47 protein-coding genes (2 of these 47 cut by a window edge) are annotated in these 57,671 nt (G+C 63.7%); 7 read left to right on the forward strand and 40 right to left on the reverse strand.

Going from position 1 to position 57,671, the window contains the following annotated elements; translation table 11 throughout:
* The 6 genes from HNP98_RS08550 to queA form a co-directional block, all read right to left on the reverse strand.
* On the reverse strand, window positions 1-2,046 hold the 5' portion of the coding sequence (locus HNP98_RS08550) for a hypothetical protein (protein WP_173809640.1). Its footprint begins 1,626 nt before the window's first position; only the first 2,046 of its 3,672 coding nucleotides appear in the window; its start codon is at window positions 2,044-2,046; its stop codon lies beyond the left edge, outside the window.
* Between the two features lie 170 nt (window positions 2,047-2,216).
* Window positions 2,217-2,837 carry a DUF4142 domain-containing protein gene (locus HNP98_RS08555; protein ID WP_173809641.1) on the reverse strand — a complete coding sequence of 207 codons (621 nt, stop codon included), beginning with the start codon at window positions 2,835-2,837 and terminating at the stop codon, window positions 2,217-2,219.
* A 107-nt stretch (window positions 2,838-2,944) separates the two neighbouring features.
* Window positions 2,945-3,544 (reverse strand): DUF4142 domain-containing protein, encoded by a 600-nt coding sequence (locus tag HNP98_RS08560; protein ID WP_173809642.1) that lies wholly within the window; start codon window positions 3,542-3,544, stop codon window positions 2,945-2,947.
* 81 nt (window positions 3,545-3,625) lie between these two features.
* Window positions 3,626-4,426, reverse strand: coding sequence for an enoyl-CoA hydratase-related protein (locus tag HNP98_RS08565; RefSeq protein WP_173809643.1), 801 nt, complete (start codon window positions 4,424-4,426; stop codon window positions 3,626-3,628).
* A 78-nt stretch (window positions 4,427-4,504) separates the two neighbouring features.
* On the reverse strand, window positions 4,505-5,218 hold the full coding sequence (locus HNP98_RS08570; RefSeq protein WP_246275044.1) for a 2-C-methyl-D-erythritol 4-phosphate cytidylyltransferase: 714 nt from the start codon (window positions 5,216-5,218) through the stop codon (window positions 4,505-4,507).
* 133 nt (window positions 5,219-5,351) lie between these two features.
* On the reverse strand, window positions 5,352-6,401 hold the full coding sequence (queA, locus tag HNP98_RS08575; RefSeq protein ID WP_173809644.1) for a tRNA preQ1(34) S-adenosylmethionine ribosyltransferase-isomerase QueA: 1,050 nt from the start codon (window positions 6,399-6,401) through the stop codon (window positions 5,352-5,354).
* Between the two features lie 168 nt (window positions 6,402-6,569).
* Here queA and HNP98_RS08580 point away from each other — a divergent pair, with 168 nt between their 5' ends.
* The 3 genes from HNP98_RS08580 to HNP98_RS08590 all read left to right on the forward strand — a co-directional run bounded on the left by HNP98_RS08580 (window position 6,570) and on the right by HNP98_RS08590 (window position 9,233).
* Complete coding sequence (locus HNP98_RS08580) at window positions 6,570-7,829, forward strand: ABC transporter permease (protein ID WP_173809645.1); 1,260 nt, start codon at window positions 6,570-6,572, stop codon at window positions 7,827-7,829.
* A 177-nt stretch (window positions 7,830-8,006) separates the two neighbouring features.
* Window positions 8,007-8,486 (forward strand): D-glycero-beta-D-manno-heptose 1-phosphate adenylyltransferase, encoded by a 480-nt coding sequence (gene rfaE2 / locus HNP98_RS08585; RefSeq protein WP_173809646.1) that lies wholly within the window; start codon window positions 8,007-8,009, stop codon window positions 8,484-8,486.
* 78 nt (window positions 8,487-8,564) lie between these two features.
* Window positions 8,565-9,233: a zinc metallopeptidase gene (locus HNP98_RS08590; protein ID WP_173809647.1), complete on the forward strand. Its 669-nt coding sequence runs from the start codon at window positions 8,565-8,567 to the stop codon at window positions 9,231-9,233.
* Window positions 9,234-9,563: 330 nt separating this feature from the next.
* Here the strand turns inward: HNP98_RS08590 and recJ are convergent, their stop codons facing one another.
* From recJ to pdhA, 13 genes are all read right to left on the reverse strand, one after another.
* Entirely contained in the window at window positions 9,564-11,303 is a 1,740-nt protein-coding gene (gene recJ, locus HNP98_RS08595; RefSeq protein WP_173809648.1) for a single-stranded-DNA-specific exonuclease RecJ, read from the reverse strand.
* A gap of 281 nt (window positions 11,304-11,584) precedes the next feature.
* Window positions 11,585-13,411: a tetratricopeptide repeat protein gene (locus HNP98_RS08600; protein WP_173809649.1), complete on the reverse strand. Its 1,827-nt coding sequence runs from the start codon at window positions 13,409-13,411 to the stop codon at window positions 11,585-11,587.
* 66 nt (window positions 13,412-13,477) lie between these two features.
* Window positions 13,478-13,750: a hypothetical protein gene (locus HNP98_RS08605; RefSeq protein WP_173809650.1), complete on the reverse strand. Its 273-nt coding sequence runs from the start codon at window positions 13,748-13,750 to the stop codon at window positions 13,478-13,480.
* 113 nt (window positions 13,751-13,863) lie between these two features.
* Window positions 13,864-15,990, reverse strand: coding sequence for a peptidylprolyl isomerase (locus HNP98_RS08610; protein ID WP_173809651.1), 2,127 nt, complete (start codon window positions 15,988-15,990; stop codon window positions 13,864-13,866).
* Between the two features lie 86 nt (window positions 15,991-16,076).
* On the reverse strand, window positions 16,077-16,364 hold the full coding sequence (locus HNP98_RS08615; RefSeq protein WP_173809652.1) for a hypothetical protein: 288 nt from the start codon (window positions 16,362-16,364) through the stop codon (window positions 16,077-16,079).
* A gap of 25 nt (window positions 16,365-16,389) precedes the next feature.
* The gene (gene lptC, locus HNP98_RS08620; protein WP_173809653.1) at window positions 16,390-16,926 is read right to left on the reverse strand and encodes an LPS export ABC transporter periplasmic protein LptC; all 537 of its coding nucleotides are present in this window, start codon (window positions 16,924-16,926) and stop codon (window positions 16,390-16,392) included.
* A gap of 47 nt (window positions 16,927-16,973) precedes the next feature.
* Complete coding sequence (locus tag HNP98_RS08625) at window positions 16,974-18,296, reverse strand: hypothetical protein (protein ID WP_173809654.1); 1,323 nt, start codon at window positions 18,294-18,296, stop codon at window positions 16,974-16,976.
* On the reverse strand, window positions 18,277-19,023 hold the full coding sequence (locus HNP98_RS08630) for a type III pantothenate kinase (protein ID WP_173809655.1): 747 nt from the start codon (window positions 19,021-19,023) through the stop codon (window positions 18,277-18,279). Before HNP98_RS08630 ends, HNP98_RS08625 begins: the two co-directional genes overlap by 20 nt.
* 81 nt (window positions 19,024-19,104) lie before the next feature.
* Window positions 19,105-21,108 carry a pseudouridine synthase gene (locus HNP98_RS08635; RefSeq protein ID WP_173809656.1) on the reverse strand — a complete coding sequence of 668 codons (2,004 nt, stop codon included), beginning with the start codon at window positions 21,106-21,108 and terminating at the stop codon, window positions 19,105-19,107.
* Between the two features lie 173 nt (window positions 21,109-21,281).
* Complete coding sequence (locus HNP98_RS08640) at window positions 21,282-21,665, reverse strand: TraR/DksA family transcriptional regulator (protein ID WP_173809657.1); 384 nt, start codon at window positions 21,663-21,665, stop codon at window positions 21,282-21,284.
* Window positions 21,666-21,843: 178 nt separating this feature from the next.
* Complete coding sequence (gene ribH, locus HNP98_RS08645) at window positions 21,844-22,320, reverse strand: 6,7-dimethyl-8-ribityllumazine synthase (protein WP_173809658.1); 477 nt, start codon at window positions 22,318-22,320, stop codon at window positions 21,844-21,846.
* 197 nt (window positions 22,321-22,517) lie between these two features.
* Complete coding sequence (locus tag HNP98_RS08650) at window positions 22,518-23,285, reverse strand: tetratricopeptide repeat protein (protein WP_173809659.1); 768 nt, start codon at window positions 23,283-23,285, stop codon at window positions 22,518-22,520.
* Between the two features lie 55 nt (window positions 23,286-23,340).
* Complete coding sequence (gene pdhA, locus HNP98_RS08655) at window positions 23,341-24,396, reverse strand: pyruvate dehydrogenase (acetyl-transferring) E1 component subunit alpha (RefSeq protein WP_173809705.1); 1,056 nt, start codon at window positions 24,394-24,396, stop codon at window positions 23,341-23,343.
* Between the two features lie 179 nt (window positions 24,397-24,575).
* Between pdhA and recF the strand changes: the two genes are divergently transcribed.
* Both recF and HNP98_RS08665 read left to right on the forward strand, forming a co-directional pair.
* Window positions 24,576-25,709: a DNA replication/repair protein RecF gene (recF, locus tag HNP98_RS08660; protein ID WP_173809660.1), complete on the forward strand. Its 1,134-nt coding sequence runs from the start codon at window positions 24,576-24,578 to the stop codon at window positions 25,707-25,709.
* 89 nt (window positions 25,710-25,798) lie between these two features.
* On the forward strand, window positions 25,799-26,152 hold the full coding sequence (locus HNP98_RS08665; protein ID WP_246275045.1) for a DUF721 domain-containing protein: 354 nt from the start codon (window positions 25,799-25,801) through the stop codon (window positions 26,150-26,152).
* Window positions 26,153-26,212: 60 nt separating this feature from the next.
* Here the strand turns inward: HNP98_RS08665 and HNP98_RS08670 are convergent, their stop codons facing one another.
* Together HNP98_RS08670 and HNP98_RS08675 are read right to left on the reverse strand one after the other, a co-directional pair.
* Window positions 26,213-26,656, reverse strand: a complete 444-nt coding sequence (locus HNP98_RS08670; RefSeq protein ID WP_173809661.1) for a transcriptional regulator — start codon at window positions 26,654-26,656, stop codon at window positions 26,213-26,215.
* Between the two features lie 134 nt (window positions 26,657-26,790).
* A complete protein-coding gene (locus HNP98_RS08675) occupies window positions 26,791-27,669 on the reverse strand; it encodes a glycerophosphodiester phosphodiesterase family protein (RefSeq protein ID WP_317171072.1) in 879 nt (292 codons plus the stop codon).
* A gap of 118 nt (window positions 27,670-27,787) precedes the next feature.
* Here HNP98_RS08675 and HNP98_RS08680 point away from each other — a divergent pair, with 118 nt between their 5' ends.
* Window positions 27,788-28,399 carry a hypothetical protein gene (locus tag HNP98_RS08680; protein ID WP_173809662.1) on the forward strand — a complete coding sequence of 204 codons (612 nt, stop codon included), beginning with the start codon at window positions 27,788-27,790 and terminating at the stop codon, window positions 28,397-28,399.
* Window positions 28,400-28,502: 103 nt separating this feature from the next.
* Here HNP98_RS08680 and HNP98_RS08685 read toward each other — a convergent pair whose 3' ends face one another.
* The 10 genes from HNP98_RS08685 to HNP98_RS08730 form a co-directional block, all read right to left on the reverse strand.
* Window positions 28,503-28,775: a PLD nuclease N-terminal domain-containing protein gene (locus HNP98_RS08685; RefSeq protein ID WP_173809663.1), complete on the reverse strand. Its 273-nt coding sequence runs from the start codon at window positions 28,773-28,775 to the stop codon at window positions 28,503-28,505.
* A 93-nt stretch (window positions 28,776-28,868) separates the two neighbouring features.
* On the reverse strand, window positions 28,869-29,516 hold the full coding sequence (locus HNP98_RS08690) for a rhomboid family intramembrane serine protease (protein WP_317171073.1): 648 nt from the start codon (window positions 29,514-29,516) through the stop codon (window positions 28,869-28,871).
* A gap of 6 nt (window positions 29,517-29,522) precedes the next feature.
* On the reverse strand, window positions 29,523-30,485 hold the full coding sequence (locus tag HNP98_RS08695; RefSeq protein ID WP_173809664.1) for a polyprenyl synthetase family protein: 963 nt from the start codon (window positions 30,483-30,485) through the stop codon (window positions 29,523-29,525).
* Between the two features lie 119 nt (window positions 30,486-30,604).
* Window positions 30,605-33,082, reverse strand: coding sequence for a ribonuclease R (gene rnr, locus HNP98_RS08700; protein ID WP_173809665.1), 2,478 nt, complete (start codon window positions 33,080-33,082; stop codon window positions 30,605-30,607).
* 322 nt (window positions 33,083-33,404) lie between these two features.
* Complete coding sequence (locus HNP98_RS08705; RefSeq protein WP_173809709.1) at window positions 33,405-35,369, reverse strand: ABC transporter ATP-binding protein; 1,965 nt, start codon at window positions 35,367-35,369, stop codon at window positions 33,405-33,407.
* Window positions 35,370-35,467: 98 nt separating this feature from the next.
* Window positions 35,468-36,124 (reverse strand): lipoprotein signal peptidase, encoded by a 657-nt coding sequence (locus HNP98_RS08710; protein WP_173809666.1) that lies wholly within the window; start codon window positions 36,122-36,124, stop codon window positions 35,468-35,470.
* 167 nt (window positions 36,125-36,291) lie between these two features.
* A complete protein-coding gene (gene ileS / locus HNP98_RS08715) occupies window positions 36,292-39,741 on the reverse strand; it encodes an isoleucine--tRNA ligase (protein WP_173809667.1) in 3,450 nt (1,149 codons plus the stop codon).
* Window positions 39,742-39,922: 181 nt separating this feature from the next.
* Window positions 39,923-42,355: an efflux RND transporter permease subunit gene (locus HNP98_RS08720; protein ID WP_173809668.1), complete on the reverse strand. Its 2,433-nt coding sequence runs from the start codon at window positions 42,353-42,355 to the stop codon at window positions 39,923-39,925.
* Between the two features lie 118 nt (window positions 42,356-42,473).
* Entirely contained in the window at window positions 42,474-43,070 is a 597-nt protein-coding gene (locus tag HNP98_RS08725; protein WP_173809669.1) for a transposase, read from the reverse strand.
* 82 nt (window positions 43,071-43,152) lie between these two features.
* Window positions 43,153-44,664 (reverse strand): glycine--tRNA ligase, encoded by a 1,512-nt coding sequence (locus tag HNP98_RS08730; RefSeq protein WP_173809670.1) that lies wholly within the window; start codon window positions 44,662-44,664, stop codon window positions 43,153-43,155.
* Window positions 44,665-44,893: 229 nt separating this feature from the next.
* Here HNP98_RS08730 and HNP98_RS08735 point away from each other — a divergent pair, with 229 nt between their 5' ends.
* Window positions 44,894-46,297: an inorganic phosphate transporter gene (locus HNP98_RS08735; RefSeq protein ID WP_173809671.1), complete on the forward strand. Its 1,404-nt coding sequence runs from the start codon at window positions 44,894-44,896 to the stop codon at window positions 46,295-46,297.
* Between the two features lie 139 nt (window positions 46,298-46,436).
* Here the strand turns inward: HNP98_RS08735 and HNP98_RS08740 are convergent, their stop codons facing one another.
* From HNP98_RS08740 to HNP98_RS08780, 9 genes are all read right to left on the reverse strand, one after another.
* Complete coding sequence (locus tag HNP98_RS08740; RefSeq protein ID WP_173809672.1) at window positions 46,437-46,922, reverse strand: hypothetical protein; 486 nt, start codon at window positions 46,920-46,922, stop codon at window positions 46,437-46,439.
* A 72-nt stretch (window positions 46,923-46,994) separates the two neighbouring features.
* On the reverse strand, window positions 46,995-47,489 hold the full coding sequence (locus HNP98_RS08745; protein ID WP_173809673.1) for a DUF4385 domain-containing protein: 495 nt from the start codon (window positions 47,487-47,489) through the stop codon (window positions 46,995-46,997).
* 714 nt (window positions 47,490-48,203) lie between these two features.
* A complete protein-coding gene (locus tag HNP98_RS08750; protein ID WP_173809674.1) occupies window positions 48,204-49,838 on the reverse strand; it encodes an Ig-like domain-containing protein in 1,635 nt (544 codons plus the stop codon).
* Window positions 49,839-49,888: 50 nt separating this feature from the next.
* A complete protein-coding gene (locus HNP98_RS08755; protein WP_173809675.1) occupies window positions 49,889-50,782 on the reverse strand; it encodes a methyltransferase domain-containing protein in 894 nt (297 codons plus the stop codon).
* 161 nt (window positions 50,783-50,943) lie between these two features.
* Window positions 50,944-52,812 (reverse strand): tRNA uridine-5-carboxymethylaminomethyl(34) synthesis enzyme MnmG, encoded by a 1,869-nt coding sequence (gene mnmG / locus HNP98_RS08760; RefSeq protein WP_173809676.1) that lies wholly within the window; start codon window positions 52,810-52,812, stop codon window positions 50,944-50,946.
* A 241-nt stretch (window positions 52,813-53,053) separates the two neighbouring features.
* Window positions 53,054-53,764: a GNAT family N-acetyltransferase gene (locus HNP98_RS08765; RefSeq protein WP_217425697.1), complete on the reverse strand. Its 711-nt coding sequence runs from the start codon at window positions 53,762-53,764 to the stop codon at window positions 53,054-53,056.
* A gap of 28 nt (window positions 53,765-53,792) precedes the next feature.
* Window positions 53,793-54,290 (reverse strand): rRNA maturation RNase YbeY, encoded by a 498-nt coding sequence (gene ybeY / locus HNP98_RS08770; RefSeq protein ID WP_317171074.1) that lies wholly within the window; start codon window positions 54,288-54,290, stop codon window positions 53,793-53,795.
* Window positions 54,287-54,727, reverse strand: a complete 441-nt coding sequence (locus HNP98_RS08775) for an ATP-binding protein (protein ID WP_173809677.1) — start codon at window positions 54,725-54,727, stop codon at window positions 54,287-54,289. Before HNP98_RS08775 ends, ybeY begins: the two co-directional genes overlap by 4 nt.
* Window positions 54,728-54,822: 95 nt before the next feature.
* A protein-coding gene (locus HNP98_RS08780) for a DUF4175 family protein (RefSeq protein WP_173809678.1) crosses the window boundary here: on the reverse strand, window positions 54,823-57,671 show its 3' portion. It continues 643 nt past the right edge of the window; only the last 2,849 of its 3,492 coding nucleotides appear in the window; its start codon lies beyond the right edge, outside the window — the gene reads right to left on this strand; the stop codon is at window positions 54,823-54,825.

Consider the following 57,671-nt stretch of genomic DNA (forward strand, 5'->3'; position numbering starts at 1 on the left):
GGTTTGGGCGTGCAGCAGGCCGTCGTCCGCCGGGCGGCCGTGCAACTGGCCGGCCACCAGCAGGTTTTCGGCGTAAAGCACCAGGAATACCGCCGGCCAATTCAGGCCCGTCTCGTGCAGGCCCACCACGGCCAGCACCGCAAAAAGCTGCGCCAGTACCAACTGCTGCTGGCGCACCCAGTCGGGCGCCAGCCCGGCGGCGCGCACCCAGGCCGCCAGCCCCAGCGCCCCGCCCGCCAGCCCCAGCAGGGCCCCCAGCAGCAGCGCTACCGAGGTCGCCGGGCCGGTAAATACCACCCGCAGCAGCAGCAAGCCTGCCCCGGCTTGCAGGGCCCCGGCCAGCCCGACGAAGCTGCCCAGCAGGTCGCGGTGCCAAACGGCCGGGGCCAGCGCCGGTACCCCAGGCCCCGCGGGCACCTCGGTTGGGGCCCGGAGCAGCGGCTGGCGGTAGGTGAGCTGGGCAAACGCCAGCCCGGCCCCGCCGGCCAGGGCCAGCACCAGGGCGTCGCGGCCCAGGGCCCCGGGGCCGTTGGCCAGCGCCTGGCCGGCGGCCAGCAGCAGCAGGCCGCCGCCCGCCAGCAGGGCCCCGGCCATGGCCACGCGGTACACCAGGGCTTCGTTTTGGCGGGCCATTACCAGGGCAATCAGCAACGATTCCAGCAGCATGAACAGCAGGATGACCGACCCGGTGGCGTGCCAGCCTTGCAGCGACAGGGCCGTGGCCAGCGCCAGGATGAGCGAGAGGATGGTGTCGGTCTGGAACAGCCAGCCGATGCCCAACTGCTTGGCCCGCCGCCCGGCCCCGAACGTGAGCAGGGCCCCCAGCGCCAGCGGAATTGTCTTCCACACCGAGCCCGTGCTGTATAGGTACAGGTTGATGCCCAGGCAGGTCCAGTTCAGCACGTGGGCCGCGAAGAGCAGCGCCTCGAACTGCCGGCTGGCGTACACGCGGCGGTACTGCACCACGGCGGCCGCCGCGCCCACCAGCAGCACCAGGCCCATGGCCGCCAGCCGCAGCCCGTCGGGCAGGCTGGGCAGCTGCTGGTGCCAGTACAGGTGAAACGCGAAAAAGCTGGCGATGCTCAGCAGCAGCTGGTACCGCCACCGCTGCCGGTAGGTGATGGCGATGCCAAACGCCGTGACGCCCGCCGCCGCGCCCAGCGTGAGGGCCGTGGGCGGCAGCACCGCCAGCGCCACCAGGCTCAGCACGCCGTGCAGGGTGGCCACGGCCTCGCGGCTGGCGCGCCAGGCCAGGTACAGGTTGGCCGCCACGCCCACCAGCAGCAGCAGGTAATCGAACGGCGGGGTGGCCCAGCGCAGGCCGTCGATGCTAGCGGCCCCTACGCAGGCAAACAGAAAAATGGCCGCCGCGCTGCTCAGCAGCCAGGCGTTCAGCTGCTGGGCAAACGCCTTGGTGCGCAGCGCAAACCGGGCCCCCAGCAGCCCGCCCGCAAAGCCGCAAATCAACAGAAACCGGAACGGTGGGGCCAACCGCAAAGCGGCGTAAATGCCCAAAAAGCCCACGCCCGTCACCAGCACCACCGCCCCCAGAATACCGGTCCAGTTCTCCAGCAGCACCGCGGCCGCCCGCTCCCACCAGGTGGGCCCGGCCGGCACCGGCGGGGGCGCGGGGGCCACCTGGCGCGGCGCCGGGGCCAATGGCGCGGCCGGCAACGGCACCGCCGTTGGTACTTGCCGGGGCGGCTGCGCCGGCAGGGGCCCCGGCACGGTTTGCGCCACCGGGGCGGGCGGGCGCGCCACCGGCGGCAGCACCGGCACGGGCACCACCAGCGGCGCCACCGGGGCCGCGCCGGCCGCTGCCACCAGCGGCGCCGGGCCCCCCGCCGCCGGCGCGGCCCCACCGGTCCACGATGTGCGCATGACGGCTACTTGGTCGCGCAAGCGGTGCAGCTCGGCGTGGAGCTGCGTTTGCTCGGCTTGGCGGCGCGCCAGTTCGGCCCGCAACTCGGCCAATTGCTTGGGCAGCGACCAGTAGCGGGCCAGGGCTGCCAACGCGATAAGCAAGGCGAATAAAGCTAGATCCATGTACAGGCAGGACGGAAACAACAACGGTAATAAACTTAGCTGCCGGGCTTGGCTAAGTCCTGACGGGCAGGCCCCACCAAACGGCTAAAGTAGGGGCGGGACATAAAAAAAGCGGCCGCGAAAGTTTCGCGGCCGCTTAAGCAGAGAAGTAAGCCCAACGGGCTCGTTGCTTACATCTTCATTTTGTCGTCGGTCTTAGCCATGCTGTCGTGCTGCTGAATGGTCGGCAGCGTTTTAGAAGCGAAGGCCTTGGTGTCGGCTTGCTTGCCATTGGCAATTTCGCTTTGGAACAGGGCCACCGTCTTGTCGTGGTCGGTCACCATCTGGTCCATGTACTTTTTCTCCAGGTCGGGGCCCGACATCTTCAGCATGGCCTCGCGGATGGTTTGGTGTTCGGCGTCCATCATGCCCTTCAGCTTCACCCCGTGTGCTTTGGCAATGGGCGTTAACTCAGCACCGGCCTTGGTATGGTCGGCAATCATTTTGGTGGCGTAGGCTTTCACGGCAGCCGACGGGCTTTTCGTCAACACTATTTTGCTCAGGCCCATCTCGTTGTGGCCGCCTTCGTCAACTTTGGTGATGAACTCAGCATCGGTCACCGGGGCCATCGGGGCTGCGGCGGGCTTGGCCATGGCCGTATCGGTGTTGCTGGCTACCGGAGGGACGCTGTTTTCGGCCGGCGGCGTGGTGGCCGGCTGGTCGGTCGAAGCCGTCGAGGCTTTGTCGCCGCTGCCGCAGGAGCCAACGGCAAACAGGCCAGCGGCGAGGGCGGGAAGGAGGAGGCGTTTCATAAGTTGGTGGGAAAGAAAGTGGCAATGAATAACCGCTATACGCCAAGCCAGCGCTTAGGTTGGGGCCTACGGGCAGACTTATCCACTTCTCTGCCACACGCTTGAGCTTACTTATTCAGCACGTCTTCGGCGGCCTGGGCAGCGTCGAGCTGCTGGCCGGCAGGAGCCCCGTACTTGGCCGCGAAGGCCCGGATGTCGCCGTCGTAGGCCTCCTTTTCCATGCGCTGAAAGGCGTCGCGGTCCTGCTTTAGCGCCCGGATGGTGGTGGCCAGCAGTTTTTTGTCAAGTTCCAGCCCCGTGAGTTGGCTGGCGTCGTGGTAAGCGGCTTGCTCGTCTTTGCCCAGCGCGGCGGGCACGGCCAGTTGCTTGGCCCCCGCCAGTGTGCGCAGGGCCGCGAGCAGGTCGAGGCGGCTTTGCAGCAGCGGGGGGCCGAAGGCCCGCACGGCCACGGTGGCGGCCTTGGCCTGGGCCAGCTTGGCCAGCTCCTGCTCCAGCAAGCCGTTGCTGGCCGTTTTCACCAGGAAGTCGGCGTCGGCCTGCTGCTTTTTGGTGATGCCGGCGTCGTCGATTTTGTGCTCGTTCTGGGCTTGGGCGGCGGCCACGGGGTCGTCGGTGTTGCCGGGGCCCGACGAGCAGGCGCTGGCCAGCAAGCCGGCCAGGGCCAGCAATGGCAGCCGGGCCCGCAGGGAAACAGTAGTAAAGGGCATGGGTGGGGAGGAAAAGGAGGACGAAGCAGCCGGGGCGGCAACCGCGCCCCGGCCCCTTATACGCCAACCGCCCGCCGCCGGCTACGCGCCCCGGAACACCGGCCGGCGCTTCTCGCCGAACGCGGCCACGCCCTCGCGGTAGTCGGCCGTCTCGCCCGCAATCTGCTGGCAGTGGGCTTCGTAGTCCAGCATCTCGTCGAGGGTGGCGGCCCCGGCCTTGTTCAGCATCTGCTTAATCAGGCCGATGCTGCGGGTGGGGGCCCCGGCGTAGCGGGCCGCCAAGGCGTAGGTAGCGGCGTCGAGCTGGTCGGGGGCCACCACCTGGCTCACCAGGCCCAGGCGCAGGGCCTCCTCGGCCGACACCTTCGCGCCCAACGCGCACAGCTCGAAGGCCTTGAGGCTGCCCACCAACCGCGGCAGGAAGTACGACGAGCCCGAGTCGGGCACCAGGCCGATGTTGACGAACACCTCAATCAGCGAGGCCTCGGTGCTGGCCACCAGCGCGTCGCAGGCCAGGGCCAGCGAGCAGCCCGCCCCCGCCGCCACGCCGTTGAGGCGGGCAATGATGGGCTTGGGCAGGGCCCGCATGGCCCGGATGATGGGGTTGTAGCGCTGGTGCAGCGAATCGTAGAACGAGCGGGGCCGGCCCTCGGCGGCTTCTAGTTCCTTCGCCGCCTTCAAGTCCTGCCCCGAGCAAAAGGCCCGCCCGGCCCCGGTGAGCACCACGGCCCGCACGGCCGCGTCGCGGCCCACCTGCTTCAGGGCGTCCTGCAGCTCGTACGTCAGCGGGTCGTCGAAGGCGTTGAACACCTCGGGGCGGTTGAGGGTAATGGTGGCCACGCCGTCGGGGCGCACGTCGTAGAGCAGGCGGGTGTAGTCCAATGGGTGAACGAGAGAATGGGTGAATGAGTGAATGCAAAGAACGACACCACAATTTCCTCCATTCGTTCACCCATTCACTCACCCATTGAAAAGCGCTTCGGCAATCAGCAAGTCTTCCGGCGTGGTAATTTTTAAATTCCGGTAGTCGCCTTCCACCAGTTCCACGCGGCAGAGGTCGTCCACCACGCTGGCGTCGTCGGTGAAGGCGGGCAATTCGGGCATGGCGTAGGCGCGGCGCAGCAGGTCGATTTCGAAGGTCTGGGGCGTTTGCATCAGGCGCAGGCGGCGGCGGTTGAGGGCCGCCGAGCCGTGCTGCGAGAGGGTGCGCACCGAATCCTTGGGGGCCACGGCGGCGGCGGCGGCGGCGTGCTGCGCAGCGGCGGCGTAGGTGCGCTCCACCACGGCGGCGCTCACCAGCGGCCGCACGCCGTCGTGCACGGCCACCAGGCCCTGGGCGTGGCCGGCCAGGGCCCCCAGCCCGGCTTTCACCGAGGCCCAGCGCGTGGCCCCCCCGGCCACCAGCCGGTGCGGAATCTCAGCGCCGTGCTCTTCGCACAGGGCCCGCCAGGTGGCCAGCTGGTCGGCGGGCAGCACCACAATGATTTCGGCCACGTTCAGCGCCGGCTCGGCGAAGCGGCGCAGCGTGTGCAGCAGCACCGGCGCCCCGCGCAACAGCAGAAACTGCTTGGGCATGCCCGCGCCCATGCGCGTGCCCGTGCCCCCGGCCACGAGGATGGCGTAGCGGGGTGCAATGGGTGAAGGAGTGAAGGAGTGAACGGGTGAATGGGCCAAGGGAAGGTGCGGTTTGGGAGCGTCAACGGGTGCTTGCGCCACAAAGCAAAAGGCCCGGCCGCAAACACAGCCGAGCCTTCGCTCATTTACGCACTCAATGATTCAATCATTGCGCTTACAGAATCCATTGCGCTTACAGAATCAGCATGGCGTCGCCGTAGCTGAAAAAGCGGTACTTCTCTTTAATGGCTTCCTTGTAGGCTTCCATCAGCAGCGGGTAGCCGGCGAAGGCGGCCGTAATCATGATGAGCGTGCTCTCCGGCAGGTGCAGGTTGGTGAGCAGCGAGTTGGCGATTTTAAACTCGTAGGGCGGAAAGATGAACCGGTCGTTCCAGCCCTGGGTGGGCTTCATGCGGGCGTTGGCCGACACCGACGACTCCATGGCCCGCAGCGTGGTGGTGCCGATGGCGCACACGCGCTTCTTGGCGTCCAGGGCCTTGTTGACGATGGCGCAGGCGGGGGCCTCCACGATGAAGTTTTCCGAGTCGGTTTTGTGCTTGGTCAGGTCTTCCACGTCCACGGTGCGGAAGGTGCCCAGGCCCACGTGCAGCGTCACGGCGGCGGTTTCGATGCCCTTGATTTCCATGCGCTTCATCACCTCGCGGGTGAAGTGCAGGCCGGCGGCGGGCACGGCCACCGCGCCGATGTTCTCGGCGTAGATGGTCTGGTAGCGTTCCTTGTCGGCGGGCTCGGTTTCGCGGTGCAGCACCTCCTTCGGAATGGGCGTCTCGCCCAGCTCGTACAGGGCCTTGCGGAAGTCCTCGTCCGAGCCGTCGAACAAAAACTTGATGGTGCGCCCGCGCGAGGTGGTGTTGTCGATGACCTCGGCCACCATGTCGCTCTCGCCGAAATAAAGTTTGTTGCCCACCCGGATTTTGCGGGCCGGGTCCACCAGCACGTCCCACAGGCGCAGCTCCTTGTTCAGCTCGCGCAGCAAAAACACCTCAATCGTGGCGCCCGTTTTCTCTTTATTGCCATACATGCGGGCCGGAAACACTTTGGTGTCGTTGAGCACCATCACGTCGCCTTCGCTGAAGTAGTCGAGGATGTCTTTGAAGCCGCGGTGCTCAATCTGGCCGGTGGCGCGGTGCAACACCAGCAGGCGGCTGTCGTCGCGGTTGCGGGCCGGGTGCGTGGCAATCAGTTCCTGGGGGAGTTCAAACTTGAACTCGTGCAATTTCATGGCCATCCGGGCAGTCTTAGGGGGAAGTTAACGAAATTTGGGGAGGCAAAAGTACGGCTTTTTTCGGGAAGACCGGCCCGCGGCGCGGCAAGCCGGGGCGGGCCGCCGCTGAAAAGCCGCCGGCCCGCCCCCATCTCCTACCCGCAGCGCCCGCGCTACCTTTACTGCATGCTCGCCCTGCGCCTCACCTTCGAAAGCCTTCGTTTTGCCTGGGACGCCCTGCGGGGCAATGTGCTGCGCACCGTGCTCTCGCTGCTGGGCGTCACGGTGGGCATTTTCGCCATCATCGCCGTGTTCGCCGTCGTCGATTCGCTCGAAGCCAACGTGCGCCACAGCATGGACTTCATCGGCGACAAGGTGATTTACGTGGGCAAGTGGCCCTGGAAGTTCGACGCCACCAACCCCTGGTGGAAGTACTTCAACCGGCCCGTGCCCACCGAGCGCGAGTTTCGGGAGTTGCAGCGCCGCTTGGGGCCCAACAACAAGGGCGTGGCCATTTTCGCGGCCAGCGGCGGCAACACCCTCAAGGCGGGCACCAACTCGGTGGCCGACTGCGCCCTGCAGGGCGTGAGCTACGCGTACCGCGCCATCAGCAGCGTGCCCATCGCCGAGGGCCGCTACTTCACGCCCCAGGAGATGGACGACGCCCGTCCGGTGGCCATCCTCGGGGCCACCATCGCCGAAAACCTGTTCCCGCAGGGCCACCCGCTGGACCAGGAGTTCAAGGTGCGGGGCATGAAGTACACCGTGATTGGGGTGATGGCCAAGGAGGGCAAAAAGCTGCTCGACACGCCCAGCAACGACACCAACTGCCTGGTGCCCTACGACGCCTTCGCCAAGCTGTTCACGCTGAGCGCCACCGGCATGGGCGGCCCCAGCCCCCAGCTGGGCGTGAAGGGCCGCGACGACGACCCCGGCCTGCTGAACCTGGAGTACGAGATGCAGGGCGTGATGCGCAACCTCCGCGGCCTGCGGCCCCGCCAGGAAGACAACTTCGCCCTGAACCGCCCCGAAATGATTGCCTCGGCCATCGGCAAGCTCTTCGACATCATCGGCATCGCGGGGGCCGTCATCGGCTCGTTTGCCATTCTGGTGGGCGGCTTCGGCATCGCCAACATCATGTTCGTGTCGGTGCGCGAGCGCACCAGCATCATCGGCATCCAGAAATCGCTGGGGGCCAAAAATTACTTCATCCTCTTCCAGTTCCTGTTCGAGGCCGTGTTTTTGTGCGTGATTGGCGGCGGGCTGGGCATCGCGCTGGTCTGGCTGATAACACTGGTGCCGCAGGACGCGCTGCCGCTGTTCCTCTCGGGCGGCAACGTGGCCCTGGGCCTGCTTGTGTCGGTGGGCATCGGCATCCTGGCCGGCATCGTGCCCGCCGTCATCGCCGCCAACCTCGACCCGGTGGAGGCCATCCGGGCCAAGTAGCCGGGGCCCTGGAACGGCCCGGGCAGCCGGCGAAAAGCCGGCAGCCCGGTAATCGTTGAATCGCTGTGCTCCTGGGGGCCCTAACTGTTAGCAAACCAGCACAACGATTACCGGGCAGCCGGCGAAAAGCCGGCAGCCCGGCGCGAATGCCCCGCTTCGGAATACTTTTCATACCCTATGTGGACCAAAGATAAAATTTTGACCCTCGACCAGTTGCCTGCCACCCTAACCGGGTGGCGGGCCGCCGGCCGGCCCATCGTGTTCACCAACGGCTGCTTCGACCTGCTGCACCTGGGCCACGTCGATTACCTCGAAAAGGCCCGGCACCTGGGCGGGGCCCTGGTGGTGGGCCTGAACACCGACGCCTCCGTGGGCCGCCTCAAGCCCGGCCGGCCCTTGCAGGACGAGCAGGCGCGGGCCCGCATCCTGGCCAGCCTGGCCTTCGTGGACGCCGTGGTGCTCTTTGGCGAGCCCACCCCGCAGGCCCTCATCGAGGCCGTGCGGCCCGACGTGCTGGTGAAGGGCGACGATTACAGCATTGACGGAATTGTGGGCCACGAATTCGTGTTAAACAACGGCGGCCAGGTCCTGACCGTGCCGCTGGTGCCGGGCTACAGCACGTCGCGCATCGTCGAAAAAGTGCGGCACGGCGCGTAGCCGGTTGGGGCCCTTGTTTGCACGTAGCTGCCCGGTTCGCCAGGGCCCCCGTCATCACGCTTTTCTTAATCCATAACCATGTTTTTCTTCCTGATTCTGTTAATGCTCGTGAGCCTGGGCATCCAACAGCGGCTCCGCAGCAAGTTCAAGAAATATGCCCAGGTGGGCCTGCAATCGGGCCTCACCGGGGCCCAGATTGCCGGGCGGATGCTCGCCGACCACGGCATCACCGACGTGCGCGTCGAGAGCACCACGGGCAGCCTCACCGACCACTACAACCCGGCCACCAAAACCGTGAACCTGAGCGAGGGCGTGTACGCCGAGCGCAGCGCCGCTGCGGCCGCCGTAGCGGCCCACGAGTGCGGCCACGCCGTGCAGCACGCCACGGCCTACTCCATGCTGGCCTTTCGCTCGGCCATGGTGCCGGCCCTCAGCGCCGTGTCGCGCTTCATGCCCATGCTGCTGCTGGCGGGCGTGCTCATGCTACGCTTCAGCATCATTCCGCTGGGCTTGGGCATCGTGCTATTTGCCCTCACCACCCTGTTTTCGTTCGTCACGCTGCCCGTCGAGTTCGACGCTTCGCGCCGGGCCCTGGCCTGGATGGACCAGCGCGGCGTGGTGACCGTGCAGGAGCACGCCATGGCCAAAGACGCCCTTTGGTGGGCCGCCATGACCTACGTGGTGGCCGCCATCAGCTCGCTGGCCACGCTGCTCTATTACGCAACGATTTTTATGCGCCGTCGCTAAAAACCCGCGCGTTGGCCACTGAAAGCCGCCGCTCTGCTCGCAGGGCGGCGGCTTTTTGCGTTGGTCCCGGCCGCTGCCTAGTCCCGCGTGCTGTGGCCCTACGGTTAATGATTTTACCTTAGGGCTTGCCCAGCAGGCGCTTTTTCTGGTCCCGCCGGGGCCGCCCCCGGTAGCGCGACCAGCAACGCGGCACTAGCGGTTGTCCCGCAGGGTTTTATCGTTCTTCTACAAGCAGATATTACCGAGGCCGTCCTACCGGGCATGCCCCTGCCGGGACTAACCAGCAGCCAGTTTGCGTAAGTCTTGGGTGATGGAGGCCTGCCAAACGGCTCAGGCCCAGCGCAGGTCCAGCAGGCGCAGTTGCACGTGGCGGCTGCCGCGGTACTCGTTCATTTCCAGGGTGTAGCACGCATCGAAGGGCTGGCCTTCGTTGATGCGGGGCAGGTAGCCGGCCAGGCCGAAGCCGATGGCCTCCACGGCGGGGCCGGGGCCGTCGGCGGCCACGAGGCGGATTTTGAGGTGGCCGTGGCCCACTTCGCGGGCGCTGCCGGGCACGGCCAGCAGCCGCGCCGAGGCAAACACCGGGTTGGGGTTGCCGGGCCCGAAGGGCTCCAGGGGCCGCAGCTCCTGCAAGAAGTTGTCGTTGATGCGGGCCAGCGGCAGCAGGGTGTCAACCTCGACCGGCCGCACGAGGTGGGCCGTGGCCTGGGTGCGGGCCACGATGGCTTCGAACTGCGCCTGAAACGCGGGCACGTTTTCGACCTTCAGCGTGAGGCCGGCGGCGGCGCGGTGGCCCCCGTACTGCTCCAGCAGCGGCGCGCACGACTCCAGCGCCTCGTGGATGTCGAAGCCCGCCACCGAGCGGGCCGAGCCGGTGGCCTTGCCGTCGCGCTGCGTGAGGATGACCGTGGGGCGGTAGTACTGGTCGAGGCAGCGCGAGGCCACGATACCCAGCACGCCCTGGTGCCAGTCGGCCTTGTAGAGCACCGTGGCGTGGGCCGCTTGCAGGGCCGGGCTGTCGGCAATCAGGGCCAGGGCCTCCTGGGTGGTGGCTTGGTCGGAGCCGCGCCGTTCCTGGTTCATGCGGTCCACCACTTCGGCGGTGTGGCGGGCCTCCTGCTGGTCGGGGGCCAGCAGCATGGCCACGGCCCGGCGGGCGTCGCCCATGCGGCCGGCGGCGTTGATGCGCGGCGCGAACCCGAACACCAGGCTGCTGAGCGTGAGGGGCCCCTCGCGCAGCGTCGCCAGCTCGCGCAGGGCCGCCAGGCCGGGGCGCAGCAAGGAGGCCTCCTCGTTGAAGCGGCGCAGGCCGTGGGCGGCCAGCACGCGGTTTTCGCCGGTCACGGGCACCACGTCGGCGGCGATGCTCACCGTCACCAAATCGAGCAGGTCGTAGAGGGCGGCGGGGTCGCGGCCCAGGCGCTGGCCCAGGCCCTGCATCAGCTTGAAGCCCACGCCGCAGCCCGACAAATCGGGGTACGGGTAGCAGCAGTCTTCGCGCTTGGCGTCGAGCACGGCCACGGCGGCGGGCAGCGCCTCGCCGGGCAGGTGGTGGTCGCAGATGATGAAGTCCACGCCCTGGGTGGTGGCGTACGCCACCGGCTCCAGGGCCTTGATGCCGCAGTCGAGGGCCACAATCAGGCCGAAGCCTTCGGCGGCGGCCAGGTCCACGGCGGTGTGGCTGATGCCGTAGCCCTCGGTGTAGCGGTCGGGGATGTAGTCGCGCAGCCGCGCGGCCCCGAACAGCGGCGTGAGGTAGCTGATGACCAGCGCCACCGACGTGATGCCGTCCACGTCATAGTCGCCGAGCACGAGCACTTTTTCGCCCGTTTCCAGGGCCCGCACGAGGCGGTCCACGGCCCGGTCCATGTCGCGCAGCAGGTAGGGGTCGGGCAGCTGCCGCAGGTCGGAGTAGATGAACGCGGCGGCGGCTTCGGGGGTGTCGAGGCCCCGCTGCACCAGCAGTGCGCCCACTTTGGGGCTTACGGGCAGGGCCTCGGTGATGGCCAGGACCCGCGCCGGGTCGGGGGCCGGGGCGAAGTTCCAGCTTTTGGCGGCGGGGAGCGGCATTGGGTGGGTTTTGCGGGTAGACTATCCTGCGAAAGTACGCCCAAACCCCGGCCTGGGATACGGGCCTACCTTTGCCGGACCCACCGCCTGTCCCGTTTGCCCCATGTCCAAGCTTCGCGATTTTTACCGCCGCTACCGGCAATACATCCTCTCCGACGGACTGATGTACGCAGTGTTTATCGTGTTCCTGGCCCTGCTGTTCGTGTTCTTCCGGTAGTGTTTTCGGTGCTTGGCAATCGGTGCCTGGTGCCCAAGCCCCGATTACCAAGTACCGAAAACCCCTACTGCACGCTGTCGCCGCGCAGCTTGCGGAAGCGCTTGCGGGCCTCGGCCACGTAAATGCTGCCGGGGTACTTGGTGATTACCTGCTCGTAAAGGGCTTGGGCCTTGGGCTTGTCTTTGAGGTCTTCCTCCTGGATGCGGGCCAGCAAAAACAGCGCGTCGTCGCTGAGCACGCCGTTGGCCGGGCCGGCCACCAGGTGCTCCAGCGTGGCCACGGCCCCGGGGAAGTCACCCATGCGCTGCTGCAGCTGGGCTTTCAGGTAGTAGGTGTTGTCGGACAGCGAGTGGCCCGGGTACTTGGCCAGTAGCGCGTCGAGGCCGGCCACGGCGGCGGGCAGCTTGTTCTGGAACACGAGCTGCTCGGCGGCGGCGTAGTCCTTCAGGGCCAGGCCCAGGGTGTCCTCCACGGTGTTGGTGGCGATGAGCAGCGAGAGCTGCATGGCGTCGTTGGCAATTTCGCGGGTCGTGGCTTCTTTCAGGATGTCGAGGTGGCTTTGGGCCAGCTTAAAATCGCCGGCGAAGTAGCTCAGGCGGGCGTTGCGCAGCTTGGCTTCGTAGCCCAGCGGGGCTTCCTTCTCGGTTTTTTCCACTTGCGAGTACAGCAGCGTGGCCTCCCAAGGCTCGGCCCGCAGCAAGTACATGTCGCCCAGGCTCAGCTTGGCGTCGTCCACCAGCTCGGTCGGGACCTGGGGCTGGTCGATGACGGCTTGCAGCAACGCCATGGCCTTGGCCTGGTCGCCGAGCTGGAAGGCGTAGAGGTCGGCCAGGCGGCGGCGCACCGGGGCGGCCTCGGGGGCCCGGCCCAGCTCGGCCAGCAGCTGCTCGTACTCGGCGGCCAAGGCCCGTACCTGGGCCAAGTCCACGGGGTAGGTGCTGCGCACCTGGTCTTCGCGGGCGGCCAGGCGGCGCTGGCGGGCCACGTTGTAGAGGGGGCCGTCGCGGTACTCCTTCAGCACGTAGTCGTAGCCGGCCAGGGCATTGTCGAAGTCCTTGTTCTGCTGGGCAATGGCGGCCACTTCCAGCACCCGGCTGCCCTGGGTGCGGCCGCGCCGGTCGAGGGCCCGCGCCTGCACCAGGGCCCCGGCAAAGTCGTGGCGCTGCACTTGGAGCCACAGCAGCAGCTCGGGGTAGGCGGCTTGCTCGGGGTGCTGCTGGGCGGCGCTCACCAGCTGCTTTTCCAGGGCGTCGAAGTCTTTTTCTTCCTTCAGCGCGTTCTGGAGCATGTTGCGCACGTAGGGCAGCTGCCGCTCGTCCTGGGCCACGAGGCGCAGGGTTTCGGCCAGCAGCTTGTCCTGCTGCTGCGTTTGGGTGTACAGTTGGATGAGCTGGGGGCCGTACTCCGTTTCGTTGCGGGCCAGGGCCCGGCCGCGCAGGTAGGCTTTTTCGGCCCAGGCCGGCAGGTTGCGCCGGCTGAACTCGGCCGCCGCCGGCCCCACCTGCGCCGGCTCCAACTGGTTCACGACCCGCTGCCACTGCTTCTCGGCCCCCGCCGCGTCGCCGCCGGCTTGCAGGGCCCCGCCGTAGGCCACGCCGTAGGTGGCGTCGTCGGGGTGCTGCTTCACGGCTTTTTTGGCCAGCTTCTCGGCGTCTTTGTAGCGCTTCAGGTCCGTGAGGGCCTGCAAGTACACCGGGAACAGCTCGGGGCTGGTTTGCTGCTCGGCGGGCAGCCGCTCCAGCAGAAACACGGCCTTCTCGGGCTCGCCCCGGCGGGCGTAGTCGCGGGCCAGGGCGGTGCCGTCGGACGGCCCCCAGGGCTTGGGGGCCTGGGCGCGGGCCGGGGCGGCCAGCAGCAAAGCCGCACTCAGCAGCAGAAGGGACGGGCGCATACTTCTCACGGCTAAATTTTTCCGGTGTTCTCCCTAACGCCTTAGCCCCGAGGGTTTGTTCAATGCCTACCGGGCCCAGTTGCCCAGCACGAGCACGGCCACCAAGACGGCAGTCGCCCACAACTCGCTCTTCCGCAGGGGCCGTTGCCGCACGTAGGTGCTCAGCAAATTGCCGCCGCCCACGGCTAGCACCAGGGCCAGCGGGTAGGTCAGTTGCTTCACTTCGGGGCTCCACGCGCTGCGCTGCCGGAACGCTATAGCCAGCGCCAAGCCGAAAAACACCAGCAAAAGCCCAGGCAGCCCGCGGCAGACGAAGGAAATTGGGGCAGGGCGGTTCATGGAGTAAAAGCAGGTTTTGGTTGGTCGGCCAAGGTACAAATGGCGGGCCGGGGCCCCACAAAAAAGGACCGCACCCGAAGGCACGGCCCTTTCATAGCCTCAGCCCAAACGGGCTAGAAGAACTTGGCCCGGTTGTCTTTCACGTTGGCGTGGGCCTTGATGGCCTCGTAAATCAGGCCATCCTGGCGGCTGGCGCGTTGCTGCGCCAGCTGCTGGCGCACGGCTTTCAGGTCGGGGGCGGCGGCAGCGGGCGTTACGCTCACGGGCTCTACCACCAGCACGCCCTGCTCGCCCTGCAACGGGGCCGAGTGCTGGCCGGGCTTCAGGCCGAAAGCGGCACCCACGGCCAGCGGCTCGTAGCCCACGTTGGGCAGGGTGGGCTGGCCCAGGGCCACGCCGTCGGCGGTGCCGGTCTGGGCGGTGGGGCCGTAGGCGGCGGCCAGCTGCTCCAGGGTGCCGGTTTTGCCCAGCTTGGCCATAATCTGCTGTGCCTTGAGGTCGTTGCGCACCAGGGCCGACAGCTGGGGCTTCAGGCCGGCCACCGTAGCTGCGCCCTTGGCCTGGGTGCCGGTGAGGGCCGCGATGACGTACTGGTCGCCAATCTCGTACACCTCGCTCACGTCCCCGATTTTGGTTTCGCCGTTGGGGCCGTTGCCGTAGGCCCAGCGCACCAGGTCGCGGGCGTTTTGCAGGTTGTTCACGCTGCGGGCGTTGCGGTCGAGGTTCAGGGCTTCCTGCTTTTGCAGGGTCTTGTCCTTGGTGGCGAGCTGGCGGAAGCTGGCCAGGTCGGTGGCCTGGCCTTTTAGCTGCTGGGCTTTGGCGTAAGCCGCCTCGCGGGTGGCGTCGCTCGGCACGATGGCCTTTTTCACTTCGGCCACCTGGTAGGTTTGCTTGGTCGGGGCGGCCGTCACCTTGATGACGTGGTAGCCGAACGAGGTTTCGACCGGGGCCGGCAGCAGCCCCACGCCGGGGGCCCCGAAGATGGCCTTCTCGAACTCGGGCACCATGCGGCCCTTCGTGAACCAGCCCAGGTCGCCGCCCTGGTCCTTGGTGCCGTCGGTGCCGAACTGCCGGGCCAGCGCCGCGAAATCGGCCCCACCCTTGATTTTGTTGATCAGGTCCTGGGCCTTGGCTTTGGCCGCGGCCTTGGCCTGCGGCGTGCTGGCCTCGGCCTTGATGAGGATGTGGCTGGCGCGGGCGGCGGGCTGGGCCCCCTCCTTCTCGCCGGTCACTTTGTAGAGCGAGTACGTGCCGTTTTCGGCGTAGGGGCCGTACACCTTGCCCACCGTCAGGGGCAGCTGCTTGCGCAGCTGCTCCGGAAACGTCGGGTCGCCGGGGCTGCGGAAGGCTTTGTTGTAGGGCTGGTCGGAGTTGAGCTTCACGAACAGCGAGTCGGCCGGGGCCGTGGCAAACTGCGTGGCCAGAGTGTTCATGGCGGTGCGCACGGCGGCGCTGTCCTCCTGCGAGGCCACCACCGGCACGCTGATGTACTCCACCGAGCGGCCGTCTTCCACCTTGTACTGGCCCTTGTGCTTGTCGAGGTAGGCTTGCAGCTGGTCGTTGGTCACCTTCACCGCCGAGTCGGAAATGGTGCTGTAGGGCACGAACAAGTACTTCACCGACGCCTTGGTGTTCTGGTCGTCGTTGAAGCGCTTGGCCTCGGCGGTGGTCACGTACACCGAGTTTTTCAGCAGCGCGTTGTACTTGTTGGCCATGCGGTCGGCCGGCAGGTTGGCTTCGAAGTTGCGCCAGGCGGCCTGGCTTTCGGGGGGCAGCTTGTCGAGGTTTTTGAGGTACTCGATGAGGCGGGCCTTATCGAACTGCCCGGTTTTCTGGTCCGTGAAGGCCTGCTTGATGCCGGGGTTGATGTTGTCGCCCTGCACCATGTCCACCAGCTCGTCGTCGCTCACGCCCAGGCCCAGCTTGTCCCACTCCGGCTGGAAGGCCAGGCGGTAGATGGTCTGGTTCCAGGCCTGGTCGCGGAGCTGGCCGAGGGCCTGCTCGTCGGGCGGGCGCTGCTGCTGGGCGGTGTACTGCTGCTTGGCCTGCTCCAGCGCGTTGTTGTAGTCGGCCAGCTCTACTTTCTGGCCGGCCACTTCGCCCACCGTGTTCTCGTTGCGGCCGAAGAGGCGGTTCTTGCCGCCCACCAGGTCGCCGCCCACGATGAAGAGCAGCATTCCGATGGCCACCGTGCCCACGGCCCAGCCCGATTTTTCCCGTATCGTGTTGATTAACGCCATGTACTTGTCAAAAAAAACTTAAATAGTAAAGGTCAAAAGAGGCGCAAAATAACCCAAAATCCCCGGTTTATCCTAACGGCTACCGCTTAGCGGCGCTTGGGGCCCGGCTTGCCACCCTTGGGGCCGCCGCCGCCCGGCTTGCCGGTTTTGGGCGCGGCCTTGGCGGCTTTGGCCCGCTGCTCGGCCAGCTTGGCGGCCACGGCGTCCTGCTGCCGCCAGTAGATGAGGGGCATCCAGCAGGCCATAGCCACCATAAAAATCTCGTAGTTGCGGACCAGGCTGTTGAAGAGCACGGTCTGGTAGATGCCGATGACCATGGCCACCACGCCCACGGCGAAGAGCACGGTGCGCAGCAAGGATTTGTCGAATTTCATGGGCTGAATAAAAACCGGGCCCCGGCTACGGGGCCACCGCCTGGTCAACGGCGAACACGCCCTCGGGGTGGGTGATGCGGTAAGAAGAGAAGTTCTGGTTGGCCGTCAGGCCCGTGCCCGTCAGGCGCTCGGTGGGGGTCAGCACCTTCACGAACATGTCCGGCTTGGTGTAAATCAGCTGCTTGCCGCGGTCGAAAAACAGCTCTTCCGTGAAGAGCTGCTGCTGCTCGGGCACGTTGGCCACCACCACGTTGCCGCGCATGGTGTACAGCTCCTTGCCCTGCTCCACCTTGCCGTAGCGGGCAGTCAGGGTGTTGACCACCGTTTTGCCGTCTTTCGCATAGAAGGTGACCTTCAGGCCCTTGGCGTACACCACCTCGGTTTCGAAGCGCTGCTCCAGGGGGGCCGTGAGGCGGAGCTTGAGCTTGGCCGAGTCGCTGATCAGCTCCACCACGTTGGTGGTTTCGGTGATGGGGCCCGTGTAAATCCGCGTGGGGCCGATGGTTTTCTTCTCGTCGCAGCCCGGCAGCGCCAGCGCGAGCAGGCCGCCCAGCAACCACATTTTCCCCGGTCCGGGTGCCCAACGCTTGTTCACGGCTGGGGCCCCGGCTATTGCAGCCGGCGCTTGATGAACCACCGGTTGTTCAGCGTCACGCCAAACGTCATTTTCACGTAGTTCTCCTGCACGTTGCTGGCCCCGTTGCCGGAGGTCACGTAGTTCGTGTTGCCGCGCATGCCGTAGGTGAAGGCCAGGCTGAACGTGGTGGCTTCGAGCGGCGTGGCCGTGGGCAGCGGAAAGCCGAAGCCCCAGCTGATGGACCGGTCGTAGAGTGTTTGGCCGGCCGGCTGGTAGGGCATCTGGGCCACGTTCACGCCCAGGCGGTAGTTCACGCGCTGGAAGTAGTGCTCCACCGAGCCCGGGTCGGGCGTGAACTCGCCGCCCACCCCCACGCGCAAGGTGTTGCGCAAAGGCGTGTCGACGGTGCCGAAGCTGGTGAACTTCGACCACTGCTGCTGGGCCACGTCGAGGCTGGCGCTCCAGTTCTTGTCGTTGTCGAGGCTGAGGCCGGCCTGGGCCAGGGCGGGTTCCACCACCCGGCCGGTCAGGTCCTCAATTTGCATGCTGGACGTGGCGGCCCCGTTGGCGTCCTGCTGCTCCTGGGTGCTCATGCGCCGGGCCCCCAGGTTGCTCTGGAACGAGTACACGCCGGCCATGTTCAGGCGCAGGTCTTTGGTGATTTTGTGGCGGTAGTGCAGCCCGGCCCGGAAATCGAAGGCCGAGTAGTGGATGTGGCGGCGGTCCACGATGTTCTGGGTCGCGGCCCCGTTGCTGAACAGGATGGACGTGCCCGTCGTCTCGTCCACCGTCCCGAACACGTAGGCCGCCGTGACCCCCAGGTTCAGGTCGCGGGCCACGTGCACGCCCTGGGCCAGGTAGGCCCGCGACACGCCCCCGGAGCCCTGGCGCAGCTTCAGCACCTGGTCGTTCGGCGAGCCTTCCACCGCCGACGTAGTGGTGGTATTATAATCCACGGAGCTGAGCGGCCGCAGGCCCACCGACGCGGCCCAGCGGCGGGCCAGCGGCACCGACAGGGCCAGGTAGCCCAGCGTGCCGCTGCCGGTGCGCGACGACGCCACGGCATTTTTCACGGTTTTGTACTGCCCCACGTAGCCGCCCTCAAACGTAGTCCGGGCCGTGTAGTACAGCAGCGCCGGGTTCAGGTCGTTCACGTTCACGGCGTTGGGCGCGGCCAGGCCCACGCCGCCCATGCCTTCCTGGCGCACGCCGCCGGTGTTGGCGTAGTACTCGCCGAGGCCCAGGCGCGAATAGGGCGAGTTGCCCAGCCCCTGGGCGTGGGTGCCCCCGGCGGCCAGCAGCGCCGCCAAAACCAGCACCAGCCGGACCGCATTCTTATCGTTCAACTTCAACATTATAGACTAAAATCCGGTAAAGGCCGAGCAGCACCAGTTCGGGCACGGCAAAGATAGGGCCTGCCAGCCGGGCGGCCAGCAGCGGGGCGTCCCCGCCGGTGAGCACCACGCCCAGGGCGGGGTACTGCTGCCGGTAGGCGGCCACCAGGCCGTTGGCCTCGGCGGCGGCCCCGTTCAGCACGCCGCTCAGCAGGGCCCCCACCGTAGAGTCGCCCACCAGCGGAACCGTTGCATCGGGGGCGGGCAGCGGCAGCAGGGGCAGGCGGCCGGTGTACTCGTGCAGGGCCCGCAGGCGCATGCCCAGCCCGGGCCCGATGCTGCCGCCGCGGTAGGTGCCGTCGGCCGTCACCAGGTCGCACTTCAGGGCCGTGCCGGCGTCGAGCACCAGCGTGTCGCGGCCCGGGCGCAGGGCCGCCGCGCCCACGGCTCCCGCCAGGCGGTCGGCCCCCAGGGTAAGGGGCGTGGCGTAGGCGTTGCGCAGCGGCACGGGCGTGGTGCCCGGCTCAAACAACAGGATGCGGCCCGGCACCAGGCCTTGCAGCCGCAGGGCCCACCGGGCCGCCTCTTCCGCCACCGAGGCAATGAGCAGGTGCTGGGGGGCCCAGCGCCGCACCAAGGCTTCCACCTCGCCGGCCACGAGGCCCCCCACCATCTCCACCAGCGCCTCCCCCGCGAAGCAACCGACCTTCACGGACGTATTGCCGATGTCCAGAACCAGGGTGTGCATTAGATTTCATGGTTAAATGGCTGGGGGTTAAATTATTGAAAATACGATAATCAACAATTTAACCCCCAGCCATTTAACCATTTACATAAAATACTTCAGCCGGATGACTTCCTGCTCACTCAGGAAGCGCCACTTGCCGCGGGGCAGGTCTTTCTTGGTGAGGCCGGCGTATTGCACGCGGTCCAGGGCCACTATTTCGTAGCCCAGGTGCTCGAAGATGCGGCGCACGATGCGGTTGCGCCCGATGTGGATTTCGATGCCCACAAAGTGCGGGTTGCCCGCCACCACGGCCACGTCGTCCACCTCAGCTTTGCCGTCTTCCAACTCGATGCCGGCGCTAATTTTGCGCAGGTCGTCTTCGGTCAGTGGAGTGCTCAGCTCGACCTGGTAGATTTTCTTGTTCTTATGCGAAGGGTGCGACAGGCGCTGGGCCACCTCGCCGTCGTTGGTGAAGAGCAGCAGGCCGGTGGTGTTGCGGTCGAGGCGGCCCACCGGGAAGATGCGCTCCTTCGACGAGTTGGCCACCAGCTCCATCACCGTGCGGCGGCCCTCGGGGTCGTCGGTGGTGGTGATGAAGTCCTTGGGCTTGTTCAGCAGCACGTACACCGACTTCTCGCGGTTGAGGTTGGTTTTGCCGTACTGCACCGTGTCTTCGGGCTGCACTTTGTAGCCCATTTCGGTCACCACTTCGCCGTTCACCCGGATTTCCCCGGCGGCAATCAGCGCATCGGCCTCGCGGCGCGAGCAGATGCCGGCGTTGGCGATGTAGCGGTTTAGGCGCAGCTCGTCGGTGGCAAAGTCCTGGTTTTCCTGGTCGCGGCGGCGCTTGTTGCCGCGGTCTTTGTCGGCCTCGTAGTGCTTGAGGTTTTTGTAGTCGGGGGCTTCGCCGGGCCGCTCGCCGAAGCGGGGCTTGTCGGCGCGGTTGGCTTGGCCGGCCCCGGCGGTGCCGTAGCCGGTGCCCGAGCGGCGCACGCTGCGCTCCTGGGCCTTCAGTTCTTCGCGGCGCTGCGCGAACTTGCCCAGGGCCGGGCGCTCGTCCCCGTCGGGGCGGGCGCTGCCGACGCGGGTGGCGTCGCGCTCACCGCCGAAGCTGCGCTTCTCGAAGCCGCCTGGCCGCTCGCCGTTGCTGCGCGGGGCGCTGGGGGCCCCGTCGCGCCGGCCAAAAGCGCCCGGTGTGAACTTGCGCTCGAAAGCGCCTTCGCCGCCGCGGGCCCCGCCGAAGCTGCGTTCCCGGTCACCGCCCCGGTCATTGTTCGGGTTGCGGTCGTCGCCACGTACCTCGCGGGGCTGCGGTGGGGTAGCCGCGAACGGTCGTGCCGAGCGAATGGGCCGGTTGGGGCCCCGCTCGTCGGGTCGGCTGGGGCTTTCTTCGCGGGGCGTGCTGCGGCCAAAGCCCGCAGAGCCACTGCCCGTGCTGCCCGTGTTTTCGTCGGCCGCGTAGGGATTTTGCTTTTGAAACTTGCGGTTGCGCTCGCCGGGCACACCGCGGGGTACGGCCGGGCGGCCTTCCTGGCGGTAGGGCTGGCCGCTCCAGTTTTCGCGGGGCTGGTAGGGCCGGGCCGGGCGCTCATCGGCCCCGCCGCTGCGCCGGTCAAAATTTTCCCGGGCGGGCCGTTCGGCACCCCGATCAGTGCGGCCGTAGCTGGTGCCGGTGCGCTGCTCTTTGGCCGCGCTGGAGCGCTCTTCGCGCCGGCCCCCAAACGAGGAGCCGCCGCCCTGGTTATAAGGACGCCGCTCGGCATCACCCCCAAGACGGTTGCCTCCGCCAAACGAGGACCGGCCAGCAGAATACCCGCTCCCCCCTGCATCCCGGCTGGGGCCGCTGCGCTCCGCGCCCCGGTTGCCCCCAAATCCGCCGCGCTCCGGGGCCGAGCGCCGCTCGCCACCCGGCCGGTCGCCGTAGGAAGGCCGACGCTCGCCGCCCGGTCGGTCGCCCGAAAAAGAGCGCCGCTCGTTGTCCGGCCGGTCACCCGTTGCGCCGCGCCGCCCGCCGCTGGGCCGGTCGCTGGAGTTGGGGCGGCCGAAGCTGCCGGGAGCGCCGCCGCGACGGTCGCCCTTGTCTTTCGAAAAATGTTGCTTGCCCATGAGGAACAGTGGCTAAGTGCCGTATCGCTACGGTACGATGGGGTGAGTGATAACAAATAAAAAAGCAGTCGGCACTGAATAATCGGTGGTCAGATGAGTTACCCGGTTGGCGGAGGCCAACCGTTCTGATTACCGTTTTATTCAGTGCCGACTACCGCAGGGCAGCGCTTCGCTTAGTCGCGGCGGGCCATCTTGGCTTCGATGGAATGCTGGGTGTGGGGCACGGCCCGCAGGCGCTCTTTAGGAATGAGCTTGCCCGTGCCAATGCACACGCCGTAGGTACCGTTTTTGATGCGCACCTGGGCATTTTCCAGCTGCTGGATGAACTTCATCTGGCGCGAGGCCAACTGGTTCATGCTTTCCTTCTCGGCCGTGTCCGCCCCGTCTTCCAGCACCTTGGCCGACGAGGCCGTGGTGTCGGTGCCCGAGTCGTTGCGGCGCGTCAGCGTCTCCTTGATAAAGGACAGCTCACGCCGGGCCCCCACCAGCTTCTCCTGGATAATCTGGTCGAATTCGTTTAGGTCTTCCCGCGAATAGCGGACGTTCTCTTCGGGCATGGTAGTTGAAAGCGAATAGAAGGAATCGTTAAAAGCACGGCAGCAAGTGGGCAGGCAACGGCCGCGGTCAACAAATAGTTTAGTCGAAGGCCAATCAGCTTAGCGGCCGGCTCCTTTTGCTGCCCAGTTGCTATGGCCTGCAAAGGTAAGGGGCGGGTTGCCTTTTTGCCTAACCTCCTCAGAAGCCCAGCATTTGGATGGCCGCAGCGGCCGCTTCCACGCCCTTGTTGCCGTGCTTGCCCCCGGCCCGGTCCTGGGCTTGTTCCAGTGTGTTGGTGGTCACAAGGCCAAAAATTACCGGCTTGTTGTATTTTAGCCCCACCTGCGTGAGGCCTTGGGCCACGGCGTGGCAGATGTAGTCGTCGTGCTTGGTTTCGCCCTGGATGACCACGCCCAGGCATATCACCGCGTCGATTTCTTCGTGCTGGGCCAGGAACTGGGCCCCCAGCGTGAGCTCGAAGCTGCCGGGCACGCTATTGCGGAAAATGTGCTCGGCCAGGGCCCCGTGCTTCACCAGCGTGTCGTAGGCCCCTGCGCTCAGCACGTCGGTGATTTCGCGGTTCCAATCGGCCACCACCAATCCGAAGCGCTTCTGGCTGATATCGATAAAATTGGATGCGTCGTAAGTGCTCAGGTGTTGCAGGGAAGTTGCCATAAATCGCAGATTTTGCAGATTGTTAAATTGATTTCACAGCTGGGTAAACAGCGTCTCTTCTGCCGTTGAGAAGTGGGGCTGATTGATGCAGATGCGCAGCTCATCTGGCTGTAAAAAAATAGCGCCCATCCTACGCAGGAGAGGCGCTATTCTTATGTCCGCAAAATCAACCTGCTAAAAACCGCAGAACCCCCGGCCTAGCGGCCCAGGCGGGCTTTGAGTTGTTTGGCCTCGGCTACCTCCTGGGCGGCCGGGTACTCGTTGATGATGCGGTCGTAGGCTTTCAGGGCCCCGTCGTTGTCTTTGGCCACCTCGCGGGCGGTGGCTTCCTTCAGCAAGTAGCTGGGCGAGAAGTACTCGTTGGCGTTGTGGTCGGCAGCCTTGGCGTACAGGTCGGCGGCCTCCTTGGGCTTGTTCAGTTCCAGCTGCGCATCGCCCATCAAGGAATACGCCCGGCTTTGCACCAGGTAGTCGTCCGAGCTAAAATCTTCCAGGTAGTCCAGTGCGTCTTTGTACTTGCCTTCTTTCAGCGACGCCACGCCGGCGTAGAAGTTAGCCAGGTTGCCGGCTTTGGTGTTGCCGTACTGATTAGCCACGGTCGCCAGGCCGGGGGCCTTGCCATCGCCCAGCATGGCTTTTTTCAACGAATCGGCTTCCCAAGAATCCACGGCCCGGAACATGGCCGTTTGGGCTTTCTGGGTTTGCTGCCCGCGCCACGTGTAGTACCCAAAGCCCCCCACCACGGCCAGCACCACCACCGCTAGAATGCCCAGCAGCAGGTTGCGGTTGTTGCGCACAAAGTCTTCCGACTCGACCAAGCGGGCGGCCAAGGCATCGGGGTCTTCCAGCAACGGGTTTTCCGTGACGTAGTTTTCGGCCGGGGCCAGCGGGTCGGCGGGTACGGCTTGTTGCACTTGCCCCTGGCGGGCCTGCTGGCTCTTGCCAGTGAACGGGATTTTAGACATGGTATCCTGAAATGGACGGAATAGGCGGACCGGGGGCCCGCCCTTCGGCAACTTATTAGTCGTGGATGTAAGGGTAGTCGGCCTGCACGTACACGTCCTTGAACAGCTCGTCGGGCGTGGGGTAAGGCGAAGTTTCGGCGAAATCTACCGCTGCCTGCACCTCCCCTTTGATGCGCTCGTCGATGGCGTTCAGCTCGTCTTCGGTGGCCATCTGGTTTTCCAGAATCGTATGGCGCACGGCTTCGATGCTGTCGTGGTTGCGCTTCTCCTCCAACTCTTCCTTGGTGCGGTACTTGGCCGGGTCGCTCATCGAGTGGCCCTTGTAGCGGTACGTGCGAAACTCCAGGAACGTGGGGCCCTCTCCGCCGCGGGCCCGCTCGGCGGCGCGGGCCACGGCGTGGTGCACGTCTTCGATTTGCATAGCGTTCACCGATTCCGAAGGCATGTCGTAGGCCAGGCCCAGCTTGTACAACTCCGTCACGTTGGAAGAGCGCTGCACCGAGGTGCCCATGGCGTAGCCGTTGTTCTCGACCACAAAAATCACGGGCAGCTTCCACAGCATGGCCATGTTAAAAGCTTCGTGCAGGGCCCCCTGGCGCACCGCGCCGTCGCCCATGTAGCAAATGCAAAGCTTGCCGGTCTTGTTGTACTTCTCAGCGAAAGCAATGCCGGCCCCCATCGGAATCTGGCCGCCTACGATGCCGTGGCCGCCCATGAACCCCACCTCTTTGTCGAACATGTGCATCGAGCCGCCCTTGCCTTTTGAGCAACCGGTGGCCTTGGCGTACAGTTCGGCCATCACCGCGTTGGGCGAAGTGCCAAGGGCCAGCGGATGGGCGTGGTCGCGGTAGGCGGTGATGTACTTGTCGCCCGGTTCCAGGGCCGACACGGCCCCGGCTACGCAGGCCTCTTGGCCGATGTAGAGGTGGCAGAAACCTTTTATTTTCTGCTGCCCGTACAGCTGGCCCGCCTTGTCCTCAAACTTGCGCATGAGCTGCATTTGCTCGTACCAGCGCAGATAGGTTGCCTTCGGGAATTCGGCCTTGGCCACGGCTTGCGCGCGCGGCTCGGCTCCGTTTTCGGCGGCTACCGGGCGGTCGGGCCCGGGCATGGACCCGTCGGGCTGGGCGGCCGTAGCCACCTGCTGGGCGGCATCTTTGCCTTTGGCATCAGCCGCGCCGGGCGCGGTTTTGGGGGCTTCTTTTACTTTCGTATCCGCCATAGCACGTATAGGTTATTCGCGTTGGGAGGGCGAAATTACGTAAATCTGCCCGGACTACCGACAACCCGATGACCTTAGACTCGCTGCAATTGCTTTTTTTCAAGAATTACGAGGCCGCGTCTTTGCAATTCACTCCCGGCCTCAACTGCTTCATCGGCGACAATGGCAGCGGCAAAACCAATCTGCTCGACGCCGTGCACTACTTATCGCTCAGCAAGAGCGCTCTTACGCCAATTGATGGCAACAGTATCAAGCAAGGTGCTGATTTTTTTGTAGTTAAAGGAAATTTTCGGGCCGATGCAGACGATGCGCCCGAAACCATCCAGGTGAGCCTGCGCCAGGGCCAGAAGAAGGTACTGACCCACGACAAGCAGCCCTACGAGCGCATGGCCGACCACATCGGCCGCTACCCTGCGGTGCTCATTTCGCCCTATGATACCGACCTCATCCGGGAAGGCAGCGAGGAGCGCCGCAAATATTTCGACAGCCTCCTCTCACAATTTGACCACGGTTTCCTGGACGTGCTCATTGCGTACAATGCTTTATTGCGTCAGCGCAACGCCTTACTCAAACAAGCTGCTGAACGACCATCGCAGGGTTTTGACCGCGACTACCTGCTGGCCATTGACGACCAACTGGCCCCGCTGGGTGAACAGCTCTCTGAGCAGCGGGCCGTATTCATCGAGCGCTTTACACCCCTCTTCCAGCAGCATTATCAACAGCTGGCCGACGGCCGTGAATCCGTTTCTCTTACTTACAGAAGTCAGTTATTAGAAACAGAATTTGGCCAGTTGCTCCGACAGAATGAGCGCCGAGATTTCGTTATGCAGCGCACCACCGCCGGGGCACACCGCGACGACTTTGTTTTTCTGCTGGACGGTTTGCCAGTGAAAGGCTATGCCTCCCAAGGCCAGCAGAAGTCTTACGCCATCGCCCTCAAGCTGGCCCAGTTTGAAATCCTGACCCTTCGCGCCGCCGCCTTGGGCACGGCGGCGACCAAGCCCCTGCTTTTGCTTGACGACATCTTCGATCGGCTCGACGACAAGCGCATTGCCCGCCTGTTGGAGTTGGTGGCCAACGACACCTTTGGGCAGGTTTTTCTAACCGATACCAACTTGGCTCGCACGGACCGGGCGTTGGCTAATGTGCAAGCCCCCATTCGTCGTTTCTCAGTGCAGGCAGGCACCGTCATTCAGTTGTAGGGCTCTTTTAAAGTAGTGATTATTGGGAGTGGCCGTACCTTCGTGGATGGCCTCGCACCACCGAGTTTTGCTCGGCGGCCCCCTATTTTTTGCTGTCCATTCCGCTCGCCCACCTCATCCGTCCTGTGAAAAAACCTGGTCCTTCCGCTTCTTCCCGCCGCAACGACGTCATCGATTTAAAGGACGGTTTGGCCGCGCTTGTGAAAGCGTATCGGCTGCAAGGAAAGCTAAACGAAGTAACCGTGGTGGCTAGTTGGGAGCGGGTGATGGGCAAGCCGGTTGCCCTCAAAACCAAGGAGGTTTACGTCTACCAAGGCAAGCTCTTTGTCCGCCTAACATCGGCCCCTTTAAAGCACGAACTGATGATGGCCAAAACTAAAGTGCTCGAACTCATCAATGCCGAAGTTGGTGAAACCGTTGTTAAGGAAGTAGTCTTCCTGTAACCCCCACTTCAGATAAGCACCACTATTTTGAACAGAAATGTTTCACGTGGAACATTTCTGTTACCGGGGGCCATACACCTTTAGCAAAAGTTCGTTGTACGCTTCGAGGAGGGCAATGTACTTGGTTTGAAGGGCCAATAATTGCTTTGAGGCATCATTATCAACGGCTTGCAAGGATGTTACACGACTTGTAACAGGGGTATTATTTGTAACGCGGGTTGTATTTGATACAAACGAGAGCGATGATTGCTGTAATGATGTAAAGTCATTGGCGAAATCGTGGCCTATTACATCGCCAACACGCTTTACAAAATTATAATCAATTGTTTCGTCTTTGAATTTACGATAAATGGTAGGCCGCGTAATCCCCATCTCCTCCACAATGCGCGTGATGGAAATACCGCTGTTTTTAATGGCTTCTTGCAGGATTTCGCCTTGATGTGGCATGGATAAAGAAGCGTGAGCTAAGGATACAAAGATGTAATACGCGAACGGGGAAAACAAGAATGTGTAGAAATAATATTACGCAGAATCAATGATACAAAGCAATACAGGTGAACAGATATGCAATAAGCGTTGCGTAACATATCTAGACACCGTAACAAACAGTGCGCGTTACACTTTAAAATGTAACATTATTAGCGCACTTCACCCAGCATGGCAATCAAACGGTCGGGGTAATCAGTGGTAATGCCTTCTGCTCCTACCGCTATCATTTGCTGCATCGCAACGGGGGTGTTTACAGTCCAGGGCACCAAGGCCACCCCGGGAAACAAACGCCGTAACTCGGCAACGGCAAGGGCAGTGACACTCTCGTAATCGGGTCCGAAAACGTCGGGTTGGAACCCAAGTTCACGCAAGGCCGCGGGCCAGAGTTGCCCGTCCTCAATCAGAAAGCAGAGGCGCAACCCGGGTACGGCCAGGGCGTAGGCCAGCCGTAGTACCCTGGCATCGAAGCAGAGCAGCGTCGTGCGCGCAAGCACTGCCGCGGCAGAAAGTTCGGCCAGCACCAACGCGAGAAAAGGGCCCGGAGCCGGATGGTACAGCCCGTCGCCGGTGGGGCTGCATTTGATTTCGACGGAGTAGCGGACGGACCGTTGCCCGGCAACGCGGGGAGCCGCTTCAGCGGCGGCCAGCACATCGCGCAACAACGGCTTGGGAGCTGCCGTGGCTTGCTGCTCGGGAAAATCGACTACGGGCAGGCTTCCGCAATCGCACTGCCGGATGGCGGCGTAGGGCAGCCGGTACAGGTTGTGCTGGCGTTCGTGGGGCGGGGCAATGGGGCGGCCATCCTGGTCGCGGCACAGGTGCGCCGCCAGCCAGGGGTCGTGCGATACCACCACTTGGTTGTCGGCGGAGATGACGACGTCCATCTCCAATACGTCAACCCCCAAAGTCAGCGCGTGCAGAAAGGCTGGCAATGTGTTTTCAGGCCGGAGGCCCCGGCAGCCCCGGTGGCCATGCACTTCCGGGCGTTTATATGGGGGCTCCGGACCGTTCATAGTGGAGGTAAACACAATGGGAAATGAAAGAAAAGAAGTTTAAAGAGGTCGGCAGGAAGTAATTTTGGATTGTTGGGCCTGGCATCAGAATGCGCACATTATTTCGCCGCGGCCTTATTTTTTTACTGAAATAATGAGAAAACTATTCCTTTTGATTTTAGTGCTGGCCTTGGGAGCTGGCGCGTACTACTACGCAAAAAGCAAAAAGGACGGGCCAACCGGGGCCCTGGTCCAAGCAGTGGCAGCAGTGCGGGCCCACGACATGGCAAGCTTCGAAAAATTCGTAGACGTAAGCAGCGTCACCTCACACCTCGTTGATAACATGAGCAGCCAAAGTGCCGTGGTAGGGGCGCTGGTACCGGGCGGGGGACTGATGATGGGCGGGGCCCTGCGCCTGCTGAAGCCCACGCTGGCAAAAGCTGCCCGCAAAGAGGTAGCGCACTACGTGGAAACCGGTTCGCTGGAGACGGCGGCCTCCCAACGCCCCGTCAACTTATCCATCTTGGGCCTGGCAGGTAAAGTGGTGAGCCCCGATAGCAAGTTCAGCGGGATTAAATACGCCACGGAGCAAGGCGAGCAGGCGTTAGTGGGGCTAGAGTTCACCCAGCCCCGCTACGACACAACAATGGTAGTGGAAGTGAAAATGCTGCACCGCGGCGACCATTGGCAAATGACCGAAATCACGAACACCGGAGAGTTGCTACGCAACGCTGCCAGCCTGGAGAAGCGGCGCATGTTGAAGTGAGGCGCTTCGCTGACAATTCCTAAACGTAAAAGGAAATTAAGCAGAAGGCCGGCCCGTCATTACAACGGGCCGGCCTTCTGCTTTTGTACAATACACGAGGCTCTTACTTACCTCGGCCAGCGAACAGGTAATAAACAATCAGACCTCCCAAGGGAAAGAAGAAAATGATGGCCGCCCAGAGAATCTTTTTGCCGATGTCCCACGGCTGACGGAAAACATCAAGCAAAGCTAGGACGTCGAGGGCAAGCAATACGTAACCCCAAATGGCCAGGCTGCCGCTGTTGTTGTATCGGCTGCAAGAAGTTGCCAAAAAGAGAAGCGGCATCAGCAGCGTGGCCAGGCGCACACGAGCGAGATTGGGTCGAAAGGTGTTCATTAGCGAAGAGAAAGAGGTGAGTACGGCCTTTCTACGCGCTTAGTAAAGAATGGATATAAATTCTTAGCATTTTAATGCTCAAACAACTTATAGTCAGAACTTTGATTGAATAAATTGTTGTACTTGGACGAAAAATTGGGGGGCAGTACCCGGCAATAGGGCCACGATGACGGCGACCCCAAACAGGGCCCCGTAGAAGTGAGCGTCGTGGTTGATATTGTCGCCCCGGCGGCGGCCCTGGTACCAGGAATAAAACAGGTACAGGAAACCGAACAGGAAGGGCTGGATGGGAAACGGAATGGGGAAGATGATAATGCCCCCGCCGCCCGGGGCCACCGGGAACAGCAGGATGCTGGCAAACACCACGGCCGACACCCCGCCCGAGGCCCCCAGGCTGCGGTAGCGGGCATCGGTGCGGTGGCGCAGGTAGGTGGGCACATCCGACACGATGATGCCGCCCAAGTAGAGCAGTAGGAACCAGCCCAGCCCGGCTCCGGGCCCAAAGCTGCCCGCCAGGGCCCCCAGCACCACGGGCGCAAACGAGTAAAAGGCAAACATGTTGAAGAGCAAATGGCCCCAGTCGGCGTGGAGGAAGCCCGACGTGAGGAAGCGGTACCACTGCCCGCGCCGCGCCATGAGGGCGGGCTCCAGAATCCAGGCTTCCATGAACTCGGGTTTGGAGAAAGCGTAGGCCGACACGAGGACCGTAAGGCCGATAAGAACGAGAACGGGGTTGAACACGGCAGGTTAGTTTTCGCGGTCCATGAGCTGGAGCGCAAGGTGGTGCAGGGGGTACTTACGGGCCTCAGGGGCCCCCACGCGGGCCAGGTGCTGAAGGGCATCCTGGAAGTAATCGTTGATGAGGGCCTCGGTTTGAGAGCGAATGTTCAGCTCGTCGTACACGGCCCGCACGGCGGCCACTTTGGCGGCGGCGTCGGCCACGGGCTGGCCGATGTGCCGGGCCAGCACGGCGCGCTGGGCGGCGCTGGCCTGGGCCTGGGCGGTGAGGAGCAGGTAGGTTTTCTTGTCTGATACGATGTCGCCGCCAACCCGCTTGCCGAAGGTGGCGGCGTCGCCGTACACGTCGAGCAGGTCGTCGCGTATTTGGAAGGCCAAGCCAATGTCGGTGCCGAACTGGCGCAGGTGCTCGGCATCTTCGTCGGGGGCCCCGGCGAGGCGGGCCCCCAGCTCGAGGCAGAAGCCCAGGAGCACGGCCGTTTTCAGGCGAATCATGTCCAAGTACTGCGGGATACCGACGTGGGCTTCGGTTTCAAAGTTCATGTCCCACTGCTGGCCCTCGCACACCTCGGCGGCCGTCTGGCTGAAGCGGCGCAGCACGGTAGGGAGCAACGCCGGGGCCACGTCGAAGAACAGCTCGTAGGCGCGCACCAGCATCACGTCGCCGCTGAGGATGGCCACGTTGGGGTTCCATTTTTCGTGCACCGTGGGCTGGCCGCGGCGCAGCGGGGCCTGGTCCATCAGGTCGTCGTGCAGCAGGGTAAAGTTGTGGAATACCTCGGTGGCCAGGGCGGGCTTAGTGACGGGCCCCAGCTCATCGGTAAAGAGGTGGGCCCCCAGCAGCGTGAGCAGCGGCCGGATACGTTTGCCGCCCAGGCCCATGATGTAGCGGATGGGCTCGTAGAGCGTGTCGGGGGCCTCGCCGTAGTGGAGCTGGGCGAGGGCGGCGGTGATGTGAGCGGGGAGGTCCAAGGGTTCTTTCGCGCGAGGGTTCGCAAGGTGAGAAGTAGGTTTCGCAAAGTTCGTTCTAAAAGAAAGGCCCCGCCGCCTGGGTTGGGCGGCGGGGCTTTTCAGGGGTTGCCGGGGGACGGCTAGCGGCGGCGGTTGCCGCCCTTGGAACCCCCTTTTGAGCCGCCTTTGTGGCCGCCGCCCGCGTGCTCGCGGTAGCCGCGGGGGGCATTCCGCTGGGCCTTGCGCTCCTCGGCTTCGCGGCGCTTCACGTCGTCGGGCCGGTTATCCACGAGGGCGAAGTCGATGGTGCGGTCGAGCAGGTTGGCCGACTTCACCACCACCTCCAACTCGTCGCCGAACTGGATGATGCGCTTGCTGCCGCGGCCCACGATGCGGTAGTTGTCCTTGTCCAGCTCGAAGGTGTCGCCCGGAATGTCGCTCAGGCGCACCATGCCCTCGCACTTATTCGACTCAATCTCGATGTACATGCCGCGCTCCGTGAGGCCCGACACCACGCCCTTGAAGACGTTGCCAACCTCGTCGGCCATGAACTCGACCTGCTTGAACTTGATGCTGGCGCGCTCGGCGTTGGCCGCCAGTTTCTCACGGGCCGACGAGTGCTTGCACTCGTCTTCCACGGGCTCCACGGGCACGTTCTTGCCGCCCAGCAGGTAGTGCTCCAGCAGGCGGTGGGCCATCATGTCGGGGTAGCGGCGGATGGGCGAGGTGAAGTGCGAATAGTGCGCGAAGGCGAGGCCGAAGTGGCCCAACGGCTCGGTGGTGTAAATGGCCTTCGACATGGTGCGGATGGCCAGCCCTTGCAGCACGTTCTGCTCGGGCTTGCCCATCACCTCCTCGCTCAGGGTGTTCATCTCGGTGCTCACCTTTTTAGGGTTGTCGAGCTTGAGGGTGTAGCCAAACTTCTGGGCGAAGAGGGCGAAGTTCTGAAGCCGCTCGGGCTCGGGGGCATCGTGGGTGCGGTACACCATCGTGTAGCGCGGCTTGGTCTTTTTGAGGTTGAACACGAACTCGGCCACCTTGCGGTTGGCCAGCAGCATGAACTCCTCAATGAGCTTGTGCGCGTCCTTGCGCTCCTTCACAAACACGCCGAGGGGCTTGCCGTCGGGGGCCAGGCGGAACTTCACCTCCTGGGTTTCGAAGCTGATGGCCCCCTGCTTGAAGCGCTGGGCATGCAGCTTCTTGGCGATGCCATTGAGCATATTCACCTCCTCGGCGTAGTCGCCCTCGCCGGTTTCGAGCCGCTCCTGGGCTTCCTCGTAAGAGAAGCGGCGGTCGGAATGAATGATGGTTTTGCCAAACCACGACTCGTACAGCTTGCCCGCCTCGTCCAGCTCGAACACGGCCGAGAAGGTCAGCTTGTCCTCGTTGGGCCGCAGCGAGCACAGGCCGTTGGACAGCCGCTCGGGCAGCATCGGAATCACGCGGTCCACGAGGTACACCGACGTGGCGCGGTGCTTGCCCTCGCGCTCCAGCTCGGTGCCGAGGCGCACGTAGTGGGTCACGTCGGCGATGTGGACGCCGATTTCCCAGTTGCCGTTTTCCAGCTTTTCGATGGACAGCGCGTCGTCAAAATCCTTGGCATCGGCCGGGTCGATGGTGAAAGTGGTGATGTTTCGGAAGTCGCGGCGCAGCGCGATTTCCGCCTCGGGAATGGCATCGGCAATGGCTTCCGACTCTTCCTCCACCTCCGACGGGAACTCGAACGGCAGCCCGAACTCGGCCATGATGGCGTTAATCTCGGCCTCGTTGCCGCCCGCCTGGCCGAAGTTGCGCACCACCTCGCCCGTGGGCTGGCGGTGGCCGTCTTCCGGAAATTCGGTGAGGCGCACGAGCACCTTGTCGCCGTTGCGGGCATCGCCGAGGGCGTGCGGCGGCACGAACACGTCGAAGTACATCTTGCGGTTGTCGGGCTTCACGAAGCCCAGCGTACCCTGCACCTGCAGGCGGCCCACCACTTCGGGGCGCTGCCGCTTCAGCACTTCCACCACGTCGCCCACCGGGCGGCCGTCGCGGGCCCCGCGCAGGCGCACCCGCACCACGTCGCCCTGCAAAGCAAATTTGAGCTGGTCGGTGAACACGCGGATGTCGTCGCTGCCCGCCGTTTCGGGCACCACAAAGGCGAAGTTGGCCGTAGCCAAATCCACGGTGCCGATGACGGTGTTGGCGTCGCGGCTGGGCCGCGAGTCGTCGCCCACGTAGTCGAAGCCGGCCTCGCGGCGGCGGTGCACGATGGGGTCCTGGCCAAATTCGGCCACGGACTCGCGGGGAGCGTGCGGCGCGGCAGCCGGTGCTTTAGCCATTTTTCGGCCCTTGGCGGACTTCTCGGCGGCCGGCGCGGCCGAGACATCGGCCAGACGGTACTCGTCGTTCTGGAGCAGCGTAATGGCCCCGAGCTGGCGCAGCTTCTTGAGGTGGCCGAAGATTTCTTCGCGCTGCTGCTTGGTGGTCACGCCCAGGCGGCGCGAGAGTTGGCGGTAGGCCAGCACCTTGGCCGGGTTGTCGGTAAACGCGCGGAGCACCAACTCTTGGGTGATGGGCGCGGGGGCGGCCTCTTCGCGCTTGGCGCGGGCCGGCCGGGGGGGATTCGTTGGTTCCATTTAAAACGTAGGCCGCCAATAAGTGAATTGAGCCGAGGCGGCGGGCGGATAAGGCGGGCAAGGCCCGGCAGTAGGTATATGAAACGCGGCCGTGGCCGCGAGGTTATGAGCGTGGGGTTTTAGTGGCCGTTGGACGAGTATTAGTGGTCTGCTGCTAGTGTCCGTTGCCAGTTACTTGGGGAGGCATCAGGCCGTCATGCTGAGCTTGTCGAAGCATCTCTACCGCTTCTCTGAACGGCTCATATGAAGCAGTAGAGATGCTTCGGCTGCGCTCAGCATGACATTCGAACGACTTCGTTCAGGCAAAACAACCAACAATTAATTAAGCCGCCCGCCCGGCCACTGCCGACCGGATGTCAGCCAGGCTGTCTTTGGGAATGGCGGCCAGCAGGCCTTGGGTGTAGGCATCCTGGGGGTGGGCGTAGATGGCTGCGGCCGGGCCGCTCTCTACGACGCGCCCCTGGTGCATCACCAGCAGCCGGTCGCTCATAAAGCGGGCCACCGACAGGTCGTGGGTAATGAATAAATAGGTGATGCCGAACTCGCGCTTGAGGTCGTTGAGCAGGTTCAGCACCTGCGCCTGCACCGATACATCGAGCGCCGATACCGACTCATCGCACACAATCAGCTTGGGCTGCAAGGCCAGGGCCCTCGCGATGCAAATGCGCTGCCGCTGCCCACCGCTGAACTCGTGCGGGTAGCGGAGGAAGTGCTCCTCGCGCAGCCCCACGATTTGCAGCAGCTCCAGCACCCGCGCCTTTTGCGCGGCCCGGGTACCCCCCACGCCGTGCACCCGCATGGGCTCCCAGATGGCCTCCCCCACCGTCAGCATCGGGTTGAGGGCCGCGTAGGGGTCCTGAAACACCAGCTGGAACTCGCGCCGACGGCGGCGCAACTCCTCGGCCGGCAGCCGGGCCAGGTCGGTGCCTTCAAACAGAATGCGGCCCGCGGTAGGTTCCGTGAGGCGGAGCAGGGCCCGGCCCAGCGTGGTTTTGCCACAGCCCGACTCGCCCACGAGGCCCACCGTTTCGCCGGGGTAGAGCGCGAAGCTCACGTCGTCCACGGCCCGCACCACGGCCTTGGGCTGGAACCAGCCGCTGCGCACCGGGAAATGCACCTGCAAGTTCTCCACCTGCAACAGCGGTACCTCATCCCCCCGGCCCCCTTCTCCCGCGGAGAAGGGGGAGACGAACGATTCTACTTTGCCACCGTTTGGCTCCCCTTTCTCCGCGGGAGAAGGGGGCCGGGGGGATGAGGTGCCGCTAAGTTGTTCCACGCCCGTCCGTAGATGTTCCACGGGGAACGTTTTGGTGGTACCGGAATTATCCCGTAACTGCTGGGCCTCGATTTCGGGCGATGAATCCGTAAGTGCCTCATTCTCCAAGGCCACCACGGGCGCGGGCTGTGCGGTAAGGAGTCCGCTGGCGTCTTCAGCCATGAAATCGGCCACCACGGGGAGCCGTTTCAGGCCCACCGACAGGCGCGGACGGCACGCCAAAAGGCCTTTTGTGTAGGGATGTTGCGGATTTTCGAAAATTTCCAGCACGGGGCCCTGTTCCACGACCTTCCCGCGGTACATGACCAAAATGCGGTCGGCGATTTCGGCCACCACCCCCAGGTCGTGGGTGATAAAGAGCACCGCCGTATCGTGCTGCCGCCGCAGGTCGTCGATGAGGCGCAGCATCCGGGCCTGCACCGTCACGTCGAGGGCCGTGGTGGGCTCGTCGGCGATGAGCAGCGCGGGGCGGCAGGCCATGGCCATGGCAATCATCACGCGCTGCTTCTGGCCCCCGGAAATCTCGTGCGGGTAGCTAGTAAAAATGCCAGCCGGGCGCGGCAGCTGCGCCTCGGCGAACAGCTCAATGGTGCGCTCCCGGGCCTCGGCTTTACTGAGCTTGGTATGCAGCAGCAGGGCCTCGGCCACCTGGGCCCCGCAAGTGAGCACCGGGTTCAGGGAGGTCATCGGCTCCTGAAATATCATGCCGATGTCGTTGCCCCGCACTTTTTGCAGCTGCTTTTCGGACAGGGCCAGCAGGTCTACTTCGCCCAGGGCCCCCGACTGGAACACGGCCGAGCCCGCCACCAGCCGGCCGGGCGGCATCGGAATCAGCCCCAGCAATGCCAGCGACGTGACCGATTTGCCCGAGCCCGACTCCCCTACTATCGCCACCGTTTCGCCCCGGCTCAGCTCAAACGACACGCCATCCACGGCCCGGGTGTGGCCGCGGTGGCTGAGAAAATCAAGCGTGAGGTTGGAAACGGTGAGCAGCGGTTGGGACACGGGCAGCGAAGGCAAGGGAACGGCGGGGCGGAAAAAGCGCGGCAGTACGCGCGGTGGCGGGCAAGAAAAATCCCCGGGGCCGCTGGGGCCCCGGGGACGTGAAGTTAGTGTGCGGCCGGGGCTTCGGCCGTGCCGGGCGCGGGTTGCGGGCTGGCTTCCTCCTGCTGGAAAAACCGGCTTTGGTTGAGCAGAATCAGCGCGACGCCGATGAAGATGGACGAGTCGGCGATGTTGAAAATGGGCCACAGCGACACGTACTTTCCGCCCAGCAGCGGCCACGACTGCGGCAAAAATCCTTCGTAGATGTCGACGTAAATCATGTCAATCACCTGGCCGTGGAACCAGGGCGTGGGGGCCCCAAAGGGAGCGTTCTTGTAGAGCAGGCCGTAGAAAATGGAATCGACCAGGTTGCCCACGGCCCCGCCCAGGATGAGCGCCATGCAGGCAATGAAGCCCGCGGCGGCCCGCTCACGGCACAGCTTCACGATGTACCAGCTCAGGCCCCCCACGGCCAGCAGGCGGAAGCCGCTGAGCAGGATTTTGCCATACGGCGGTGGCAGCTCCACGCCGAAGGCCATGCCCGGATTGAGGGTGTAGTGCAGCTTGAGCCAGTGGCCGAGGAGTGGAATTTCGCCCGGCATGCCGGGTTGCATGTAGGTGTGCACGGCCCACTTCGAGAGCTGGTCGATGCCGATGACCAGCAGGGCCAGCAGGAAGAATTTGAGCGCCGTTTGAGGGCGGGTGGTGCGGGTTGGTTGCATGGCAGCGTGCCGGGAAGTTGCCGAAGCAACGGGGAGCCGGCTTATCGACTTTTTATACCTTTTATAACTGATTTACTGGCCTTTTGGACGGATAAAGACGAGCTTACGGAGCACTTGTGCGGCGTTGGACTCGCTGGGGTTTTGGGGCCCCAGCGAGTCGTTCAACCTCAGCCAGTTGCGATTTCGAGGCGCACGGGTACCGCGAAGTCGTCAAATTCGAGCACCGAGCCACCCGTTACTTCCGGCGCAAAATCGAGCGCCAGGGCCTGGGTTTCGGTGCGGATGTAGTCGCCAAACGCGGCCACGGCGGCCGCCAGGGCGGGCTCCTGGTCGGCCAGCGTCACGCGGATGCGGTCCTGCACTTCCAGGCCCAAGTCTTTGCGCAGGTTTTGGAGGCGGTTCACCAGTTCGCGGGCGAGGCCTTCCTGGCGCAGCGCGTCGGTCAGGGTCACGTCGAGGGCCACGGTCAGGGGCCCGTCGGTGGCCACGAGCCAGCCGGGCAGGTCGTCGGTGCGGATTTCCACGTCGTCGGGTGCCAGGGTGATGGGCTCGCCGTTGACTTCCACGGCGAGGCTTCCCTCCTTCTCCAGCTGCGAAATTTCGGCCGCCGTCATGGCCTGAATCCGGGCCCCTACAGCCTTCAGCCGGGGCCCGTACTGCTGGCCCAGGCGCTTGAAGTTGGGCTTCACCGACTTCACCAGCACGCCGCTTTCATCGGTCAGGAACTCAATGTGCTTCACGTTGATTTCGGCGCAAATCAGGTCCTCCACGAGGCCAACCTGCTCCTTGGTCGAGTCGTTCAGCACCGGCACCAGGATACGCTGCAAGGGCTGGCGCACCTTCAGCACCGACTTTTTGCGCAACGAGTGCGCCAGCGAGCTGATGCGCTGGGCCAGCTCCATGCGCTCCTCAAGGGCCCCGTCGAGGCGGGTGGCGTCGGCTTCGACGAGCAGCGTGAGGTGCACGGATTCGGGGCCCTGGCCGCTGCTCAGGTTGCGGTACAGCCATTCGGCGAAGAACGGCGCGATGGGCGCCATCAACTGCGAAACCGTGGTCAGGCACTCGTGCAGGGTTTCGTAGGCCCCGCGCTTGTCGGTCGTCAACTCGCCCTTCCAGAAGCGGCGGCGCGAGAGGCGCACGTACCAGTTGGAGAGGTGGTCGGTCACGAAATCCTGGATGGCGCGGGCGGCCTTCGTAGGGTCGTAAGTATCTAGCTGGTTGCGCACTTCGCCCACCAGCGACTGCAACTTGCTCAGCACCCAGCGGTCCAGCTCACTCAGCTCGGCGTGCGCCACGCGGTTGTTTTCGTCAATTCCAAACCCGTCGAGGTTGGCGTAGAGGGCGTAGAACGAGTACGTGTTGAAGAGCGTGCCGAAGAAGCGGCGCTGCACCTCCACAATGCCGGCGGGGTCGAACTTGAGGTTGTCCCACGGCGGCGCGTTGGCGATGAGGTACCAGCGGGTGGCATCGGGCCCAAACTGCTTGATGGTGGCAAACGGGTCCACGGCATTACCCTTGCTTTTACTCATCTTCTCGCCGTTCTTATCCAATACTAGACCGTTGGCAATCACGTTCTTGAAGGCCACCGAATCTTCCAGCATCACGGCCAACGCGTGCAGCGTGAAGAACCAGCCGCGGGTTTGGTCCACGCCCTCGGCGATGAAATCGGCGGGGAAGTTCTTGGCAAAAACGTCGGCGTTTTCAATCGGGTAGTGCCACTGCGCATAGGGCACGGCCCCCGAGTCGAACCACACGTCGATGAGGTCCGGCTCGCGGTACATGGGCTGGCCACTGGGCGAAACGAGGAAAATATCGTCCACGTAGGGCCGGTGCAGGTCAATTTTTTGGCTGGTGGCGGTTGGCCGTTGGCCGTTGGCTTTTTCGTTGGGCGAAGCGCCAGCAGCCAATAGCCATTGGCCATCAGCCAAAATATACGGGTTGTGTGTCATGACTTCGGCCGCCACGGCCTTGTCAATCTCCGCGTTCAACTCGGCGATGCTGCCGATGCAGATTTCCTCGGTGCGGTCCTGGGTGCGCCAGATGGGCAGCGGCGTGCCCCAGTAGCGCGAGCGGCTGAGGTTCCAGTCCACCAGGTTCTCCAGCCAGTTGCCGAAGCGGCCGCTGCCGGTGCTTTCGGGCTTCCAGTTGATGGTTTTGTTGAGCTCGATGAGCCGGTCCTTCACCGCCGTGGTCTTGATAAACCACGAATCAAGCGGGTAATAGAGCACCGGCTTGTCGGTGCGCCAGCAGTGCGGGTAGGTGTGCTCGTACTTCTCCACCTTAAAGGCGCGGCCCATTTCCTTGAGGCGGATGCTGAGGTCCACGTCGAGCGAGCGGTAGCCGGCGGCGGTTTCGTCCTGATTGTCGTAGTTCTTCACAAAACGGCCCGCAAACTCGCCCATCTGCGGCACGTAGCGTCCCGTCCGGTCCACGATGGGCCCCAACTTATCTGGGTTGTCTTTTTCAGGCAACATCAGCGCAGGAATGCCGTTGAGCTGCGCGGCCCGAAAGTCGTCCGCGCCGAACGTGGGCGAGATGTGCACGATGCCCGTGCCGTCCTCCGTGGTCACAAAGTCGGCGTTGATAACTCGGAACGCCTTTTCCTCCCCTTCAAAGGGCGTTAGGTCAAATAGACGGTCGTATTTAATGCAGACTAAGTCAGCGCCGGTAAACTCGCCTTCAAGGCGCCACGGCAAGAGCTTATGGTCGCTTTCAGCATATTCTTCCATCGGCGCAACGGCGCCTTTTTCGCTGAAATACCGACCCACTAGGGCCTTAGCCAGCACCACGTGGATGGGCTCGAATGTGTAGGGGTTGAACGTGCTGATGAGTTGGTACGGGATGTTCTTACCCACTGCTAGGCCAGTGTTAGCCGGCAGCGTCCAGGGCGTAGTCGTCCAGGCCAGGATGAATACGTCGGCATCAGGGGCCCCGGCGGCGGTAAACAGCTTCTCCGAAGCCGCGTCGTGCTGCACTTTGAACTGCGCCACCACCGTCGTGTCTTTCACATCCTTGTAGGTGCCGGGCTGGTTCAGCTCGTGCGAGCTGAGGCCGGTGCCGGCGGCGGGCGAGTAGGGCTGGATGGTGTATCCTTTGTAAAGCAAGCCCTTGTCGTAGAGCTTCTTGAGCAGGGCCCAGCAGCTCTCGATGTATTCGGGCTCGAAGGTGACGTAGGGGTGGTCGAGGTCCACCCAGTAGCCCATTTTCTGGGTCAGGTCGTCCCACTGCGCCTTAAAGCGCATGACCGTTTCCTTGCAGCGCTGGTTGTAGTCCTCGATGCTGATTTTGTGGCCGATGTCTTCCTTCGTAATGCCCAGCTCCTTCTCCACTTGCAGCTCGATGGGCAGGCCATGGGTATCCCAGCCGCCCTTGCGGGGCACCTGCTTGCCGAGCATGGTGTGGTAGCGGCAGAAGATGTCCTTCACCGCCCGCGCCATCACGTGGTGGATGCCGGGGGCCCCGTTGGCCGACGGGGGCCCCTCGTAAAACACGAACGTGGGCTGGCCTTCGCGGCTGCTCACGCTCTTCTCAAAAATGTGGTTTTGCTGCCACCAGGCCAGCACGTCCTCCCCTACTTTGGCGTAGTCGAGCGGCTGTTTATATTCAGGGTATTTCATTGGGGTAAGCTGTTAGCTGTCAGCGGTTGGCTGTTAGCCTTTTCTATTAAACTAAAGGCCGTCATGCAGAACGCAGCGCAGCATCTTTCCCGCGGCAGTAAACCGTGGTTAGGGCTTCCAGCAAAGATGCTGTGCTCTGCATGACGGCCTTTGCGCACAACGTTCTTTTTGAATGTTCTATTCAAACCGTTTTTTTAGCCCGCTCCACGCTCAGGCGTTGCAGGTTCTGGTCCATATCGTCGTCTTCCTCGTGGTAGCTGTCGTCGTAGTGGCGGATGGGAGCCTTGCCCGGCATCTGCTCGTTTTTGCCGTGCTCGAAGGTGACGAGCAGCGCCGGCAGCAGCACTAGGTTCGAGAAGTTGGTAATCAGCAGCGAGGCCCCCATGAGCACGCCCAGGGCCTTGGTGCCCCCAAACTCGCTGAAGGCGAAGATGCTAAAGCCGATAAACAGCACGATGCTGGTGTAAATCATGCTCGTACCGGCCTCGCTCAACGTATTGGTGATGGCCTCGCGCACGGTGCGGCCGGTCATGGCCATTTCCTGCCGAAACTTGGCCAGCAGGTGAATGGAGTTATCGCCGTCGATGCCCAGCGCAATCACGTAAATCAGGGCCGTGCTGGGCTTGAGCGCAATGCCGATGTAGCCCATGATGCCGGCCGTGAGCGTGAGCGTGACAATGTTGGGCGTGAGGGCGTAGAAGATGGTGCGGAACGAGCGGAACAGCAGCAGCACCACCAGCGCCACCAGCGCGAAGGCCCACAGCAGGCTCTCTTGCAGCGTGCCAATCACGTACTCGTTGCCCTTCGTGAAAATCACCGTTGTGCCGGTGCGCGTCACCTTCATGCCCGAGCTTTTGAAGATGCGGGCGATGGCCGGCACGATGCGGCGCTGCACCAGCGTGTCGAGCTTGTGCGAACCAATGTCGGCAATTTTCAGGCTGACGCGGGCACTCTGCGAATTGCTGTTCACAAACGAGCGCACGAGCTTGCTGTCGGTGCCCACGCCGGTGCCTTTGGAGTTGGCCAGGTAGCTCAGAACGAAGTTTTTATCCGAGTTATCGGGCAAGCGGTAGAACTGCGGGCTGCCGTTGTAGAACGCCTGGGTGGCGGCTTTGATGAACGTGACGATGCTGATGGGCGGCGACAGCTCGGGCTGGGCCCGCAGGAACTTCTCGAACTGGTCGATTTTCTGGAGGTTGGGTAGCTTGAGCAGGCCGTTGGGCTTGCCCGTATCCACCACAAATTCCAGCGGCATCACCCCGCTGAAGTGGGCCTGGAAAAAATCCAAATCGGTATTAACCGAACTTGACTTGGGCAAGTCATCGACCATGAACGACACCGCCTCAATCTTGCGAATGCCCAGCCCGGCAATAACGACCAGCCCCAGCGCCGCCAGGTACACGGTGCCGCGGCGGTGGAGCACCATGTAATCGAGGAAGTTGATGATGCCCATCAGCGGCTTCGAATCGAGGTGTTCGAGCTGCTTTTCGGTGGGCGGCGGCAGGAAGGTGAACACCGCCGGAATCATGATAAAACTAATGATGAAAGCCACGAAAATGTTGATCGTGGCCACCATCCCAAACTGGTACAGAATGGCAATGTCGGTGAAGGTGAACACCACGAAGCCGATGGCCGTGGTGGTGTTGTTCATCAGCGTGATGAGGCCGATTTTGCGAATAACCCGCGTCATGGCCAGAATCTGGTTGCCCGATTTGCGGTAGTCGTAGTGGTAGCGCGAGAGCAGGTAGGTACAGTTCGGCACCCCAATCACCACCAAAATACTCGGAATCAGGCCCGTGAGCAGGTTGATTTTGTAGCCCAGCAGCACGATGCTGGCAATGCACCACACCATGACGATGGCCACCACCAGCAGCGGGAACACTACCGCCGACCACGTGCGGAAGAACAGGTACAACGTCACGCCCATCACCAGCAGCACCAGCAGGGCGAAGAACTTCATCTCACCGGCCACCTTCGTGGTCATCGTCGAGCGCACGTAGGGCAGGCCGGCGTAGTGCAGCTTGATGCCGGTGGCCTTCTGAAACTGCCCGGCGTGGCCCAGGATGTTGTTCATCACCGCCTGCCGGCGGTTGGAGTTCAGGTAGGCCGGATCGAGGGTCACGGCCAGCAGCGTGGCCCCAGAACGGGGGGCAATAATCTGGCCCTTGTAGAACTCGATGCTGTTCACCACCCGCAGCAGCGAGTCCAGCTCGTGCTGCGTACGGGGCCGGCGCTGGAAGACCGGGGCCGTTACAAACCGCCCCCCGGCCGTATCCTTCTCAATCTGAATGAGGCGCGTGATGCCCAGCACCCCGCTCACGCCCTGCACCTTGGCCAGCGTGTCGGTGAGGTGCTGGTACTGCGCGAAGTTTTTGAGGCCGTACACCGAGCTGTCCTGCATGCCCAGCACGAGGATGTTGCCGTCCTCGCCGAAGGTTTTTTTGAATTGCTGGAAGTACACCATGTCGGGGTCCTTCGGGCTCACCACCTGGGCAAAGTCGTAGGTCATCTCCACGTCCTTGGCCACCCAAGCCATATACAGAGTCGAAACACCGATGAGGCTCAGCAGCCAAACGCGGTACTTGATGATAAAGAGGGCAATGTGTCCCCACATAAGCGTCAGGAAATAAGCGAATAAGTAAAGGTAGGGGCCCCATGTAGAACGGAGTGGCACTCCGTTTTTAACGTTCAGTTAACCCGTTGCTACAGCGGAGCACTACCTCGTATTCATTTTACCAGTCAGGATTCAGGTAAGTATGAGGCCATTGGGTCCAATCATCTACCAACCCGGCCTTCACCGGATTATTCAAAACATACGCGATAATCCGGTCCATTTCGGCGGTATTCCGCACGTAATGGTCGTAGCTCTCCGGCTGCCAAAAGGCATCACCCGTGCCCCCTATCAACTCATTGCAGCGCCGGGCAGTTCGGGCTTTCAACGATTGTAGCACTCGGTAAAACCGCTGGCCATCCGCCCCGATTGGGCTGACCAATAAATGGACGTGGTTTGCCATGATGCAGTAAGCCCACAGCGTGTAGTCGCGGCCGTGCCGAAAATGCAGCGCTTCGGCTACCACCTGCGCCACGGCAGCTTGCCGCAGCCAGGTAGGGCCCCCGCCGCCAGTATCCAGCAGTTGGTCAAATACACCGAAGTAGCGCCGTTGGCGGGCGTGTGTTTGGTCAGGGTCTTCTTGAAAATGCAGTGGCTGAGCGTATTCTTTTTGCAATTGCTCGACGACGGCCAATGGCAGCGAGCCAGCCAGCCGAAAGGTGACAAACAGCGTGGCTCCCGGCGGCATGATGTGCGGCAGGTTACGCTGGTAGTGCATAATTGATCTGTAAAACGGAGTGGCACTCCGTTGCTGTAGAACGTTCAATTAGCCCGGTCCCGGAACGGAGTGCCACTCCGTTTTACAGCTTCTCGAAGATGCGGCGGAAGCTCACGGCTTCCGCGATGTAGGCCCGCAACGCGCTGATGGGCATCCGGGTCTGCTCGCGGGTGTCGCGGTGGCGCACGGTCACGGTGTCGTCTTCCAGCGTTTGGCCGTCCACCACGATGCAGAAGGGCGTGCCGATGAGGTCCTGGCGGGTGTAGCGCTTGCCGATGGCGTCCTTTTCCTCTACGGTCACGCGGAAGTCAAAGCGCAGGTCGTCAAATATTTGCTGGGCTTTTTCGGGCATGCCGTCTTTGCGCACCAGCGGAAAGATGGCGGCCTTGAGGGGGGCCAGGGCCGGGTGCAGCTTCAGGAACGTGCGGGTTTTGGTTTGCTGGGCTTCCCCTTCGCCTTCGATAACGGTTTCTTCGGCAAAGGCCTCGCAGAGCGTGGCCAGGAACAGGCGGTCGGCGCCCACGGAGGTTTCCACCACGAACGGGATGTAGTTGCCGTAGGCCTTGCCGGTGGCGGGGTCCAGGTCGGCGTCGAAGTACTGCTGCTTCTTGCGGCTCAGGTTCTGGTGCTGGGTCAGGTCGAAGTCGCCGCGCGAGTGGATGCCCTCGATTTCCTTGAAGCCGAACGGGAACTCGTACTCAATATCCACGGCGGCCTTGGCGTAGTGGGCCAGCTTGTCGTGGTCGTGGAAGCGCAGCTTCTCCGGGGCCAGGCCCACGGCTTCGTGGAAGCGGCGGCGGGCGGCCTTCCAGGTGTCGTACCACAGCTGCTCGGTGCCGGGGCGCACGAAGAACTGCATCTCCATCTGCTCAAACTCGCGCATCCGGAAGATGAACTGCCGGGCCACAATCTCGTTGCGGAACGCTTTGCCAATCTGGGCGATACCGAACGGCACCTTCTGCCGGGCCGACTTCTGCACGTTCAGAAAATTAACAAAAATGCCCTGGGCCGTTTCGGGCCGCAAGTACACGGGCGGCGCGTCCGAATCCACGGCCGAACCCTGGGTGGAGAACATCAGGTTGAACTGACGCACCTCCGTCCACTTGCCGGTACCCGACACGGGGCACACAATTTTCTCGTCGAGGATGAGCTGGCGCACGCCGGCCAGGTCGTTGGCCGTCAGCCGGCGGCCCATTTCGGCGGTGAGGGCCGCGCCGCGGGCGGGGTCGCCGGCCTTCTCGTACTCGGCGGCTTTTTCCTCCAGCAGCACGTCGGCGCGGTAACGCTTCTTGCTGTCGAGGTTGTCGATGAGCGGGTCGTTGAAGCCCGCCACGTGGCCACTAGCCTCCCAGGTGCGGGGGTCCATGAAAATGGCGGCGTCGAGGCCCACCACGTTGTCGTGCAGCTGCGTCATGGCCTCCCACCACAGGCGCTTGAGGTTGTTCTTCAGCTCCACGCCGTTGGGGCCGTAGTCGTACACGGCGGCCAGGCCGTCGTAAATCTCGGAGGACTGGAACACGAAGCCGTATTCCTTGGCGTGGGCCACGATGTCTTTCAGCTGGGCCGCGTCGGCGGGGGCAGTGGGGTTGCTCATAAGGGGCAAAATTAGCCTGCGGATGCTAAGGGAGTAGTCGGCCGGGGCAAATTGGGGGTGCTGCCAAGGCACTGGCCGGCCGGATTGGGCCCCGCAACAGGCGTTAAATTATGCTTAGTTGGACGAGAAGCCACGCCTAGCAGTCATAATTCGGTAACATAGCCGCGGCCGAATGTCCCGCTACCTTTGGAAAAGATTTCATCCCAAAGTTCCCACCAACCCACCTTATATGTTTGGTTTAGAACCCCATGTGTTGCTGCTGCTGGGCGTGTGCCTGCTGGCCGCCTGCGCGTTCGAGTTCGTCAACGGCTTCCACGACACGGCCAACGCCGTGGCCACGGTCATCTACACCAACACGCTGCGGCCCTGGGTGGCCGTTATCTGGTCGGCGTTCTGGAACTTCATCGGCGTGTTTTCCGGCGGCATCGCCGTGGCCATGGGCATCGTGTATTTGTTGCCCGTCGAGAGCCTCGTGGACCAGAACGTGTACCACGGCATCGCCATGGTGGGGGCCCTCATCCTGGCCGCCATCATCTGGAACGTGGGCACCTGGTACTACGGCCTGCCCTCCAGCTCGTCGCACGCCCTCATCGGCTCCATTTTGGGGGTAGGCATTGCCTTTTCGCTGCTGCCGGGCAGCAAGGGGGCGGCCGTGAACTGGAGCAAGGCCGGCGAAACCGGCCTGGCCCTGATTTCAAGCCCGCTGCTGGGCTTCACCTTCACCATCGGTATGATGTTCCTGCTCAAGCGCTTCGTTAAAAGCAAGGCCATTTTCAAGGAGCCGCACAAGCGCAAGCCCCCGCCCCTCTGGATTCGGCTGCTGCTGGTGGTCACCTGCACGCTGGTGAGCTTCTTCCACGGCTCCAACGACGGACAAAAGGGCGTGGGCCTCATCATGCTCATCCTCATCGGCATCGTGCCCACGGTGTTCGCCCTCAACCAAGGCAAAAACCCGCTCGACCTGCGCCAGTCGCTGGTGCAGGTCGAGTTTGTGATGAACCGCGTGAACCGCGCCGAGCTGGGTCCCGCCGACCAAAAGCTGCTGGCCGAAGTGCAGGCCCAGACCAGCGACCTCGACCGCGTGTTTGCCGGCAAAAACGACAAGGCCCAGCTGCCCAAAGCGGCCGGCTTCGAAATCCGCCGCGACATCCTCCTGCTCGACAACCGCGCCAAAAAGCTGCTCGGCTCGAAAAGCGTCAGCCTCAGCGACGAGAACCGCGCCACCTACGCCGGGGCCATCAAGGAGATGAAAACCTTCACCGACTACGCGCCCTGGTGGGTGCTGCTGGTGGTGTCGTTCTCGCTGGCCTGCGGCACGATGATCGGCTGGCAGCGCATCGTGACCACCATCGGCGAGCGGATTGGCAAGGAGCACCTCAACTACGCCCAGGGGGCCAGCTCCGAACTGGTGGCCGCCGCCATGATTGGCGTGAACACCGCCTTTGGCCTGCCCACCTCCACCACGCACGTACTCTCGTCGGCCATCGCCGGCAGCATGGTGGCCAACCGCGGCATCAAAAACCTGAACCCCCAGATGGTGCGCAACATCGCCCTGGCCTGGGTGCTCACGCTGCCCGTCACGATGGTGCTGGCCGGGGGCCTATTCCTGTTGTTCCGCGCCGTGCTGGGCTAGTCCCGCCGGGCCCCGTCCCTACAACAAAAAAGGTGGCCCTGCGCGGGCCACCTTTTTTGTGGGGTAAAACAGGCTTTTAGAGCGAGTTATCCACTTATCCACAGCAAAAAACCGCTGTTTTGTGGATAACTCAGGGAACTTACTTGGGCCACTGCACTTCCAGCTCGTCGTTGATGAAAACGCCGAAATTGATGAATTGCAGCACGCCCTCGTCGAAGTACAAATCAATCATCGATTGCTCATAGCTCAGGCGCACCTCGCCGCCGTCCATGTTTTCAATTTCGGCGTCGGCCACGCCGTGGCTTTGCATCAGGGCCTGAATTTTTTCGAGCGGCTGGCCCTGGATGATTTCGCCGAACAGGCGCATGTTGGGGTTGTCGGTTTCGATGCAGCTCAGGCGAAAATCGTCTTCGCGGTCGAAGTACAGCGACACTAGGTAGTCCTCCTCGTGATAGACCCACTCCTGGTGCTCAAACTCGTCTTCGTCCTCCGACTCCTCGATTTCCTCGGGCTCGCCCACCAGGGTCCGCACCTCGTCCATGGTGGCCCCGAAGCGCAGCAGGCCCATGCCGGTGCCCAGGGTGATTTCGTTTTCCTCGACGCTGGAGGGCTGAATGGTTGCCATTGGGCTGGTAAGTAAAAGTGATGCGCAAAGGTAAGAACGGGGCGCGGGGCCCCGGCGTTGACCGGCCGCGGGCTACTTGCCGTAGCGGGCCATGAAAGCTTCTTTCTGGCGCAGGTACTCGGGGTGGGTTTTGGCCGCGTCCCACCGCCGGCCGAAGATTTCGGCAGCGGCCACTTTGTCGGGGTCGGGCGCGGCGGTGCGGGGCAGCTCGGCGCGGCCGTGGGCCCCGCTCTGGCCCTTTTTATCGTCGGGCACGGGGCCGGCGTATTTTTTGCCGCCGGCGTGGTTGGCGTAGCGCCGGGCCCGGGTGAAGCCCATCTGCAAAAACTTGCGGGCCATGTCGGCCCCCACGAAATCTTCGGCCTTCAAATACGCCTCGAACAGGCCCCAAATGGCCGCCGACGAAGCCGTGGCCGCCGCCGCGTCTTTGAAGCGCCAGTGGGGCAGGATTTCGGCCTTGTAGGGCTGCACCAGCAGCACGCCCTGCTCGCCGCGGCCCACGCGGTACAGCTCGGGGTGTTGGCGGAAATCGACGGTGGCGAAATCAAGGGTGTAGTCGAACGGCATGGCCGGGCCCGGGCGGGGATAGCGGGGCCCACCGGGTAAATAGCTCCTCGGGTGGCGGGCCCCGGGCCCCCGGGCAGCCTGCTTACGCAAACGGGCCCCGCCGGGCCGGCCGGAACTGAATTTTGGAAGCCGGCCCCGAAGTTTTCCACCTGGATAAATTTTGATTAAATTTTTTTTGAAAAAAATCCCTTTCTATTCTCAGTCATTAGGGACGTTGATAAGTGGACAACCCGCGGGGGTTATCCACCGGCGGGATAACTTGTGCGTAACCCCGGGCTTATGCACCGGCTATCCACCGGCATTGTGGATATCATTCGGCTGGAAAACAAGTAGTTGCGTAGGTTTTCCACCTATCCCCACGTTCTCCACATACGCACAATCCACACGGGCGGGCCGGTGGGGATTGTGCGTATGCGGGGGGCGAGTTATCCCCGGTTATCCCCAGCCGCCGGCACCTGTGCCGGGGCCCCTACCAGCCAAAAAAAGTTGTGCGCATGTTATCCACGTGCGGCCGGTAGGTTTCCCCCAGGTTATCCACCAAAACGGGAAGCTGGTTCACCGGCTGTGGAAAACCCGGTGGAAAACAGGTGGATTACTGCCTAAAAAAGCCCTCAGTAACTGGAATCAAGGAAAAGTTGTCCCCGATTGTCCGTCAGCGGGTCGCTGACAGTTGCCAGGCCACCCATAGTATCGACGATTGGGGCCGCCTGTAACTCAGAACTCCAGGTTTTCCTCAAACTCGAAATTGGAGCGCATCTGAATCACTTTGGGGTAGAGGTACACGGGTTCGGCGGGGGTGCGCAGGTCGGGGTTGCCGCCGCGCCAGTGGCCGTCGCCGTTGGCGTCGATGAGGGCCCGGAGGCGGTACTTGCCGGGGGCCACGTGCTCGAAGCGGTAGCGGCCCCGGGGCGCGGCCAGGGTTTGCACCACCTCGTACTTGTCGTTGAGCAGCTGCAAATCGAAATGCGTAGCCGTGGTCTTGATGGTGCCCAGCAGCGTGCCGCTGGGGTCCACTTCGGTAACGATGAGGCGGGCGGGGCGCGGCCAGCGCAACGGCTGGCCGGTGACGGGCACCAGCGCGGTGCTGTCGAGCACGAGTTCGACGCGGGCCTTGGCCTTGGTGTTCAGCGTCAGCGTCAGCTGGGTGTGGGCGGGGTTGAAAACGGCATCGGCGGGCACGAGCAGCGGGCGGCGCTTCACCGAGTCTTCGACTAACGTGCCCACCGGGCGGCCCGCCACCGGCACCATCGGCACCGGAAACTGGAACCGGACCTGCCCCTGGCGGTACACGCTGCGCGGGCTGCCTTCGAGGGTGTACGCCAGGGCCGCCACCGTTTTGCGGGCCGAAGCGGCCGGCACGGGAAAGCGCACGCTCAGTGTGTCGTGGGCCACGTTGCCGCTGCTGTCGGTGGCCGTGAGCAGGTAGCGGCCGTCGGCCAGGCCCCCCGACTTGAACAGCAGCACGTTGTGGCCCAGGTCGGCGAGCTGCACGGCCTCGGGGGCGGGGGTGCGGGCCGGGTCGGGGGGCAGCGGGGCGAGGGCGGCGGCGGCCAGCCCTTCATTAAAGGCGAGGCGCAGCTGGGTGGGCCCGGGCACCTGGGTGGTGAGCAGCGGCGGCCGGCGGTCGGGGTGGGTGAGCTGCAAGTCGGCCGTCAGGGGCGCGGGGCCAATGGTGATGGGCCCGGGCAGGTAGCCAATCCGCTCGCCCTCGTCGAAGCGGCTGTTGTTGTTTTTGTCGGCAATGGCGTACAGGTTGTAGGTGCCGGCCCGCAAAAAGCCCAGGTTGTAGTTCCCTTTTTTGTCGGTGCGGGTGAGGTAGTACGGCCGCCCGCGCCGCACGCCGGCCGTGTCGGTGGTGCGGAACAAGGCTACGGCCGTTTCGGCCACGGGCAGGGTCGTGAGCAGGTCCGTGACGGTGCCGCGCACGGCCCCCGAGTCGAGCACGGCCCCGGTGCTGAAGCTGAGCTGGGCGTTTTTGGCCGGCAGGCTCTCGGTGATGTCCACCACCGCGTTGCGGAAATTGAAGCTATAAGTGGTGTTTTCCTCCAGCGGCTTGTCGAAGAGCAGGATGATGGTGTTGCGGTCCTCGCGGGTTTTGTAGGGGTTGTCGGCCGGCAGCTGGGGCGTGATGAGCAGGTTCTTGCTCACGTCTTTAAGCTGCACGTACTCCGAAAATACCATCCGCACCGAGCGCAGCTTCACGTTGCGGGCCGCGCTGTCGGGCACGCTGCTGATGCGGCGCGGCGGCGTCACGTCGCGGGGCCCCCCCTGGGGCGGGGCCACGGCCGCGCAGCTCGCCAGGGCTCCCAGGGCCGCCACGGCCAGCCATCGTTCCGCACAAAAAGCCATGTTCTTCAGGTAATTCAGAGGTAAAAGTTCGGGGCCCCAACCGGTGCGGCTCAGGCCCGCCCCGCTACGTAGAGCAGGCTCGAATATTGCCCTTCGTGCCGGGCCGCGGCGCGGTTGGAAGCGTAGCCCAGGCGCAGGGCCCGCAGCAGGCGGGCGGCCCCACCTTCAGCGGGCTCGCTCAGCAGGCTCACGTAGTAGGCGTCGAGGGGCATGGGCAGGGTGGCGCGCAGGGCCAACTGGTGCTTTTTTAGCAGCCGGGCCATGGTGGCGGGCACGAAGTGGTAGAGGTGGCGGGGCACGTCGTAGGCCGCCCACCGGGCCCCGTAGTGCTGGGCGTCGAAGCTGGCCGCGTTGGGTACGGCGATGAGCAGCACGCCGCCCGGCCGCAGCAGCCGCACGAGCTGGGCCAGGGTTTCGTTGAGGGCGTGCACGTGCTCGAGCACGTGCCAGAGGGTGATGGCGTCGAACGAGCCGGCCTCTAACTTCGCCAAATCATCGAGGGCCCCAACGGGCTGGCCCACGCGCTGGGCGGCGGCGGCGCGGGCGGCGGCGTTGGGCTCGAGGCCGACTACTTGCCAGCCGGCGCCCCGGGCCGCGGCCAGGAAGTGGCCCGTGCCGCAGCCGTAGTCCAGCACGCGGCCGCGCTGGGGGGCGTAGCGGCCCAGCAGGCGCACTTTGCTGCGCATGGTGAACACCCGCGCCAGGCGGTACACTTGGTTCACGAGGCCGGCGGCGCCGCTGTTGTGCGACACGTAGGCCGCCGATTCGTAGTACCGTCCAATGGCGTCGGGCCCCGGGCGCGGGTTAGTAAACTGGAACCCGCAGGCCACGCACTCCACCACCGCAAAGCTCTCGTGGCTCACCGTGCGGTCTTCCACCACCAACTTGTTGCGAAACTCGGTTTTGCCACAAACGGGGCACTTGGCTATTTTCTCGTACTCCACAAATCGCTGATTTTGACTGATTAACCTTGATTTCGCTGATTTTTATCGAACGAAATTGGTCGTTTTAGCGGGTAAAGTTCGGGCATTCCGCTTTGCCTCTTCCCACCCCACGCCAAAACCGCCCGCTGCCGATCAGCGAAATCACGGTTAATCAGTCAAAATCAGCGGTTCAGGTACACCATCAGCACCGACACGTCGGCCGGCGAGATGCCGCTGATGCGGCTGGCCTGGCCCAGCGTTTCGGGCTGAATCTTCAGCAGCTTTTCGCGGGCCTCGTGGCTGAGGGCGGGCATGGCCTTGTAGTCGAGCCGGCCCTGAATCACGAAGTTTTCCAGCTCCAGCATGCGGGCGGCCTGCTGCTGCTCCTTCACCAGGTAGCTCTCGTACTTGATGCCGATGACGGCCTGCTCCAGCGCCTCGGCGTCGAAGCCGGCCAGGGCCTCGGCCAGCGCGGGCAGGGCCCCCGTCAGGTCAGCCAGCTCCAGGTTGGGGCGGCGCAGCAGGTTCACGGCGCGAGTGCGCTCGCTGATTTCGGCCGAGCCCAGGGCCCCCAGCAGCGGGTTGATGGCGGGCGCTTCGATGGCAAAGTCCTTCAGCAGCTCGGTGGCTTCGGCGGCCTGCGCCTGCTTGCGCTGCACCCGGGCCAGGCGCTCATCCGAGGCCAGCCCGAGGGCGTGGCCCAGGGGCGTGAGGCGTAGGTCGGCGTTGTCCTGGCGCAGCAGCAGGCGGTGCTCGGCGCGGCTCGTGAACATGCGGTAGGGCTCGTCGGTGCCCTTGTTCACGAGGTCGTCAATCAGCACGCCGATGTAGGCCTCGCTGCGCGCGAGCACGAACGGCTCGCGGCCCTGCAACCTGTTGTGGGCGTTGATGCCGGCCATCAGGCCCTGGCAGGCGGCCTCCTCGTAGCCGGTGGTGCCGTTGATCTGGCCCGCGAAGTAGAGGCCCGCTACCTGCTTGGTTTCCAGGGTGGCGCGCAGCTGCGTGGGCGGGAAGTAGTCGTACTCGATGGCGTAGCCGGGGCGGAACATCTTGGCGTTCTCGAAGCCCACGATGGCGCGCAGGGCCCGGTACTGTACGTCCTCGGGCAGGCTGCTCGAAAAGCCGTTCACGTAGCACTCCACGGTGCTCCAACCCTCGGGCTCCACAAAAATCTGGTGGCGGTCCTTGTCGGCGAAGCGGTTGATTTTGTCCTCCACGCTCGGGCAGTACCGGGGCCCCAGGCCCTTGATGCGGCCCTGGAACATGGGTGACTTCTCGAACCCTTCGCGCAAAATGTTGTGCACCCGCTCGTTGGTGTACGTGATGTAGCACGGGCGCTGCTTCGCCAACGGCTCGGTGTCGAGGTACGAGAACTTGCCGGGCACGGCGTCGCCGGCCTGCACTTCCATTTTGGAGTAGTCCAGGCTGCGGCCGTCCACGCGGGGCGGGGTGCCGGTTTTCATGCGCCCGGCCTCGAAGCCCAGGCTCACCAACTGCTTGGTCAGGCCGCGGCTGCCCTTCTCGGCCGCGCGCCCGCCGCCGAAGTTTTTCTCGCCGATGTGGATGAGGCCGTTCAGAAAAGTACCGTTGGTGAGGACCACCGCGGGGGCCCTAAACTCGATGCCGAGCTGGGTGACGATGCCCGCCACGGCCCCGTTTTCCACCAGCAGGCCCGTCACCGATTCCTGCCAGAAGTCCACGTTCGGGATGCCTTCCAGGGCCAGGCGCCAGGCTTCGGCGAAGCGCATCCGGTCGCTTTGCGCGCGCGGGCTCCACATGGCGGGGCCTTTCGAGCGGTTCAGCATCCGAAACTGAATCATGGTCTGGTCGGTGATGAGGCCCGACTGGCCGCCCAGCGCGTCGATTTCGCGCACAATCTGGCCCTTGGCCACGCCGCCCATGGCCGGGTTGCACGACATCTGGGCGATGGTGTTCAGGTTCATGGTGGCCAGCAGCACCCGCGAGCCCAGGCGGGCGGCGGCGGCGGCGGCCTCGCAGCCGGCGTGGCCGGCGCCCACCACAATCACGTCGTATTCGGAAGAAGGAAACATAGAGCGCGAGGTTTCGCGAAGGGAAAATAGGTAACGCAAGGTTCCCACAAAGTGCGCAGCAGAAGCGTTCCGGGAGCCACCGGGGCCCCCGCAAAACCTACGCTAACCTTGCAAAACCTTGCGCGAAAAAGACGCAACACGTTTCGGCCGCAACGAGTTGCCGCTGCCCATTTTAGGACCCCCGGCAAAGCGCGCAACTAGCTCAAAACGTGCGCAAAGATACGCCGCGGTATGCCGTGCCTTAGGCCGCGTGGTCAGGGCCCTCCCGCGCCAGCCAGTCGGCCACAATGGCCGCCGACTGCTGGGCCATTACTTCCCAGGAGAAAAGCGGCCACTGGTGGCGGTAGCAGTCGAAGACTTCGGTGGCCGCTGGGCACGCCCACAGCTTGTAGTCGAACTTGGGGTAGCCGTGCACCACGTAGCCGGGGTAGTAGTACGCTTTATGCTGCTGCTGGGCGTGGGCTATTTTCAACAGCATCAGGTACTTGCCCAGGCTGTGCTGGCGGTAGGCCGGGTGGTAGAAGTTCACGATGCCGGCAATGCTGTCCACGCCCTGGTCGAAGATGCCGGCCGCGACCAGCAGGTCGCCGTCGCGCACTTCCACAATTTCGGTGTTGAACACCGAGTGCTCCGTATCGTCGGCTAGCAGCAACTCGGCAAGCGTTTCCGAAGCCTCGAAATCAAGCGACTCACGGTAGCGGCTATACAATTCCTCGTACTCCGCCGTGAGGCGAAACGGCCGCACCGCCACCGAAAACGCCGCGTTGCGCCGCAGCAGGTGGCGCTGCTTGGGGCCAAACTGCGCATCGCGCAGCACCACGCGCAGCCAGTGCACGGTGTGGAGCTGGCCGTCGTGGGGCAAAAACTGGCAGGTGAACAAGTCCTGCCGCATCCGGTAGTAGCCCTGGCCCAGGTAATAGTCCAGGGCAGCGCCGGGAATTACGAGCGGCATAAGAGGCAGATGGGCGGGCCAGGGGCCCCTAAAACGTGCGCAGCGACAGGCAATGGTCTTCTTTGGCACGCATAGCCGTCTGGCTCAGCAAATCCTTGTCGTGGTAGCCCAGCAGGTGCAGCACCCCGTGAATCATCACGCGGTGCAGCTCGTCGCGGAAGCTGATGCCCAGGTCGTTGGCGTTGTCGGCCACCCGCTCGGTGCTGATGAAGATGTCGCCTTCCAGGATGTCCGAGTCGTCGGCGTTGTCGAAGGTGATGACGTCGGTGAGCGTGTCGTGGCCGAGGTACTCCACGTTCATGCGGTGCAGGTACTCGTCGGAGCAGAAGATGTAGGTGAGCTGCACGATGCGGTACTCGTGCACTGCGGCCACCCGCTCGATCCAACCCACCAAATCTTCGGCATCGGCCAGCTCAAAGTTGGGCGCGTCTTCCACCATGAACTCGATGCCGGGGGCCTCGTGGTGCAGCGGGCCGGGCGGAAACGTGTCGGATTCGGGCGGCTTTACGGGCGGGGCAGAGTTCACGCGGCGGCGATGGTGGTGGGCGGCGAGGTTTCGGCGGGTGCCAGCTGGAACGTCAGCTCCACACGGCGGCCGTCGTTGCTAAACTCCACGGCGTCGGCCAAGTGGCGGATGAGGAAGATGCCCCGGCCGCCGGGGTTCTCCAGGTTTTCGGGGGCCGTGGGGTCGTCCAGGTTTTCGTAGTTGAAGCCCGTGCCTTCGTCCTCAATCTCAAACTTGAGCTGGTTGGGCTGCACGTACAGCGAGAGGTACACGTTTTTATCTTTGTCGAATTTGTTGCCGTGGCGAATGGCATTGTTCACCGCTTCGGTCACGGCTACCATAATATTGCCGTAGATATCGTCCTCAATCTGAAAGGTATCCTTCGAATTGTCGATAAAGCTTTCCACCACGCGAATATTCTCGACGAGTGACGGAATCTGGATTTTAACTTGTTTCATAGAGCAAGGAGCGAAAAAGCGCGTCGGACGCTTGGCGGCAAAAGTAAAGTTTTAACGATAAAGGCAGGACAACAAATACGCGTTTCGCAGCTAAATTATTTCACTTTTTGAAAATATTCACCCACTTCGCGCTGATAGTAAGGAGTGAGTGTTGGTGGGCTGGTACGTAATAGTTCAGCTTGGCGTTGCGTCGGCGCTTTGTACTTATCGAAGGCCGGGGGAAAAACGGGTGGTTGGGGTTTAGCAGCTTGCGCCTCGCGCTTGGTGTCCTGGTCCCGCTCCCGGGCCGATTTCTCCACTTCTAGCAGGCGGGTCAGAATTTGTTGCTGGCGGAGCAGGGTTTGTTCCGTCAGGCGCTTATTTACGAGGTCGGTTTCGGTTTGTTCCATTAGTTTTTTCACGTCGCCACTGCCGCCCATGCCCTGCCCATCTTTGGTGTCCTTCTCGCTGGGGCTGTTGCCTTTGCCGTCCTTGCCGCCGGGCTTACCATTGCCGTCAGGACCCCCCTGGCCCTGCATCCGGCCGAGCTGCTGCATGGCCTGGCGCAGCATCTGCTGCTGGCCGGCCAGCTTGGCCAACTCCTGCGACATGGCGCGCCCGGTTTTGCCGCTCTGCGAGAGCTGCTGAATTTGTTGATTTAGCTGCTGCTGCATCTGGCCCAGGTTGCCGGGGCCCGGCTTGCCGCCCTGGCCTTTGCCCTTGCCCTTGCCTTTTTTGCGGCCGGGCTTGCCCTGGCCGTCCTTGGGCTGGCCCTGGGCCTGCGCCTGGGCCTGCTGCATGTCGTTGAGCGAGCTGCTCAGCATCAGGGCCAGGTTGTTCATGCTGGTCATGGCCTGCTGCTGGGTGGCGGTGGCGCGGTTCACGTCGCGCTGCTGGATGTGGCCCAGGGCCTCGTCCATGCGGCTGTTCATCTCGCCCACCTCGCGGGTCACGAAGCTCTGGATTTTGGGTTCGCGCTTGGCCAACGCGTACAGCGAGTCCTGGATGATGCGCGAGTCGTCGCGCAGCTTGCGCTGCGTCTGGCCCAGCTGCACGAAGCGCGGGTCGCTCTGGTCCACCCGGCGGAAATCCTTCATCAGCGCTTCCTGGTCGAAGCTGAGCGTCAGCAGGTTTTTGAGGATGTAGCGCAGGTCGTCGATGTTCTGCTGGGCCTGGTCGCTCTCCTCCTGGTCCTGCTGGTCGCGCATCTTCTTGGCCATTTTCTGCATCCGCTGGGCGGCGCTTTTTTGCTTGGCGGCGGCCTTCTGGTTCTGGTTTTTGCCCAGCTGCTGCTGGCCTTCCTGCATGTCCTGGTCGGTCTGCTCCTGCTCGGGCTTCTGCTCGTCGGCCCCGTTCTGGTCGCCCATCTCTTTGTCCATCTGCTTGAGGTCCTGCAAGTCCTTTTTGAGGTCCTCAAACTGCTGCTGGTTCTCGGCCTGGGTTTGCTTGAGCTGCTCCTGCGCGGCTTTTTGCTGCTCCTTGGTGGCCTTATTATCGGGGTTGTCTTTGTCGTTCTGGGCGGTTTTCTCGGCTAATTTCTGCTCGTCCTCGGCCAGTTTTTCCAGCTTGTCGGCCGTGGCCTCGGCCTTCTGGTCGAACTGCATCTGCTTGAACATCTCCAGGGCCCTATCCAGCTCTTTCTGCAAGGTGTTCTCCTTGTTTTCGAGCTGCTGCATCAGCTTCTGCATCTCGGCGTCGGGCTGCTTTTGCTGCTCCAGCAGCTTTTGCAGCTTGTCGTACAGCTTCTTGGTTTCGGGGTCGAGCAGGTCGGCCATCAGCTTTTTCAGCTCGTCGGCCTTCTTGGCCAGCTCTTCGCTCTTGGGGTCGAGCTGGTCTTGCTTCTGCTGCAATTGCTCGAAGGCCTTCTGCATCTGCTCCACTTGCTGGTTGAGCTGCTGCTTCTGGTCGAGCATGTTCTCAAGCTGCTTGCGGTCTTGGAAGCTTAGCTCGCGCTTGGTTTTCAGTTTGTCGGAGGTTTTGGCCAGCTCGCGCTCCAGCTTTTCGCTCTGCTTGGCGGCCTGGCTCAGCTGGCTGGCCACGGCCTGCGAGGCGGCGGCCAGCTGCTGCTCCTGGGCGCGGCGGCTGGGCAGCCGGAACTCGGCTGGGCGGGTGCGGGTGGCCTTGGGGCCGTGCAGGCCGTCGTTGTCCCAGGCCTCCACGAAGTACTCGAGGCGGTCGCCGGGCTTCAGGCCCAGGGCCCCAATGTTCCAGGTATAGCCGTAAGTGCCAGCGCTTTCGCGGGGCAGCGCCAGGGGTACCACGCGGGCCGCGCCGCCGGGGCCCCCGCGGCGCACGGTGTAGTGCAGCAGCAGGCGCGTGAGGCCGTAGTCGTCGCGCACGGTACCGCCCAGGGCCAGGAAGTTCAGCGAGGCCGTGTCGGAAAACACTTCTAGCGTAAGTGTAGGCGGCGCATCGGGCACGGCGGTGAGCTGGTAGGCAATGGGGTCGGGGTTGCGACTGGCGGCGTTTTGCAGGCGCAACTGGTAGGGCTGCGAGCGCAGCACCTGCCGCGTGGCCACGAAGGCGTCGCCAGTGCGCTGGGCGGCCAGCGTTTCGGCGGGGTTCTCGAACACCAGCGCCAGGGCCTGGGTGGCGGCCGTGGCGAATTCCCAGCGCACGGTGCTGCCCTCAGGTACGGTCAGGTTGCCGCCATTTTCTACGGTTTCGGGGCCCCGGCCGGTGTAGGCGGGGTAGCTGATGCGCACCTTGAAATCGCGCAGGCTGGGCCGCTCGCGCACCACCAGCCGGTGCTCGGGCGAAGCAAAGCCGGCCCCGGTGAGCTGAAAATCCACGTCGGCCTGGGGCTGCTCGAACACGTAGCGAAATTGGTCGGCGTGGCCCGGCACGCGCTGCATCTTGCGCTCGGCCCCGCCGTAGCGGACGCTGGCCTCTGCTGGCAAAGCGCTGCCGGTCACGGTCACGTCCAGGGTAAAGTTCTCGCCCCGAAAGGCCGTCAGCTGCTGGT

The organism is Hymenobacter caeli (assembly GCF_013294115.1).
In the GTDB taxonomy this organism is placed as follows: Bacteria; Bacteroidota; Bacteroidia; order Cytophagales; family Hymenobacteraceae; genus Hymenobacter; species Hymenobacter caeli.

Excerpts from the sequence above, each read along its gene's own strand:
- HNP98_RS08555 (WP_173809641.1), bottom strand. The coding sequence starts at position 2,837 with ATGAAACGCCTCCTCCTTCCCGCCCTCGCCGCTGGCCTGTTTGCCGTT.
- HNP98_RS08560 (WP_173809642.1), bottom strand. The coding sequence starts at position 3,544 with ATGCCCTTTACTACTGTTTCCCTGCGGGCCCGGCTGCCATTGCTGGCC.
- queA (WP_173809644.1), bottom strand. The coding sequence starts at position 6,401 with ATGAAATTGCACGAGTTCAAGTTTGAACTCCCCCAGGAACTGATTGCC.
- HNP98_RS08580 (WP_173809645.1), top strand. The coding sequence starts at position 6,570 with ATGCTCGCCCTGCGCCTCACCTTCGAAAGCCTTCGTTTTGCCTGGGAC.
- rfaE2 (WP_173809646.1), top strand. The coding sequence starts at position 8,007 with ATGTGGACCAAAGATAAAATTTTGACCCTCGACCAGTTGCCTGCCACC.
- HNP98_RS08590 (WP_173809647.1), top strand. The coding sequence starts at position 8,565 with ATGTTTTTCTTCCTGATTCTGTTAATGCTCGTGAGCCTGGGCATCCAA.
- recJ (WP_173809648.1), bottom strand. The coding sequence starts at position 11,303 with ATGCCGCTCCCCGCCGCCAAAAGCTGGAACTTCGCCCCGGCCCCCGAC.
- HNP98_RS08600 (WP_173809649.1), bottom strand. The coding sequence starts at position 13,411 with ATGCGCCCGTCCCTTCTGCTGCTGAGTGCGGCTTTGCTGCTGGCCGCC.
- HNP98_RS08605 (WP_173809650.1), bottom strand. The coding sequence starts at position 13,750 with ATGAACCGCCCTGCCCCAATTTCCTTCGTCTGCCGCGGGCTGCCTGGG.
- HNP98_RS08610 (WP_173809651.1), bottom strand. The coding sequence starts at position 15,990 with ATGGCGTTAATCAACACGATACGGGAAAAATCGGGCTGGGCCGTGGGC.
- HNP98_RS08615 (WP_173809652.1), bottom strand. The coding sequence starts at position 16,364 with ATGAAATTCGACAAATCCTTGCTGCGCACCGTGCTCTTCGCCGTGGGC.
- lptC (WP_173809653.1), bottom strand. The coding sequence starts at position 16,926 with ATGTGGTTGCTGGGCGGCCTGCTCGCGCTGGCGCTGCCGGGCTGCGAC.
- HNP98_RS08625 (WP_173809654.1), bottom strand. The coding sequence starts at position 18,296 with ATGTTGAAGTTGAACGATAAGAATGCGGTCCGGCTGGTGCTGGTTTTG.
- HNP98_RS08630 (WP_173809655.1), bottom strand. The coding sequence starts at position 19,023 with ATGCACACCCTGGTTCTGGACATCGGCAATACGTCCGTGAAGGTCGGT.
- HNP98_RS08635 (WP_173809656.1), bottom strand. The coding sequence starts at position 21,108 with ATGGGCAAGCAACATTTTTCGAAAGACAAGGGCGACCGTCGCGGCGGC.
- HNP98_RS08640 (WP_173809657.1), bottom strand. The coding sequence starts at position 21,665 with ATGCCCGAAGAGAACGTCCGCTATTCGCGGGAAGACCTAAACGAATTC.
- ribH (WP_173809658.1), bottom strand. The coding sequence starts at position 22,320 with ATGGCAACTTCCCTGCAACACCTGAGCACTTACGACGCATCCAATTTT.
- HNP98_RS08650 (WP_173809659.1), bottom strand. The coding sequence starts at position 23,285 with ATGTCTAAAATCCCGTTCACTGGCAAGAGCCAGCAGGCCCGCCAGGGG.
- pdhA (WP_173809705.1), bottom strand. The coding sequence starts at position 24,396 with ATGCCCGGGCCCGACCGCCCGGTAGCCGCCGAAAACGGAGCCGAGCCG.
- recF (WP_173809660.1), top strand. The coding sequence starts at position 24,576 with ATGACCTTAGACTCGCTGCAATTGCTTTTTTTCAAGAATTACGAGGCC.
- HNP98_RS08680 (WP_173809662.1), top strand. The coding sequence starts at position 27,788 with ATGAGAAAACTATTCCTTTTGATTTTAGTGCTGGCCTTGGGAGCTGGC.
- HNP98_RS08685 (WP_173809663.1), bottom strand. The coding sequence starts at position 28,775 with ATGAACACCTTTCGACCCAATCTCGCTCGTGTGCGCCTGGCCACGCTG.
- rnr (WP_173809665.1), bottom strand. The coding sequence starts at position 33,082 with ATGGAACCAACGAATCCCCCCCGGCCGGCCCGCGCCAAGCGCGAAGAG.
- HNP98_RS08710 (WP_173809666.1), bottom strand. The coding sequence starts at position 36,124 with ATGCAACCAACCCGCACCACCCGCCCTCAAACGGCGCTCAAATTCTTC.
- ileS (WP_173809667.1), bottom strand. The coding sequence starts at position 39,741 with ATGAAATACCCTGAATATAAACAGCCGCTCGACTACGCCAAAGTAGGG.
- HNP98_RS08720 (WP_173809668.1), bottom strand. The coding sequence starts at position 42,355 with ATGTGGGGACACATTGCCCTCTTTATCATCAAGTACCGCGTTTGGCTG.
- HNP98_RS08725 (WP_173809669.1), bottom strand. The coding sequence starts at position 43,070 with ATGCACTACCAGCGTAACCTGCCGCACATCATGCCGCCGGGAGCCACG.
- HNP98_RS08730 (WP_173809670.1), bottom strand. The coding sequence starts at position 44,664 with ATGAGCAACCCCACTGCCCCCGCCGACGCGGCCCAGCTGAAAGACATC.
- HNP98_RS08735 (WP_173809671.1), top strand. The coding sequence starts at position 44,894 with ATGTTTGGTTTAGAACCCCATGTGTTGCTGCTGCTGGGCGTGTGCCTG.
- HNP98_RS08740 (WP_173809672.1), bottom strand. The coding sequence starts at position 46,922 with ATGGCAACCATTCAGCCCTCCAGCGTCGAGGAAAACGAAATCACCCTG.
- HNP98_RS08745 (WP_173809673.1), bottom strand. The coding sequence starts at position 47,489 with ATGCCGTTCGACTACACCCTTGATTTCGCCACCGTCGATTTCCGCCAA.
- HNP98_RS08750 (WP_173809674.1), bottom strand. The coding sequence starts at position 49,838 with ATGGCTTTTTGTGCGGAACGATGGCTGGCCGTGGCGGCCCTGGGAGCC.
- mnmG (WP_173809676.1), bottom strand. The coding sequence starts at position 52,812 with ATGTTTCCTTCTTCCGAATACGACGTGATTGTGGTGGGCGCCGGCCAC.
- HNP98_RS08765 (WP_217425697.1), bottom strand. The coding sequence starts at position 53,764 with ATGCCGCTCGTAATTCCCGGCGCTGCCCTGGACTATTACCTGGGCCAG.
- HNP98_RS08775 (WP_173809677.1), bottom strand. The coding sequence starts at position 54,727 with ATGAAACAAGTTAAAATCCAGATTCCGTCACTCGTCGAGAATATTCGC.